This window comes from Algoriphagus machipongonensis (assembly GCF_000166275.1).
GTDB lineage: Bacteria > Bacteroidota > Bacteroidia > Cytophagales > Cyclobacteriaceae > Algoriphagus > Algoriphagus machipongonensis.
Map to the genome: position 1 here is coordinate 2,191,716 of NZ_CM001023.1, position 57,671 is coordinate 2,249,386.

48 protein-coding genes (1 of these 48 only partly in view) are annotated in these 57,671 nt (G+C 35.9%); 36 read left to right on the top strand and 12 right to left on the bottom strand.

The features are described from left to right. Positions 1 to 483 precede the first annotated feature (483 nt). The 5 genes from ALPR1_RS09210 (at position 484) to ALPR1_RS09230 (ending at position 5,544) form a co-directional block, all read left to right on the top strand. Positions 484 to 2,679, top strand: coding sequence for a family 20 glycosylhydrolase (locus tag ALPR1_RS09210; RefSeq protein ID WP_262480524.1), 2,196 nt, complete (start codon positions 484 to 486; stop codon positions 2,677 to 2,679). Positions 2,680 to 2,945: 266 nt separating this feature from the next. Then, positions 2,946 to 3,218: a hypothetical protein gene (locus ALPR1_RS09215; RefSeq protein WP_008200160.1), complete on the top strand. Its 273-nt coding sequence runs from the start codon at positions 2,946 to 2,948 to the stop codon at positions 3,216 to 3,218. 123 nt (positions 3,219 to 3,341) lie between these two features. After that, positions 3,342 to 3,569 (top strand): MbtH family protein, encoded by a 228-nt coding sequence (locus ALPR1_RS09220; protein WP_008200161.1) that lies wholly within the window; start codon positions 3,342 to 3,344, stop codon positions 3,567 to 3,569. A gap of 101 nt (positions 3,570 to 3,670) precedes the next feature. Next, on the top strand, positions 3,671 to 4,123 hold the full coding sequence (locus tag ALPR1_RS09225) for a GNAT family N-acetyltransferase (RefSeq protein WP_008200162.1): 453 nt from the start codon (positions 3,671 to 3,673) through the stop codon (positions 4,121 to 4,123). 122 nt (positions 4,124 to 4,245) lie between these two features. Further along, a complete protein-coding gene (locus ALPR1_RS09230; protein WP_008200163.1) occupies positions 4,246 to 5,544 on the top strand; it encodes a M28 family peptidase in 1,299 nt (432 codons plus the stop codon). 110 nt (positions 5,545 to 5,654) lie between these two features. On the opposite strand, the gene ALPR1_RS09235 is transcribed toward ALPR1_RS09230, so the two are convergent. After that, positions 5,655 to 6,062, bottom strand: coding sequence for a TonB-dependent receptor (locus tag ALPR1_RS09235; RefSeq protein ID WP_040302702.1), 408 nt, complete (start codon positions 6,060 to 6,062; stop codon positions 5,655 to 5,657). A 314-nt stretch (positions 6,063 to 6,376) separates the two neighbouring features. On the opposite strand from ALPR1_RS09235, the gene ALPR1_RS09240 reads away from it, so the two are divergent. Both ALPR1_RS09240 and ALPR1_RS09245 read left to right on the top strand, forming a co-directional pair. Further along, positions 6,377 to 8,173 carry a glycoside hydrolase family 9 protein gene (locus ALPR1_RS09240; protein WP_008200167.1) on the top strand — a complete coding sequence of 599 codons (1,797 nt, stop codon included), beginning with the start codon at positions 6,377 to 6,379 and terminating at the stop codon, positions 8,171 to 8,173. Positions 8,174 to 8,243: 70 nt separating this feature from the next. Then, positions 8,244 to 8,774: a PH domain-containing protein gene (locus ALPR1_RS09245; RefSeq protein ID WP_008200168.1), complete on the top strand. Its 531-nt coding sequence runs from the start codon at positions 8,244 to 8,246 to the stop codon at positions 8,772 to 8,774. 3 nt (positions 8,775 to 8,777) lie between these two features. Here the strand turns inward: ALPR1_RS09245 and ALPR1_RS09250 are convergent, their stop codons facing one another. The 4 genes from ALPR1_RS09250 to ALPR1_RS09265 form a co-directional block, all read right to left on the bottom strand. Then, positions 8,778 to 9,599: a PAS domain-containing protein gene (locus ALPR1_RS09250; protein ID WP_008200169.1), complete on the bottom strand. Its 822-nt coding sequence runs from the start codon at positions 9,597 to 9,599 to the stop codon at positions 8,778 to 8,780. A gap of 90 nt (positions 9,600 to 9,689) precedes the next feature. Next, positions 9,690 to 12,464 carry a glycosyl hydrolase gene (locus ALPR1_RS09255; RefSeq protein WP_008200170.1) on the bottom strand — a complete coding sequence of 925 codons (2,775 nt, stop codon included), beginning with the start codon at positions 12,462 to 12,464 and terminating at the stop codon, positions 9,690 to 9,692. 11 nt (positions 12,465 to 12,475) lie between these two features. After that, positions 12,476 to 12,790 (bottom strand): L-rhamnose mutarotase, encoded by a 315-nt coding sequence (gene rhaM, locus ALPR1_RS09260; protein WP_008200171.1) that lies wholly within the window; start codon positions 12,788 to 12,790, stop codon positions 12,476 to 12,478. 3 nt (positions 12,791 to 12,793) lie between these two features. Then, positions 12,794 to 14,311: a rhamnogalacturonan acetylesterase gene (locus tag ALPR1_RS09265; protein ID WP_008200172.1), complete on the bottom strand. Its 1,518-nt coding sequence runs from the start codon at positions 14,309 to 14,311 to the stop codon at positions 12,794 to 12,796. A gap of 219 nt (positions 14,312 to 14,530) precedes the next feature. Between ALPR1_RS09265 and ALPR1_RS09270 the strand changes: the two genes are divergently transcribed. Then, complete coding sequence (locus ALPR1_RS09270) at positions 14,531 to 17,257, top strand: VPS10 domain-containing protein (protein WP_008200173.1); 2,727 nt, start codon at positions 14,531 to 14,533, stop codon at positions 17,255 to 17,257. A 91-nt stretch (positions 17,258 to 17,348) separates the two neighbouring features. On the opposite strand, the gene ALPR1_RS09275 is transcribed toward ALPR1_RS09270, so the two are convergent. Next, a complete protein-coding gene (locus tag ALPR1_RS09275) occupies positions 17,349 to 18,746 on the bottom strand; it encodes a sulfatase family protein (protein ID WP_008200174.1) in 1,398 nt (465 codons plus the stop codon). Between the two features lie 391 nt (positions 18,747 to 19,137). On the opposite strand from ALPR1_RS09275, the gene ALPR1_RS09285 reads away from it, so the two are divergent. Further along, the gene (locus ALPR1_RS09285) at positions 19,138 to 23,448 is read left to right on the top strand and encodes a PAS domain S-box protein (RefSeq protein ID WP_008200175.1); all 4,311 of its coding nucleotides are present in this window, start codon (positions 19,138 to 19,140) and stop codon (positions 23,446 to 23,448) included. A 19-nt stretch (positions 23,449 to 23,467) separates the two neighbouring features. On the opposite strand, the gene ALPR1_RS09290 is transcribed toward ALPR1_RS09285, so the two are convergent. The 5 genes from ALPR1_RS09290 to ALPR1_RS09310 form a co-directional block, all read right to left on the bottom strand. Further along, a complete protein-coding gene (locus ALPR1_RS09290) occupies positions 23,468 to 24,178 on the bottom strand; it encodes a LytR/AlgR family response regulator transcription factor (RefSeq protein ID WP_008200176.1) in 711 nt (236 codons plus the stop codon). Between the two features lie 3 nt (positions 24,179 to 24,181). Beyond that, on the bottom strand, positions 24,182 to 24,526 hold the full coding sequence (locus ALPR1_RS09295; protein ID WP_008200177.1) for a hypothetical protein: 345 nt from the start codon (positions 24,524 to 24,526) through the stop codon (positions 24,182 to 24,184). Further along, positions 24,516 to 24,950, bottom strand: coding sequence for a hypothetical protein (locus ALPR1_RS09300; protein WP_008200178.1), 435 nt, complete (start codon positions 24,948 to 24,950; stop codon positions 24,516 to 24,518). Before ALPR1_RS09300 ends, ALPR1_RS09295 begins: the two co-directional genes overlap by 11 nt. 75 nt (positions 24,951 to 25,025) lie before the next feature. Further along, a complete protein-coding gene (locus ALPR1_RS09305; protein WP_008200179.1) occupies positions 25,026 to 25,439 on the bottom strand; it encodes a response regulator in 414 nt (137 codons plus the stop codon). Positions 25,440 to 25,601: 162 nt separating this feature from the next. After that, a complete protein-coding gene (locus ALPR1_RS09310; protein WP_008200180.1) occupies positions 25,602 to 26,381 on the bottom strand; it encodes a glycerophosphodiester phosphodiesterase in 780 nt (259 codons plus the stop codon). 151 nt (positions 26,382 to 26,532) lie between these two features. Here ALPR1_RS09310 and msrB point away from each other — a divergent pair, with 151 nt between their 5' ends. After that, positions 26,533 to 26,973, top strand: coding sequence for a peptide-methionine (R)-S-oxide reductase MsrB (gene msrB, locus ALPR1_RS09315; RefSeq protein ID WP_040303474.1), 441 nt, complete (start codon positions 26,533 to 26,535; stop codon positions 26,971 to 26,973). Between the two features lie 163 nt (positions 26,974 to 27,136). Here the strand turns inward: msrB and ALPR1_RS20305 are convergent, their stop codons facing one another. Further along, the gene (locus ALPR1_RS20305; protein WP_008200184.1) at positions 27,137 to 28,363 is read right to left on the bottom strand and encodes a hypothetical protein; all 1,227 of its coding nucleotides are present in this window, start codon (positions 28,361 to 28,363) and stop codon (positions 27,137 to 27,139) included. Positions 28,364 to 28,573: 210 nt separating this feature from the next. Here ALPR1_RS20305 and ALPR1_RS20310 point away from each other — a divergent pair, with 210 nt between their 5' ends. From ALPR1_RS20310 to ALPR1_RS09455, 26 genes are all read left to right on the top strand, one after another. Further along, positions 28,574 to 29,509, top strand: coding sequence for a GNAT family N-acetyltransferase (locus ALPR1_RS20310; RefSeq protein ID WP_008200186.1), 936 nt, complete (start codon positions 28,574 to 28,576; stop codon positions 29,507 to 29,509). Positions 29,510 to 29,641: 132 nt separating this feature from the next. Further along, positions 29,642 to 30,466 carry a polysaccharide biosynthesis/export family protein gene (locus ALPR1_RS09330; RefSeq protein ID WP_008200187.1) on the top strand — a complete coding sequence of 275 codons (825 nt, stop codon included), beginning with the start codon at positions 29,642 to 29,644 and terminating at the stop codon, positions 30,464 to 30,466. A gap of 6 nt (positions 30,467 to 30,472) precedes the next feature. Further along, positions 30,473 to 32,932, top strand: coding sequence for a GumC family protein (locus ALPR1_RS09335; RefSeq protein WP_008200189.1), 2,460 nt, complete (start codon positions 30,473 to 30,475; stop codon positions 32,930 to 32,932). A 45-nt stretch (positions 32,933 to 32,977) separates the two neighbouring features. Beyond that, positions 32,978 to 33,700 (top strand): 3-deoxy-manno-octulosonate cytidylyltransferase, encoded by a 723-nt coding sequence (kdsB, locus tag ALPR1_RS09340; protein ID WP_008200190.1) that lies wholly within the window; start codon positions 32,978 to 32,980, stop codon positions 33,698 to 33,700. Between the two features lie 227 nt (positions 33,701 to 33,927). Beyond that, positions 33,928 to 34,737: a polysaccharide biosynthesis/export family protein gene (locus ALPR1_RS09345; protein WP_008200191.1), complete on the top strand. Its 810-nt coding sequence runs from the start codon at positions 33,928 to 33,930 to the stop codon at positions 34,735 to 34,737. Positions 34,738 to 34,743: 6 nt separating this feature from the next. Further along, positions 34,744 to 37,197 carry a GumC family protein gene (locus ALPR1_RS09350; protein WP_008200192.1) on the top strand — a complete coding sequence of 818 codons (2,454 nt, stop codon included), beginning with the start codon at positions 34,744 to 34,746 and terminating at the stop codon, positions 37,195 to 37,197. Between the two features lie 770 nt (positions 37,198 to 37,967). Next, positions 37,968 to 38,966 (top strand): mannose-1-phosphate guanylyltransferase, encoded by a 999-nt coding sequence (locus ALPR1_RS09360; protein WP_008200193.1) that lies wholly within the window; start codon positions 37,968 to 37,970, stop codon positions 38,964 to 38,966. 102 nt (positions 38,967 to 39,068) lie between these two features. Next, positions 39,069 to 39,440, top strand: coding sequence for a four helix bundle protein (locus tag ALPR1_RS09365; protein ID WP_008200194.1), 372 nt, complete (start codon positions 39,069 to 39,071; stop codon positions 39,438 to 39,440). A 125-nt stretch (positions 39,441 to 39,565) separates the two neighbouring features. Further along, positions 39,566 to 40,552: a GDP-L-fucose synthase family protein gene (locus ALPR1_RS09370; RefSeq protein WP_008200195.1), complete on the top strand. Its 987-nt coding sequence runs from the start codon at positions 39,566 to 39,568 to the stop codon at positions 40,550 to 40,552. Between the two features lie 222 nt (positions 40,553 to 40,774). Next, positions 40,775 to 41,629 (top strand): glycosyltransferase family 2 protein, encoded by an 855-nt coding sequence (locus ALPR1_RS09375; protein WP_161599227.1) that lies wholly within the window; start codon positions 40,775 to 40,777, stop codon positions 41,627 to 41,629. A gap of 354 nt (positions 41,630 to 41,983) precedes the next feature. Continuing rightward, complete coding sequence (gene gmd / locus ALPR1_RS09380) at positions 41,984 to 43,156, top strand: GDP-mannose 4,6-dehydratase (protein ID WP_008200199.1); 1,173 nt, start codon at positions 41,984 to 41,986, stop codon at positions 43,154 to 43,156. 51 nt (positions 43,157 to 43,207) lie between these two features. Beyond that, positions 43,208 to 44,917 carry an SLC13 family permease gene (locus ALPR1_RS09385; protein ID WP_008200200.1) on the top strand — a complete coding sequence of 570 codons (1,710 nt, stop codon included), beginning with the start codon at positions 43,208 to 43,210 and terminating at the stop codon, positions 44,915 to 44,917. 1 nt (position 44,918) lies between these two features. Beyond that, positions 44,919 to 45,512, top strand: a complete 594-nt coding sequence (gene cysC, locus ALPR1_RS09390) for an adenylyl-sulfate kinase (RefSeq protein WP_008200201.1) — start codon at positions 44,919 to 44,921, stop codon at positions 45,510 to 45,512. 20 nt (positions 45,513 to 45,532) lie between these two features. After that, complete coding sequence (gene cysD / locus ALPR1_RS09395) at positions 45,533 to 46,438, top strand: sulfate adenylyltransferase subunit CysD (protein ID WP_008200202.1); 906 nt, start codon at positions 45,533 to 45,535, stop codon at positions 46,436 to 46,438. A gap of 156 nt (positions 46,439 to 46,594) precedes the next feature. Beyond that, positions 46,595 to 47,854, top strand: coding sequence for a sulfate adenylyltransferase subunit CysN (gene cysN, locus ALPR1_RS09400; RefSeq protein WP_008200203.1), 1,260 nt, complete (start codon positions 46,595 to 46,597; stop codon positions 47,852 to 47,854). 45 nt (positions 47,855 to 47,899) lie between these two features. Beyond that, on the top strand, positions 47,900 to 48,280 hold the full coding sequence (locus tag ALPR1_RS09405; protein WP_008200204.1) for a GxxExxY protein: 381 nt from the start codon (positions 47,900 to 47,902) through the stop codon (positions 48,278 to 48,280). A 43-nt stretch (positions 48,281 to 48,323) separates the two neighbouring features. After that, positions 48,324 to 49,094 (top strand): 3'(2'),5'-bisphosphate nucleotidase CysQ, encoded by a 771-nt coding sequence (gene cysQ / locus ALPR1_RS09410; protein ID WP_008200205.1) that lies wholly within the window; start codon positions 48,324 to 48,326, stop codon positions 49,092 to 49,094. 10 nt (positions 49,095 to 49,104) lie between these two features. Then, entirely contained in the window at positions 49,105 to 50,418 is a 1,314-nt protein-coding gene (locus ALPR1_RS09415; protein WP_008200206.1) for a flippase, read from the top strand. A gap of 9 nt (positions 50,419 to 50,427) precedes the next feature. Continuing rightward, positions 50,428 to 51,120, top strand: coding sequence for a sulfotransferase family 2 domain-containing protein (locus ALPR1_RS09420; RefSeq protein WP_008200207.1), 693 nt, complete (start codon positions 50,428 to 50,430; stop codon positions 51,118 to 51,120). Positions 51,121 to 51,128: 8 nt separating this feature from the next. Beyond that, positions 51,129 to 51,992, top strand: a complete 864-nt coding sequence (locus tag ALPR1_RS09425) for a sulfotransferase domain-containing protein (protein ID WP_008200208.1) — start codon at positions 51,129 to 51,131, stop codon at positions 51,990 to 51,992. A 287-nt stretch (positions 51,993 to 52,279) separates the two neighbouring features. Then, on the top strand, positions 52,280 to 53,194 hold the full coding sequence (locus ALPR1_RS09430) for a hypothetical protein (RefSeq protein WP_153231791.1): 915 nt from the start codon (positions 52,280 to 52,282) through the stop codon (positions 53,192 to 53,194). Positions 53,195 to 53,199: 5 nt separating this feature from the next. Further along, positions 53,200 to 54,261 carry a glycosyltransferase family 4 protein gene (locus tag ALPR1_RS09435; RefSeq protein ID WP_008200211.1) on the top strand — a complete coding sequence of 354 codons (1,062 nt, stop codon included), beginning with the start codon at positions 53,200 to 53,202 and terminating at the stop codon, positions 54,259 to 54,261. Further along, on the top strand, positions 54,254 to 55,372 hold the full coding sequence (locus tag ALPR1_RS09440; RefSeq protein WP_008200215.1) for a prenyltransferase/squalene oxidase repeat-containing protein: 1,119 nt from the start codon (positions 54,254 to 54,256) through the stop codon (positions 55,370 to 55,372). Before ALPR1_RS09435 ends, ALPR1_RS09440 begins: the two co-directional genes overlap by 8 nt. Positions 55,373 to 55,579: 207 nt before the next feature. After that, positions 55,580 to 56,089 (top strand): acyltransferase, encoded by a 510-nt coding sequence (locus ALPR1_RS09445; protein ID WP_008200216.1) that lies wholly within the window; start codon positions 55,580 to 55,582, stop codon positions 56,087 to 56,089. 4 nt (positions 56,090 to 56,093) lie between these two features. After that, entirely contained in the window at positions 56,094 to 56,672 is a 579-nt protein-coding gene (locus ALPR1_RS09450) for an acyltransferase (protein WP_008200218.1), read from the top strand. A 10-nt stretch (positions 56,673 to 56,682) separates the two neighbouring features. Beyond that, on the top strand, positions 56,683 to 57,671 hold the 5' portion of the coding sequence (locus ALPR1_RS09455; RefSeq protein WP_008200220.1) for a DUF354 domain-containing protein. The gene runs 43 nt beyond the window's last position; only the first 989 of its 1,032 coding nucleotides appear in the window; it begins with the start codon at positions 56,683 to 56,685; its stop codon lies beyond the right edge, outside the window.

Below are 57,671 nucleotides of genomic sequence, written 5' to 3' on the forward strand. Positions count from 1 at the left end.
CCCAAATACCACCTACCATATACCAGATACCACATACTTGTACACTCAACTTCCCACCTAACTCCTCTAGGCAGGCTTTAAACTCATAATTTCCTTCCTATCTTTGAGGTTCATTTATATTTAATTCCTTTAAAATCGACTTTCATCCAATCGAAATTGCTTCTCCAAGGGGGAGTTAGATTCGTTTCCAACAATCAAGACTTGTCTGTCGCGGCAGAACTAACAACCTCAAACTCTTCACCTACCTTCGGTAGACAGGCTTTAAACTCACTATATCCCAAATACCACCTACCATATACCAGATACCACATACTTGTACACTCAACTTCCCACCTAACTCCTCTAGGCAGGCTTTAAACTCATAATTTCCTTCCTATCTTTGAGGTTCATTTATATTTAATTCCTTTGAAGTACCTCCTAATCCTATCCCTCGCTTTTTGTCTATTATTTTCCTGTAGCGAACCCCGGAAAAAAGAAATTTCTTTGGTTCCCATGCCTACTGAAATGAATGTTAGTTCCGGAGAATTTAAGCTGAGTTCATCTACTCAATTGGTCTTTCAATCTTCTGATGGATTTGATCAAGAACTGGCTTTTTTTCAGGTGTTAATAAAAAGCCAACTTGGAGAAGAACTGACCCAAGAGGCTGGAAGCACCCAAATTGAAATCATCAAATCAGAGCAGATATCAGGGCAAGAAGCTTATCGTTTATCCATTGATAAAGAAAAGATCCGATTGGAGGCATCTGACTCTAAAGGGATTTTTTACGGTATCATCACGCTGGAGCAATTGATGGTTTCCAATTCGGAGAAAGATCAAAATTCTGGTGAGATCCTAATTCCTGCATTGGAAATTAAGGATCAACCCAACTATGAATGGAGAGGCATGCACCTGGATGTTTCCCGTCATTTTTTCTCCATGGATTATTTGAAAAGGTATGTGGACTTGTTGGCTTTGTATAAGCTAAATAAGCTTCATCTGCACTTGACTGATGATCAGGGTTGGAGAATTGAGATCAAAAAATATCCCGAACTGACGGAAAAAGGAGCGTGGCGGGAATTCAATGAGCAGGATTCCATTTGTATAGAAAGATCAAAGGAAGATCCGCGCTTTGCCATCGACCCAGCACATATTTATGAGAGGGAAGGAAAGACCATTTATGGAGGGTATTATTCTCAGGAGGAACTTAAGGAATTTGTGGAATTTGCAAGTGCAAGGCACATAGAGATCATTCCTGAAATCGATATGCCAGGGCACATGATGGCAGCAATTGATATATTCCCTGAGCTTACCTGTAATGGTGAGTCCGCATGGGGAGATGTGTTTTCCACTCCACTTTGTCCCATCAATGAGGAAGTTTACACTTTTGTCGAAAATGTATTAGCTGAGGTAATAGCTATTTTCCCTTCTAAATACGTGCATATAGGAGCGGATGAGGTGGATAAAACTGATTGGAAAAAATCTGCAGCTGTCACCCAGTTTATGCAGAAGGAGGGGATTGAAGATTATGAGGCTTTGCAAAGCTATTTTGTGAAAAGAGTAACGGATTACCTTCAAGGTCAAGGGAAAGAAGTGATTGTATGGGATGATGCCTTGGGGGGAGGAATTCCTTCTGATTTGAAAGTGATGTATTGGAGAAATTGGGTGGCAAATGTACCGGAAAAGACGGTAGCAAATGGAAATGAAATAATTATAGCTGCTGGTAATCCATTCTATTTCTCTACTCCAAAAACCAAACTTTATAATGTTTACACCAAGGAATTGCTAGGTTCTAAATTTCCACAGGAAAAAATGAATTTGGTGAAAGGTTTGCAAGCCAGCTTATGGACAGAGACTATTCCATCGGAGGAACTGGCAGATGCCAAGCTTTTTCCAAATGTACTTGCCTTGGCTGAGAGGGCTTGGTCAACGCAAACTCAGCAAGACTGGAGTTCCTTCAAGAAGAGATTAAAGCCACAGTTGGAGCATTTAGATCAACTAGGTGTCAAATATGAATTTTCGCCAAGTTATGAACTGGTTCCATTTATGAATGTGGATATAGAGAATAAAAAGATCGGAATCAGTTTTGAAACAGACTTAATTGACCCAGTCATCTATTATACGCTAGATGGAAGCATTCCTACCACTGATTCAAATTTGTATGAAGGTGAATTTTTTGTGGAGGGATCAGCATCAATTGTTGCTGCAATTTTTGATGAGAACGGTGCTCAAGAGCCATTTTTGAATAAAGAAGTGGATTTCCATAAGGCAATTGGGAAACCGGTACTGTATGAGAAACCTTGGAATCCTTCTTATGCGGCGGGAGATGCAGGTACCTTGACGGATGGTTATAGAGGTGGAGATTCTTATGCAGATGGGTATTGGCAGGGATTTACTTCGGATATAGAAGTGACAGTAGATATGGAAGAAGTAACTTCGCTAAGCTCTTTTTCCGCCAGATTTATGCAGTTAAAAGGCCCAGGCGTGTTTTTACCAGGTTCTGTGGAAGTTTGGCTTTCAGAGGATGGGGGCAAGTTTGAGAAGGTTTTGGATTTGGAAAATGATGTTTCTCCAAGCGATGAAGGTTTAATTATCAAGAATTTTAGCGCCGCTCTTGAGGGAAAAACTGCACGATTTATCAAGGTCAAAGCTGAGAACACCCAGTCAGGTTTTATGTTCGTCGATGAGTTGGTGATTTACTAGCCTTCCTGTGGGTGTTACCCAATTCCTAATTAAAAGAATCGCAAGCCTGAAGTATCAAAAAGCTTATTCGTCATCTTTTGTTTTTGCATCAATTTTGGCAAATACCCCATCAATAAATCAGGGATAAATCATTCAATCTGTTTACTCTTTTCTTGGTAATTGAATCCTGTCTATTTCTAACTAGAACTTTATGGGATTTTAAAGTGCATAATAAATATTGTATCTTCTATCTGAATATCAGATCAATAACCCAAAATTTAAATACCATGGAGAAAAGAGAAAAGCTTGAAATGATGGATAAAATCCTCAGGGAGCTAGATGATTTGAAGAATAGTCAAACATCGGTTTTAAAAAAGATTTCCAAAATAGAAGCGGATAATATCAATCTGGGAGTAGGACTTTTGGAAAAGAGATTGCCTGATATGTGGCAGAATGTGGATAATAATCTTTCTTTGGTTTCTACCTTGGAAGAGGAGTTTCAAGCCCACAGGGATAAGTTTTATTCGGATAATAACTTAGGGGCAGTAGAGGAAGGATAAGGATTCTTTTAATCAACAGATTGATTAGGGATTTATATTTTGAGGGGATAATATTACTTGAGGGTAATAAGAATCCCCTCTCAGTTTTTAACTAATTTTTCAACATTCAATTTTTAAAAAATTATGGAATTCGATGATAAAACCATTTTTCAGGTAGTTATTAATCACGAGGAACAATACAGCATTTGGCCGGCTGACAGGGAATTGCCATTGGGATGGAAAGCTACAGGACCCAAAGGAACCAAAGAAGAATCTCTTTCCTACATTGAGTCAGTATGGACAGACATGAGGCCCTTGTCTTTAAGAAAAAAAATAGAGGAGATGGAGCGGAAAATCAATAGGGGAGAATAAGTGTTGAAAGCCTCAATTTTTTGATCTATACTTGTTCTCTTATCGAAAAATACGGTTTCTTAACTGAGACATTGTTCGCTTTTACCTAAGATTTAGATTAGATGATTTTAACAAGTACAGTGAAATTTTTTAATGAACTCAGTGTTCATGAACTTTATGAAATTATTAAACTGAGAAATGAAGTTTTTGTCGTCGAACAAGACTGTGTTTATCAGGATGCAGATGATAAAGACCAGCATTCCTATCATTTGATGATCAAGGATGGAGATAGTTTGTTGGCCTATGCTAGGATTCTACCTCCCGGAATATCTTACCCAGAAGTTTCAATCGGTAGGGTGGTGAGCGACCCTAAAGCTAGAAGAACAGGAGCAGGTAGGAAATTGATGGCGGAGGCTCTAGATTTTGTTTCTCAGAAGTTTGCTCCCTGTGGAGTAAGAATAAGCGCCCAAACTTATCTTCGGGCTTTTTATACTTCTCTAGGATTTAAAGAAGAAGGAGAGGTTTATCTTGAAGATGGGATTGAGCATGTGGAGATGGTACAGTATTTAGAATAGTTTAGGATTTTTGAATTAAAGAATAGTGCAAAGCCCATGCTCTAATAAAACTTAGTTGAATCCTGTTATTTTTGAGGGAAAATTTCCAGAATCTTTATTTATAAGATTATAAACCCCAAATCATGAAAAAATCACTTTTAATCTATGCTGCATTTACGGCATTGTTATACTCTTGCCAACCAAAAATTGAATCTATCATAAATGTGGAGGAAGTGGGAAGGATTGAAAAAACACTGTCAGCTGATGATATGGAAGGCAGGCAGATTTTTACACCGGGTTTGGAAAAAGCAGCAGATTTTATTGCTTCGGAATTTAAGAGTAATGATTTGCCCTACTTGAAAGGAGAGGATTCTTATTTTCAAAACTTCACCATGATCAAAACCATGCCCGAGCAAATCTCAGGTAGCATTGAAAGTGAAGATTTAAGTCCTGGAAATGTCATTGTAAATACCACAAAAGCAGAATTAAATCTCGATTCATTTACTGGCTATGAACTGGTGAGTATTGAACAAGATGATCAGTTTAACCAAAGTGTTTTCCCTTTACTTCGTGAAGAAAAGAACTTGATCGTGTTGATAGACCCCTCTCATTTAGATAATTATGATCGGTTGAAAAGGAGCTCAAGTAGAGCAAAATTCCCTTCTGAAGTATCTCAGATTTTCATTTTTACTCCTAATTTGGATCCACAATCTATTCAATTAGAAGTGAAGAATGAACTCATGGAGGAAGAGTTGAAAAATGTAGTGGCTATGATTCCTGGTAAGAGTAAGCCTGATGAATATGTGGTTTTTGGTGGGCATTATGATCATATAGGCATTAGAAGTGCTGGCGCTAATCAAGACAGTATTTATAATGGGGCTAATGATAATGCTGCTGGAACAACCGCTGTATTGATGCTTGCCAAGTATTTTAATCAGCTTAAAGACAATGAGCGGACCTTGATTTTTGTGGCATTTACAGCCGAGGAATCAGGAGGTTTCGGGAGTACTTATTTTTCAAAACAGTTGAACCCAGACCAAGTGGTGGCCATGTTCAATATCGAAATGATTGGTACGGACAGTAAATGGGGAACGAATAGCGCCTACATCACAGGGTTTGAAAAAAGTAGCATGGGAGAAATTTTGCAGAAAAACTTAAGTGGATCCAAGTTCCAATTTGAGCCTGATCCTTATCCTATGCAAAATTTATTTTATAGAAGTGATAATAGAACATTGGCAGCCTTAGGAGTACCGGCACATACCATTTCCACCGCTAAAATGGAAGAGCCTCCAAATGATGAACCCAATTATCATAAAGCAAGTGATGAGTTTGAAACCTTGGATATGGTGAATATGACTGAAATTATCAAAGCCATCGCTATCAGTAGCCAAAGTATCATCAGTGGAGAAGATACACCTACTCGAGTGGAAAAACTGGATTAATCATTAACCCAGGCAGTTTTTCGTCCTAAGTAGATGTGAAATTCAATGGGTACCAAAAGAAAAGACCAACCGATTTCCGGTTGGTCTTTTGGGATAATAGGATTTATACCTTAGTTGAAAAGGTCAAATTTCAATCCAAAGTTGAATCTGGAATTATAGTATTCAGATTGCATAGTTCTAGACTGAATTCCTTGGTAATATCTCAAAGGCTGATTGGTCAGGTTATTCCCTTCGGCAAATATTCTCCATTTAGGAGTGATGGCATAGGAAGCATTAACATCAAGGAAAATCTGCTGATCGTAGAATCTATCTTCAAATCCTTCTCCACCCAATTCATCCAGATAATCAGAGGCATAGTTTAATGAAACTCTCATAACCCATCTCTTATTTTCAAAAGACAACTCCAAATCTTCACTTTCTCTACCTTCGATTCCGGTAGTGTTGGATTTAGTAAAGGTATAGTTTAAGTAGATCCCGAAGTTTTTCAATACTTGTCTCTGCAGAACTGACTGTCTCATTATCGATGTCAAAGATATTTCCGATGTAATCAATCACAGTATGCTTCAGTCTCAGTCCGCCGATTACGGAGAGTTTTTCACTTAATTGATGATCGCCCATCAGATAGGTCGCCGTAATGGTTTCTTGAAACGAGATAGCTAGAGACCTTTCTTAATTTAACTGTGATCAGGAAATCGGGTAGGGGGATAATTTGGAGTAAAGATGTTATTATTAGTTAAAATGATTTTTTAAGAGATTTCTTAATTATATTTTCTATTCTGTTTTCCAATTTAATTAAGCTTTAAACCACCCCTTTCGTTTTTTTGATCAATAAATGGTAAACTACTCAAACATTACTTCCAATATAGCAGGTCTTGTACTTTTAGTATTTCTATGTGTTCAGGGCTCTTTTGCCCAATCCCAAATGGAAATCAGAGTAAATCTTGCCGGATATCCCAAGGAAATGCCAAAGACGGGGTTAATTCTTAGTAAAGTGGAACTGGGTAATCCTAAATTGTCTTTGAAGACGGAATCAGGTCTTTTGGTAAAAGAACTTACAGGAAGTAAAACTGAGGCTTCCTGGGAACCATTTCCATTTTCTTATTCTATCGACTTTTCTGAGGTGAAGGATTTGGGAGCGTATTATTTAGAATTGGAAAACGCCGAATTAAAAAGTCCAATTTTCAATATAGGTGCTTATCCTGCCTGGCAAGAAGATGTCGTTTCATTTATAAGAACGCAGCGTTGTGGTTTTAATCCTTTGACGGAAAAAGAATGTCATCAGATGGATGGTCTCAGCTTCTTTGGCCTCTTTCCAGATTCTACCAAAGTGGATGCAAGAGGTGGTTGGCATGATGCAGGGGATCAATTGAAATATTTGATCACAAGTAGCAATACTGCTGCAAGATTATTGATGACCTTTCAAATGAATCCTGAAAAATTCATGGACCATGTGGATGATAGAGGCTTGGAAGGATCCAATGGACTTCCTGATATTCTTGATGAGGCCAAATGGGGGCTTGAATGGATTTTGAAATTACATCCTGGCCCTAATGAGCTTTTTCATCAGGTTGCCGATGACAGGGATCATAGAGGATTCAAATTACCACATGAGGATAATGCAGACTATGGCTGGGGAGCAAATAATTTCCGACCCGTTTATTTTGCTACAGGGAAACCCCAAGGGCTCTCTGAGTATAAAAGTGAAGCTACGGGAATAGGAAATCTTGCTGGACGTTCCGCAGCTACTTTGGCACTAGGATATCAGGTGTTTATCAGTTTTGAAGGCTATCAATCTTTTGCGCAAGAATGTTTGAAGGCAGCCATGGAACTGTACAAAATGGGAAAAGAGAAAGAAGGATTTCAGCAGGGGAATAGCTTTAGTGCTCCCTATCGGTATGAAGAAAATACTTGGGCCGATGATATGGAGTGGGCTGCTGCTGAGCTTTTTAAGATTACGAAGGAAAAATTCTTATTAGAAGATGCTCGCCGCTATGCATCCATCATCAAAGAATGGTCTTGGATGGAAAGAGATTCTGCCAATCATTATGAAATGTACCCTTATGTCAACATGGGGCATTATGCGCTTTGGCAAGTGGGAAAAGAGGAGGATAAAAAATTAATGATTGAATATTTTGAGCATAACCTAGATAGAATTCAAGAACGATCCAAAAGCAATCCTTATGGTGTTGGACATTTGTTTATCTGGTGTTCAAATAATTTAGCAGCAGCTGTCTCAACTCAAGCCATGTTATATGAGGAAATGACGGGCTCAAAAAAATATAGACCTCTTCTGATTGATCATATGAATTGGTTGCTTGGTTTGAATCCTTGGGGAACTAGTATGATTACTGGACTTCCCGAAAATGCTGATTTTCCGGTAGACGTTCATATGCCGTTTTGGAAGCTTTTGAATATTTCTGTCAAAGGAAGTTTAGTCGATGGACCACTTTGGTCTTCAATTCATGATCAAATGTTGGGAATTGAAATTTCGGAAGAAGATGAGTATGATCATTTGCAACCAGATCATGTCAAATACATGGATGATTGGAAGGATTATAGTACCAATGAGCCCACATTGGATGGCTCAGCTGAATTATTGATGATTCTTACCTTTTTAAATAATGAATAGTCAATATTGTTAAAATGAGTTTTCAATGGGATTCCCCTTGACTCCTTAGAATTTCATATTATTTTAAGATATGGATTATAAGGCATCATTAGATTTTTTAGCAAAAGCAATTACGCTAGGGGTCATTGCGCTGTTTGCTTACATTGGATATAGAAGTTATAATTCAATTGAAGCCGCTAGCGGGGATCAAACCACCCTATTTATTAATATTGGAGTTCTTGTTCTTTTAATTGGAATACTAATCGGAACATGGGTTTTTGCTCCCAGACGCTATACGATTGGTGAAGGGAAATTGACCATACATCGACTCATGGATAAGGTGGAAATTTCTCTTTCCGATATTAAATCAATGAGGGTTTTAAATGAGGAAGAAACAAAAGGCACCATTCGAACTTTTGGGGTTGGAGGGCTTTTTGGGTATTACGGTAGGTTTTACATTCCAGGAATCGGTAAAGTTACCTTTTATGCCACACAGCGAAAAAATAAGGTTCTTTTAGTGACTAAATCAGAGAAGCAGATAATAATCACACCAGATGATTTAGGGTTATTTCAACAACTTGAAAGAAGAATTCCAGATGCATCTTCAACAATAACTGATTGAGTATTACCTGTTCTGAGTACCCATTTTTTTATTTAACTCTCTGAGCGCCTCATCTAACTCATTTCCTGATATATGTAGGTTTTTTAAAAGCTCCTCTTTTTCATCTTCATCCAATTCATAGTTTTGGATGAGGTCAGTAATCCCTAAAATCCTTGTTAAGGGTGCCCTAACTAAATGTGATTGCTCTGAGGCTAATTCCCGGAGTGTTTCATTTTGAGACTCTAACCTTTTAAGGAACTCCATTTGCTCCGTAATATCTTCAAAGGCAGCGATATAGATTATTTCATTTGTTACTTCACTGTATCCTCTAATTCCGTAAACCTTGAAGCATGAAATATCCCCTTCTTTACCTTTGACATATTTAATCAGTGAAAACCCCTTGTTCTTATGTAAATGGGTTATTTCGTCAAACTCTATCTGTTCTTTTTCCTTGAATTCTTCAGGAGTTAAATCCGTGATATGGAGCTTTTTTAATTCACTTTCAGAAAATTTTGTGATGGTAGAAATGTTCTCACTCACATAGATGATTTTTCCTTCCTCATTTAATTTCATTAAACCTAAATTGGGATTGGAAAAGAGAAGTTGTATTTCTTGATTCCTATTGTTGACCTGACTATAAAGGTTTTTAATCAAAAGGTATAGAAGATAGCTAGTAAGACAGACATAAAATATCCCCTTTATTAGTTGGTACTGGGACATTTCCCTGACACTCTCACTCAATAATAAATCACCAATTTTATCACTAAAAATTATCCACATTACGCCAATCACCAGGTATAATACACTGATCTTCCAAGGTTTATTGACTTTGGGGAAATTTGACATTTAAAAGCTTTAATATTAAATGAAAGATAAACTTAGTGAATATTTTTATTTGGAATACCTACTAAAGGAGATCTTGGCAAAAAGCCATTTTTAAAATTCTAAGATTTTTACTTTTCCTCCGATTCCTGAAGGCATTGTCTTCCAGTTACTTGCGTCAAAAGGTTTATAGTCGATGTTGACAAAATTGATTTCATGGTAATTTCTCCATTCAATATGATTCCGGTCCAGGTATCGAATGCTATTTGCCATTAAATTGGCTACTTCAATCTGCATAGTATTTTGTCCATCCTTTAGATGCGCTGAGATATCCAGTTGGTAGGGGATGCTCCAGATCCCACCTGCATATTCTCCATTGATTTTGATTTTGGCAGATTCATAGACTTGATCTATGGTTAATAAATAACTCTTTCCTTCTGTTTTATCAAAATCAAAAGTAGTAGAATAGGTGGCTTGTCCAGAAAAATTGTCTGCGGCTACATTTCCTCGGTCTGTCCAAGGTGAAATCACATCCATTTGCATAGGTGCTGGAAGTTCAGGCTGACCATTTTCAAATTCTAATTTCCAGTTTTCTGATAGGTCATAAGTTCCTTGGATTTCACTGTAATCAGGCCATTCTTCTAATTGAGTGCTTACATCCTTTTCCAATAGTTTTAAGAAAATGGATTCACCTGATTTCATATATAAATCAATAGATGTTTGACCTGCAGATAATACAGAGTTTAAAACTCCAGTTTTGCCCGTCAATGGATCCATTAGAATGACTGTCTCTGCTTCATTTGCCAGATTAATCCGCTGGTTAACGGTATTTGCACTGTGATTTGCGATAAAATAATAGGTCTCGTTTACTGTTTTTCTTCTAATAAAATCTAACCCAGCGTCAACTAGTTGTTCACGGTTTATTCCCTGTTTAATCAGAGTTTCTGAGATTTTATCACTTAAAGTAATGTTTCCTTTTCCTTGTTGAGAAACGCCATTTTGAAAGTTTAGTGATGCCCAAAGTTGATCAAATGAGCTTTGCAAAGCTCCTTGATTCTGATGTATCCCAGGAATGGATTTTGGTTTGCTCTGGAAAATTACTTTTGCCCCATTCTGGGCCAATTGAATTATTTTTTCTAAAGTGCTCATAGGCATAAACTCCGTTTCCGGGATAATCAACACTTTGGCTTGATTGTTTTTTGAAGTTTGAATATTTCCCTGAACTGCTTTCGAAGAGGCGATCATTTCATCTGAGATAAAATCAAGGGAATAGCCAGCCTCCATCAGACTGCTAGAAAGCTGGTAAAATTCGGTGGAATGTAGCCATTCGTCTACCGCATGAACCGTGATCATTTCCATTTTTCCTTTTGGCTCTGCCCAAACATCATAGACTGGCCAATAAACCAATAGCTCGTTGTCAGGATTTCCGGCTTGAAGTATGGATTGAGATCTTGTGATAAACTGATTGAACTCATTAAAATGAGGCCAAAGGCTGTTATTCTGAGTTAGGTTTAAAGAGGCATAAAATAACCAACCTGGATAAGAAACATCTGAAGGACTGTAGGTCACCCCATGGTAAAATATATGGTTTACACCCGCTAAGAAGGCTTGTTCAACTTCCGGTTTCATTTGAGAATAGGAAGATTTAAAATGCTCACCTAACCAGGTAAAGGTTTCTGAGGAGGTTAAATTCTTACTTTTAATATGTGCCGCAGAGGAGGCAAATTTGAGCATGATTGGATCAGGATCAACATTTCTGATATCAGCACTGTCTCTTCTTAGTCCGGGGATCGGAAAGTAACTGGAGCCAAAAGTTTCGCATTCCGGGATGTCAACAGCCCCGTACAAATCCAATAAATTACCGGGAGATCCATGGGCTTGGTTTTTGGTAAGTTTTGATTGACTATGTGCCCAAGAAGTCCAATTCCTTGTGAAATTAGAGATCAATAAATCATTGATGGTTTCTCGATAGTCCGATTTAACTCTTCGAACCATTTCACTATTTTCTTCACTTTCTAAATAGGGTAAGTATTGCTTGAGGTCATAGCCTCTAAGTCTTTCAAAATCTTCGAAAAAAGTGGCTGTAAAATCTGCCCCATATACTTCAAAACTATCATTGTAAAATGCCCGGATATCAAAATCCTTCGAAGCCATTTTCTCTTCAAAATACTGATTATAAGCATCTACTGCAGATTTGCTGAAATGGTCAAGGGTAAAACCTACACCACCGGGAGCTGCTCTTTTGACCATCTGACCCGTTTTGTCCAAAAAAATTGCCTTTAAATCCCAATCTCCATCTGCTTCCCAATTTAAATTTCCCTGAGCATCAAGATACTCTGTGAGTTCTATTGCAGCTCCACTGTCATTATATCCCATAACCGCAATCAGTTCGGCCATGGGCTGTCTTTCACTTTTTCTTTGGAATAGGATAGGGGAATTCAATTTTCCTCCTGCTTTTAGGGAATAGTCCTGAATAATCATTCTGCTGGCAGCTTCATTCCTTCCTACTTGCGGCCCACCATATGGCCAACCCGTACCCTGGGTCATGTCAACCCCCATTCCAAGATCTTTTGCTTTGTTGATAGTGAAATCAAGCATGTCTAGCCAATCATCAGAAAGGAAATCCAGATACCTATCTTCATATCCTTTTGCTCCATAAATAGGAGCAATCTCCACACCTCCCAAACCTGATTCTTGATAATTCGTCAGTAAGCTGGAAAGATTGGTTTCATCCACAGCATTTCCCATCCACCACCATCGGGTCCATGGCTTGGCAGTTTGTGTGATTTCTGGCCAGTCTTCAGGTTTTTTTACTTCCTCTTTATCTGGAGTCAATGGCCAAAATATAAAGAGAGATAATACAAATAGGAAAATGGTTTTTAAGGGCATTGTGGGTTCAATTAGAGGTTAAATACTTTTTCCAATGGAATAGTCACAGGTGAATTGTCTGGATTGGTTTCCATGATATCTGCCATATAGCTCCACCATTTTTGTACAATTATATGGTCTCCTAAATCCTGTGAGTTAGACTCTCCATCGATTACCTGAAAGGCAAAAAGATTGGAAGTTTCCCTGTCCAAAAATATCTGATAATCAATGATTCCCGTGTCTTTAAGTAAAGCAACTAATTCAGGCCATATTTCGCTGTGCCTTCTTTCGTATTCCTCCTCAAATCCAGGAATTAGTCTCATTCTAAAAGCAAGAGTTCGTTTCATGATTTAGTTTTTCAAGAAAGACTTTAAGTCAATTGAGTTGATGTTTTCGATAGCTTCAGCAACTATTTCAGCATTGAGAATTGCTCCGTCTTTGATGGTATGTGTATGATCAGATTTATTAAATAAATTTTCTCTCACATATTTTTCTCCCAAGCGGTCATATTCATCAGCAACGAGTTTATTTAAATCTATAAAGGGAGTATTGGTGTCTTGTGCGACTTGTTTTGCCCATAATGCATAATCTTCATCTGCTCGGTTCACTTTCCCATCTTCCCAATTATTCCTAGGAATCAAAGAACAAACAATCGGTGTGGCTCCTTTGTCTTTTGCCTCATAAATCATCTGCCTGAGATATTGCCCATAGGAATATACAGTTTCTTGCTTTTGAGTGATTGGATTATAAATATGTTCCGCTTCTAAACCGGAACTTTTAATCGTACCTCGGGCTCTTAGAGTATCAGCAAGCGGGCTTGCATCATTATGGCCAAATTGCATGATTAAATAATCCCCAGGCTCTAATTTTTCCAATACTTTCTCCCAGAGTCCATAGGTTTGAAAAGTTCTGCTACTGGTGCCGCCTAATGCATGATTTTGGACTTTTATCTTTTCTTCGTCAAAATAAGGAGCTAAGAAATCTCCCCAGCCCCAAAGTCCACCTGCGCCATCTCCTTGCCCATTCTTAACTGTAGAGTCTCCAATTAGAAATAGGGTAGGCATATCTTTTTGTAGGTAATCCTTCAGTTTAACGTTTTCTAAAGAGCGAATTCCCTCAGTGACATAAAATGCATTGATTCTTGCTCCGGCTTCATTGGTATGGGTATGATCTCGTTCGAAAAGACCCTTGACAACTGCGGGTCCCCATTGATCATATTGATCCCCAATGATATTATTCAGGTCAATAAATGGAACACCGTGTCTGCGGGCTGCGGCCCTTGCCCATTTACCAAAATCCTGATCTGCTCTTTCCACATCACCATCTTGGAATTTATTTCTAGGAATCATGGAGGCGACAATAGGGGTAGCGCCTTTGGCAATAGTCTCTGTGATAAATTTTTCAAGGTACCAACCATAGGTATGTACTGTTTCTTTTGTTCCATCAGGCCAGGTCAATTCCTTAGTTTCATCACCCATGCCTCTCAAAACTCCTCTATAGCCAGCTTTGGTCGTGTCAGGTTCAGAACCTTCATTGTGACCAAACTGCATCATTACAAAATCTCCGGGTTTTAATGTTTCCAAAACACGTTCCCAGCGACCTTCCTTAATAAAAGTTCGTGTACTTCTGCCTGCCATAGCCTGATTACTAACTTCTAGCTTTGTACTATCAAAGAAGTCTTGCAATACATTTCCCCATCCGAGTTGGAGATTTCCTTCTCCACCATTTCTGACGGTAGAGTCACCAATTAGGTATAGAGTTGTTTTTCCCTCTTCTTTTTCCTGAAAAGCAAAAAGGCTTAAAAATAAGAAAGAGAAGAATAATAGGTAGTGGGGCTTATTGAGAGAATATGAGCTGTTCTTTTTCATCAAATGTTTGAAAATCTTTTAAATTCTAAGTTAAGAAAAGATTTATTGAACACTTAAATAAGCTAAATATTCAGCTTGATAGAATAGTATAAAAGTAAAAAACAATCAGAATCTGTATTGAAAGTACGTTTTCAAAGCGCCTTTTTACCGATTGACATTTTGGAGCTTTGTACCCGCTTTTTTTTATTTAATTTAACTGGCACAACCTTAAAGAAAAAGATGAACAAAATTAAAAGAGCCTTAAAAAACATGGCAGCACTCACCACGCTGCTTCTGGTAGGTAATCTATCAGATACCTTAGCGCAGAAAATCCCCGACCAAGTGGTGGAATCTGTCAAATTCAGGGAAATTGGCCCTACACGTCAGGGTGGTCGATATGTTGAATTTGCTGTTGTGGCTAGTTCCACTAAAGTTATTTATGCAGCTACTGCCTCTGGTGGTTTATGGAAATCTACCAACAATGGGCAGTCTTGGGAGCCTATTTTTGATCATGAATCTGTGATATCCCTAGGATCGGTTGCTGTAGATCAGAGCAATCCTTCAGTAGTATGGTTAGGATCAGGAGAGGCAAATAATTCCAGAAGTTCTTATTGGGGAGATGGAATCTATAAATCTACGGATGAAGGTAAAACCTGGAAAAATATGGGATTACCAGAGTCTCATCACATTGGAAGAATTGTGATCGATCCTAGAGATTCGGATGTAGTTTATGTTGCTGCTTTGGGGCATTTGTACTCAGAAAACCCAGAGAGAGGTTTATATAAAACCACTGATGGTGGACAATCCTGGGATAAAGTTCTAGAGATTCAGAGAGAAGATGGGAAGTATATAGGTGTAGTAGACGTGATTATGAGTCCTGAGGATCCAAACACTTTAATCGCTGCAGCTTATGATAAAATCCGTAGACCTTGGACCTTCAATGAAGGTGGAGAAGGAAGTGGGATTTATAAATCCACGGATGCTGGAAAGACTTGGGAGAAATTAGAAAATGGTTTGCCTGGAGGATTTTTAGGAAGAATTGGAGTGGCTTATGCTCCAAGTAATCCTAATGTAGTTTATGCAAATATTGAAAATGTAAATGTAGATGGAATCTCAGATGAGGAGAGAAGAAAGATGCTTGAAATTGGCCTTCCTTTAGGAGAAGGTCAGGAAACCGAAGGAACAGAAATGTATCGTTCGGATGATGGGGGAGAAAACTGGAGAAAAATTAGTCCAGAAGGAGAAGATGTAGGAGGATACCCTTCTTACTATTATCAGCAAGTTATCGTGGATCCAAATGATGAAGACCATGTTTATGTATTAGGAATTCGCGTATGGGAAACCAAAGATGGTGGAGAAACTTGGGGAATGCCTTTCCGTTTTGGAGGAGATAACCATGCGATGTGGATAGATCCTGCTGATTCTGAGCATATGCTTTTAGGCTATGATCACGGCATGGGGATTACCTATGATGCAGGTAAGACTTGGTACCATCCTGATGAGTTGCCTTTGGCACAATTCTATGCGGTGGATGTCGATATGGCCTATCCATACAATGTTTATGGTGGTCTTCAGGATAATGGTTCTGTAAGAGGACCAAGCACCACAAAAGATGGAAGTCCAATTCCATTTGAAGCTTGGCAACGAGTAGGTGGTGGAGACGGTATGTACAATGTCGTAGACAGATCAAATAACCGTTATCTATACAATGAGTCGCAGTTTGGACCCATCCAACGATTGGATTTGAAAACTGGAGAAAGTAAAAGCATCAGGTATTCCGGTGCCAGAGATATGAGATGGAATTGGAATTCGCCAATTGTAGTTTCTCAGCATAATACGGATGTGATTTATCATGCGGGAAATAAAGTATTGAAATCAACTTTTAGAGGTGAAAACTGGGAGGAAATCAGTCCAGACCTTTCCAAAGATGATTCAGTAAAAGCCTTGGGAACTGGTAATATCCAGTATGGAACGATTACAACATTGGAGGAATCTCCATTGAATCCACAGGAGCTTTGGGCGGGTACAGATGATGGAAATCTTCAAGTTACTAAGGACGGTGGTAAGACTTGGACTTTATTAAATGATAAGGTTCCAAACAACCCTGAGTATTGGGTGACAAGAGTAGAGGCTTCTGCTCATTTCCCTGGTACAGCCTATGTTGCTTATAATGGAATGCGCAGAGACGATTTCACTTCCTATTTATATAAAACAACTGATTGGGGAGAAACCTGGACTTCTATAGCTGAGGGGATTCCTGCAGCAGGTGTTAATGTAATTCGTGAGGATCATACGAATCCAAATCTATTATTTGTTGGAACCGAACTTGGTACTTATGCAAGTATTGACGGAGGTGAAAATTGGAGTACGTTCATGACAGGAATGCCAAGCAATCCGGCTTATGACATGGTGATTCACCCAAGAGAAAATGAATTGGTTGTGGCTACACACGGAAGAGGGATTTTTATCGCTGATATTGTTCCGCTTCAAGGATTGAGTTCATCTACTTTGGATTCTGATTTAACTTTATTTGATATCAAGCCAGCCGTTCAATATGTGGAAGGTTTAAGCAATGTTACTGCCTTTACGAACTTTGATGGGGAAAGTAGAGCGCCGGGAACGCATGTTCATTTCTATGCAAAAAATGCTGGAAAAGCTACCGTCAAGATTTACAAAGGAGCCAAAGAGATTCTAAGCAAATCTGTCAATGCTAAAGCGGGAGTAAATACTTTCAACTGGGAGTTTGAGGAAATTACCGGAGAGAGATCTCAAAAGCAATTGGATCAGACTGCTGAACGCTTTAGAAGCTTCGGAATGGAAGAGGAAGATATTGAAAGAAGGTTGGAAAGCATGAAATACATCACTAGAACTGTTGGTCCTGGTACCTACAAAGTGGTAGTGGAATTGAATGGAAAATCTGCAAGCAAAGAAGCAGTTGTCATGCAAGACTACTGGAATGGTAATTAATTCCAAATGAATAGCAAAAACCTGATCTGTGAATTACAGGTCAGGTTTTTTTATGCCCATTTTTTAGTACAAAGTAGGTGGTGTTTGGTTATTAATTTTCAATCCGTTTTTCTAGCTGTGTGGCACCTAGGGTTAAATTTTCCTGATGTTCAGCTACCAAGGTTTTAATATCATTGATGATTTCATCATTTCCTACGGCTATATCAAATCTCTCATAAGGATCATGTGCTAAATTGAAGAGTTTTAGACTATCTAGTTTTTCCACTTTTGCAGGGTATCCCATGGGGTTGTTTTTATAGAAATAAAGCTTAAAATCCCCTTTTCTTACAGCAAATAAGCGGTCTCCATGGTAGTAAAACATTTCCTCTCTCGGACTTTTGTTTTCACCTCTTAGAACAGGACTTAAGTCGTATCCATCATATATTCTATCATTGGGGATTTCTGTGCCAGAAAGACTGGAAATTGTGGGTAATAAGTCTAAAGTGCTTCCGATTTTGGATACCACTTGTGGTTTGATATTGCCAGGTCCCCAAATGATGGTAGGTACTCTCACACCCCCTTCATAACTGGTCCCTTTTCCCCCAAACAGGCCTCCGCTGCTTCCTCCTTGCTCATTATAAACTAACCAAGGACCGTTATCAGATGTGAAAATGACATAGGTGTTTTTATCTATTCCTTCAGATTTCAATGTGGAAAGAATTTGTCCTACACTCCAATCTATTTCTTCAATCACATCCCCATATAAGCCTCTTTCACTTTTGGTCAAAAAATCTTCACTGGCAAAAAGTGGAATGTGTGGAAGAGAATGAGCTAAATAAATAAAGAAGGGTTGATCTTTATTTGCCTTGATATAACTGACGGCCTCCTCAGTATACCGTTTTGTTATGGTAGTTTGGTCTGCAGGACGTTCTATTATTTCCTTATCCCTCATTAATGGAACATTAAAGTATTCGGGTTTTGGAGATGCGAAAGCTTCTTGAGCTGTGACATCATTTATTCGATCCATATCATTGCTATAGGGAATCCCAAAATAGGTGTCAAAGCCATGACTGGTAGGTAAGTATTCAGGTAAGTGTCCTAAATGCCATTTGCCTATAGCAGCAGTGGAATAACCTGATGTTTTTAGAAGTTTCGCAATGGTGTTTTCAGTTGCAGGAAGTCCACCTCCCGAATCAGGAAATAAAACTCTTCTTGTGTTGCTATACATCCCTGTTCTAACGGGAAGTCTTCCTGTCATGATAGCGGATCTGCTGGGTGTGCAAACATTTGCCGCCACATAAAAGTTGGTCCATTTTTGCCCTTCCATTGCCATCTGATCAAGGTTTGGTGTTTTTATCGTTGGATGGCCAAAAGTCCCAACATCACCATAGCCTTGGTCATCAGTGAAAATGATGATAAAATTAGGTTTTTGGCTTTGTGCCAATGAGTAATTTGCAATCAATAGAAAGGTAAATAGGAATAATGTACTGCGGACTAGGAATGTTTTCATGGGCATTTTGGGTAGGTGTGATTTGATTTAAAAAGGTTAAACAAAAATAGAATTTCTGATCTTTCTTTTCCTTTTATGAATCTTTGAAAAAGGAATCATTCAATTGGAAATTACTAATCTTTAAACAAAAAAATGCTTGAGATATTCAATAATTGAAAAATGTAAAAAATTAGTGCAAAATAATCTGTTTAAATTCCATTGTTGAAATACTTATTCTTGTATTTCAACTTGTGTAAATTTGTTTTGAAAAACAATGAGCTGTTTCATTAATAAATCCGAATCCTTTTTGGGGATTAGGTAGTTTTTTAATCTTGGTTTTGCATCATATTTTGCAAGGTAAACTGCATAGAAATCGCTTCGCTTTGACTTGATTAGCAAAAAATAATTTTTGATGAGTAACAAATCTTCCTCTAAAAGTAAATCTGAAACCAATAATTTTCAGGCTGATAATGATTCTGAAATTGATGGGATTGTAAAGCTATCAAGCATCGTTTCAGGTTGGAGTAATTCTGCGTTCTATTTGAGTAAAGCAGGTACCCCTATTTTGAGGTCAACTATTGGGAAATCAGATGTTTATTCAGAAGATTTTTTACAGAAGATTTTCAAAGAAATAGAAGTTCGAGATCATCTATTGCTGACTACCGATGATTCCCAGATATCCTTGCCTGAAGGAGTTTCGGTTTTAGCCGCTTTCCCCATAATTGATAAAACGGGAGTATTTCAAGGGACGCTTATTGTCAATAACCCAAATAAAGTGGGTTTAAATGATGATCAAATCTTAGGCTTAAAGATTTTGGCCGGTGGTTTATCTAGTTTGATGGAAGACAGAAAGAAGAATATGGAGCTTCGCCATTTTGAAAAAATGTTCCAGCTTTCTTCAGATCTTGTTTGCTTGGCTAGTGTTGATGGTTATTTCAAAAAGTTAAGTCCCTCTGTTGAAAAACTATTGGGATGGGGAGAAGATGTTTTATTGGGTAAATCCTTTTTGGAATTGATTCATGAGGAAGATAAAGAGAGTAGTAAAAAGGAGCTGGAAAAATTAGGGCAAGGAATTCCGACCATAAATTTCATTAACCGTTTTTTAAAGAAGGATGGCGGATATATAACTATTCAATGGACAGCATCTCCAGAACCAGAGACCCAAAGCGTATTTGCTATTGGTAGGGATATTACTTTGGAGAAGAATAGGGAGTTAATGCTTATTGAAAGTGAGCAAAAACTCAGGGCATTTTTCGAAAATTCCCAAGGATTGATGTGTACGCATGATTTGGATGGGAAATTCTTGTCTGTTAACTCTTCTGGCGCAGGAATTCTAGGGTATAAACCTGAAGAAATTATGTCAAAAACCTTATTTGACATTGTCCCAGAATACAAGCATCATGAAATTCAAGGTTATCTAGCTCAAATAAAAAAGGAGGGAAAAGCAGCTGGTCAAATGCTGACCCTCCATAGAGATGGGACTAAAAAAACTTGGTTGTTTAATAATGTTTTGCAGAAGAACGATCTGGATGGGAGCTATTATGTGATTGGAAATGCTATAGACATCACTAGAAGGGCAAGACTGGAAAAGGATTTAAAAGAGACAAAAGAAATACTCGAGGAAACAGGCAAATTAGCAAGAGTTGGTGGCTGGACATTAGATCCAATACAGCAAAAAATTTCCTGGAGCCCTATGACAAGAGCGATTCACGAAGTTGATGATGATTTTGTTCCGGAATTAGAAACTGGGATAAATTTTTATAAAGAAGGAGAAAGCAGGGAAAAGATTACTGAGGCTATTGAACAGGCAATGACCTATGGAACTCCATGGGACTTGGACTTACAGTTAGTCACTCAAAAGGGAAATGAGATTTGGGTAAGAGCTATCGGGAATGTTGATTTTAATGATGGAGTTTGTACCAGATTGTTTGGAACTTTTCAGGATATAAATAAAGAAAAGACGGCTGAACTAGAAGCTGCTAGAAATAGAAAATTACTGGATGAAGTATTTAAAGCGGCATCTGAGGTAAGTATTATTGCCACAAACCTTGAAGGAACTATTACAGTTTTCAATGAGGGGGCTGAGAAAATGCTCGGCTATAAAGCTGAGGAATTGATAGGGAAGAAAACTCCTGTGATATTCCATTTGGAGGAAGAAGTTATTGCTCATGCCAAGGATGTTTCTCAGGACTTTGGATATAAAATTGAAGGATTTCAATCATTCGTTGCAAGGGCTAATCGAGATGGTTCAGAGAAAATTGATTGGACCTATGTAAGAAAAGATGGGGATACTCGATTAGTGTCTTTAGCAGTAACTCCTGTTAAAGATCATGATAATAAATCAATTGGTTATTTAGGTATAGCTATAGATCTTACGGAGAAGAGAAATATCGAAATAGATCTAGTCAATGAAAAAAGTAGACTTTCGGCCTTCGTAGAACATACTCCTGCTGCAGTAGCAATGTTAGACAAGGATATGTGCTACATCGCTGTGAGTAACAGGTGGGAAGAGGAGTATGAATATAAATCAGAGGAAGTTATTGGAAAGTCTCATTTTGATCTATTCAGTGAATTAATGAATGAGGAAAGAAGGGCTAATTATTATCAGGTTCTTCAAGGTGATTTTCTGATCAATAATGAGGAGAAGATTTTTTTTCCTGGAGAAATAGAGCCTCGATTTATTTCATGGGAAATGCGCCCTTGGTATTTATACAATGGAGAAATTGGGGGAATTATGGTGTTTACCCAAAATATCACCGCGCTTGTGGCTCAAAGGGAAGAACTGAAAGAAGCGAAAGAATCAGCAGAAGAAGCCAGTAAAGCAAAATCTGAGTTCTTGGCAAATATGAGCCATGAGATCAGGACCCCATTGAATGGAGTTATAGGTTTTACTGATTTGGTTTTAAAAACAAAACTGAATGAAACGCAACATCAGTATTTGTCGATAGTTCATCAATCTGCCAATCAATTGCTGAGCATTATCAATGATATTCTTGATTTCTCAAAAATCGAAGCTGGAAAGTTAGAATTAGATATTGATAAATGTGACCTATACGAGATGGCCTCTCAGGCAACTGATATCATCACTTATCAGATCCAGAATAAAGGCCTTGAGATGTTACTGAATATAGGGACAAACTTACCAAGGTTTATCTATGCGGATTCAGTAAGACTAAAACAGGTGTTGGTAAACCTTTTGGGTAATTCATCCAAGTTTACAGAAAAGGGAGAAATCGAGCTGAAAATTGAAAATCTGGAATCAGAAGGGAATTCAAATACATTTCGGTTCTCCGTTAGGGATACTGGAATAGGAATTAAACCTGAGAAGCAAAGCAAGATTTTTGAGGCATTTTCGCAAGAGGATAGCTCTACTACAAAGAAATATGGTGGAACAGGCCTTGGTCTAACTATAACCAATAAGCTATTAGGCTTAATGGACAGTAAACTTCAGTTAAAGTCTGAGGTAGGTAAAGGAAGTACATTTTTCTTTGATGTGACTTTTGAAACCGAACAAGGCGAGGAAATTGACTGGGTTGATGCAGGAGAGATCAAGAGGGTATTAATCGTTGATGATAATGATAATAATAGGTTGATTGTCAGGGAGATGTTGTTGTTAAAAAACATTCATGCTACTGAGGCAACCAATGGGTTTGAAGCTCTGCAGATCCTTACTAAAGAAGAGAAGTTTGATGTGATCCTGATGGATTACCACATGCCATTTATGGATGGAATAGAGACAATTCGGAAGATTCGGGAGATTTTTAAAGATAATATTGAAGACCTTCCAATTCTACTTTTGCACAGTTCGTCAGATGACCAGAAAATAATCCAGGCCTGTAAAGAATTAGATGTTAAGCATCGCTTAATTAAACCTTTAAAACTTCATGATTTTTACCATGCTCTTTCCAGGCTCCACCAAATAGAAGAAGGAAGTATGGAAGAGGCACTTCCAGAGGTAATTGATACTGAAAAAGAATATACTGTATTAATAGCTGAGGATAACTTGGTTAATATGCTTTTGGCGGAAACTATTATCAAAAAAATAGTCAAGAACCTCAATTTGATTCAAGCCAAAAATGGATTAGAAGCTTATGAGTTTTGTCAAAAGCAAGCTCCAGATATTATTTTCATGGATGTGCAAATGCCAGAAATGAATGGATATGAAGCCACAAAGAATATCAGGTTATTAAAATCTTGTGCCCATGTACCGATCATTGCTTTGACAGCAGGAAATGTGAAAGGGGAAAGAGAGAAGTGTCTGAGTGTTGGTATGGATGATTTTGTAGTGAAGCCGGTGGTGGAAGAAACTATCTCAGAGGTTTTTAAAAACTGGGTTTTGGTTTCGAAGGAAAATAGGGTAGAGGCGCCCCTTAAAGAAATGGAAGAGGATCTTTTACTACATTATAATAAGAAGAAATTAATAGCCTATACTGATGGAGATCCAAAAGTATTGGCCAACATACTGGAAATAGTTAAAAAGGAGTTAAAAGGATCTCTGGAAGACCTAGAAAGCGCCATAGGTGAAAATAACTTAAGTCAAATAAAAGAGATCGGACATAAGCTTTATGGAACAGCTGTTTCTTCAGGGATGGGGTTTTTAGCAAAAATGGCTTCAGATCTGGAACGAAGTAAAACTTTTGACTTAAGCGATATGGATAATAAGCTGGCAGAGGTCCGCGAAGAAATTCAAGTTGTATTGAAAATGGTGTCTGATCAAGCTTGAGTTGATTTACGAAAAAGTGTTAATCAATCAAATTGATTCTTTTCATCAAATCAGCTCGCTTGGATCTACTGATTGGGATAACACTTTTTTCAATTAAAATGGTATTATCCTGAATATCAATGATTTCATTGAGGTTTATGATATAAGAGCGGTGAACTTGAAAGAAAATATTAGAAGGTAGCTTTTCTAATATTTTAGATAAAGAAGTATGAACTCTAAAGCTTTCTTTTTTGGTGTTTATTTTAATGTAATCCCCTTCAGCTTCTACCAAAAGCACATCTTTTGAATTGATTTTGATTAACCTTTTGTCGATGTTGACATAAAAGTGATCTAAGGTTTTTTCCTGATGGGTAGAGGATGGTTTGTTTTTAGCTTCAGCTAATATTTTACCTGCTTTTAAAATTGATTTTTTGAACCTCTCCTGATCGATGGGCTTGTTCAAGAAATCTATTATTGCATCAAATTCAAAAGCTTTTAATGCGGATTCTTTATCTGAGGTAGTAATAATAATAAGTGGAGGGTTTTTAAGAGTCTGGATAAAATCAAAACCTGTGAAGTCAGGCATATGAATATCCAAAAATATTAAATCAACCTCCTCTTTATTCAAAAACCGAAAGGCATCCATGGCATTGGAAAAATTGGAGACCAAATTTAATTCGGGTTCTTTTTCACATAAAAAAGTTAGTATTTCCCGAGAAACACTTTCGTCATCGACGATAAGGCAATTCATAAGCTAATCCATACAATCTGAGAGAAAGTTAATGATTTTAGTTACGATTTCAAGGAATTCCCCCTGATATATTAGTTGCCCTTCTCTTAATGATAATTCATGTGCCTCTGCTATGGAATAAGCGTTTTTCATTTGAAAAAAAGCAATTTTATGTTTGATTTTATGAACCGATTCTGAAGCTAAAAAATAGTTTTTGGATTTTATTGCTTTTTGGTAATCCTTAAATTCATAAGGTAGCTCTTTGATCAAAACCTTGATGATTTTATTCTCAAATTGACCATTACCTTTTGCAAGTGAATGGAGGTATTGAAGAGAAGGTGTTTCTATAGCGTCCATTTTAATTTTCATTATTGAAACAATTTAAGTAGAGAGGTATAGAATCTTTTTTGAGAACTTTTTTTGAAATGGCCAGCGTAAATTCTTCTATTGTTTCCACAAGATTAGTTTCTGGGCTCTTGCTGAAAATCTCTTTTTCAGCTTCTTGGAAAACCGCGAAAATCCAAGATTGTTCGTTTTTTACATGCTTGATAAGTAGGGCTCTTTTAAGCCCTTTGAAATGCTTAATGCACTTTTTTAAGAATTCCCGAAAAGTCCGTTTTAGGAATTCTGGGTCACCTTTAATTAAAGGAAGGGTATTATCAATTTTAAACTTTGAAATATTTTGCCCCACCAGGTCAACTAAGATGGTCTTGATCAATTCATAACTATCAATGATTTGATCCTTGCCAGCAGTGCCAGTAAAGGTTATTAATAATTCATTTTGATGTGACATAATTTTTTTGTTAACCTGGTAAGGATTTTGGGGCAAAATGGGGTGATAAACAACTTACTCTCCTTTTTTATTTCATTAAGCTCTATTGATATTTAGATTCCAATATTTAATTAGTAACAGTATTGTTTCTTGATATTTTTCTGGATCAAGGGGTTTTTGAAGTATGCTATTCACTCCTAATTCCAAGCACTCATGGATATCGGAAGCTTTCTTTGAACTGGTAAAAGTGATTTTTGGAATTCTTCGATAGGCTTCTACACTCTGTAGCTTTTTCAAAAATTCAATTCCATTCATATCTGGCATGTTGATATCATGAACTATGATGTCGGGGAATGTGCTGCTTTTACCTAGTAGTGCAATCGCATCCCATCCATTTTCAGCCAGCATTAAATCTATTTTAATATCGAGGAGTTTAACCGTCTCGCTAAACTTGATTCGCTCCAGAAACTCGTCATCTATAAATAATACTTTCACCCTTTTTTCTTTCAAATGTCTTAAAGAATGAGAAACAAAACTTTGATTATAGGTCGAGTTTAATTTAACTATCGGTGAAATGCGTTAAACTATAGGTGAATGAAAAGTGGGGTTATAAAAAAAAGACCCTTCCTAGCTAGGAAAGGTCTTACTGTATTATTTATGATGATTAAAGGTCTATTTATTGACAATGGATAATAGTAGTTCTGGCTCGTCGGTAGTAATGAAATCTGTACCCATTTCCAGCAACCATTTCATATCTTCCTCTTTATTGACAGTCCAGGAGTTAACTGTTAGATCAAGCTCTTTTGCTTCCTTAATCCAATGTGGGTTTTTTCTTAAGACACCGATATTATAGTCAAAACCAAAGAACCCTGCCTCCTTTAATTCAGCTGGAGTTTTATCTCCACTGAGATAAGCCACATTTGCTTTTGGGTCCATCTCAATAACCTTTAAACCTCCCTCATAGCTGAAGGTAATGTAGTCTACCCATTTTTGAGCTTTCATTTTCTTGACCGCCAACACTGATTTTTCTGCTATTTCTCTAGATCGTTCAACAGATATTTTTGAAGGTTTGATTTCGAAGATCAGCTTAGTTCCTTTTTGTTTTTTGCCTTCGGCTAAATATTCTTCAACAGTTGAGAGCTTCTCACCATTCTCATGATTTTGGCTTAAGAGCTCGTTGTAATTGCTCGTTTCAATAGGCATTCCCATAAAATCAGCATCATGGTTGACTACTAATACTCCATCAGCTGTCATCCAAACATCAAATTCAGAGCCTTCACAACCTAGCGCTACAGCTTGATTTAAAGAGGCTAGACTATTTTGAGGGAAGCCCTGGGATTTCCAGGCTCCTCTATGAGCAATTACCTTGTTTTTATGAAATGATTTTTGAGCATGGCAAATATTGGCTTGCATAAAAGCTGCTAATAGAAAAATTGCGATTTGTAATTTCATCTAAATTTTGAATAATTAATTTCCCTAAAATATTAAATCCATTAGGAATTGACTTCCTCTTAGAAGAATCTTTACAATAAATCATTTGATGATGAAAGAAGAATTATTTGAAAGCAGTTTGTGTTAGGTGTCAAAAGAAAAGAAAAACAAGATGATCAACTGGAATGATGTAATTAAGTATGCAAATCATGGCAATCCTGAACCACCCAAAAGAGTGGAAAAGTCTGAGGAGGAGTGGAGGTCTCTTCTTAGCCCTGAAGAATATAGAATTGCAAGACAAAAAGGTACAGAAAGAGCACATAGTTCTGAAATGTGTAATATTTTCGAACCGGGTAAGTATGCCTGTGTTTGCTGTGATACTGAATTATTTGACTCGACGGTAAAATTTGATAGCGGCACAGGTTGGCCATCATTTGCCCAGCCAATCGAGTTGAATCATGTAGCTTATACCAAAGATGTAAGTTTCGGGATGATTCGGGTTGAATGTACCTGTAATGTTTGCGATGCTCATTTAGGACATGTTTTTCCTGATGGACCCGAGCCAAGTGGGCTACGATATTGTATTAATGCAGTTTCCCTGAAAAAGGTATAAGTTAAGATATAACCTACTTAAAGTGCCCTTTATCTATTATTCAATAAGATGGATATTCTGTATTTTGATGAGATTGATATTTGGCTAAAAGGATCAGAGTTATTCATTTACTGAATAAAGTAAATCTCTTTAAGCCTATTTAGGTATTGGACTTAAGTTGATGTTAACGATTATAGGGGTATTCATTGATCCAATTGAATCCTCGTTTTATCAGCTCATAGTCTGACTTGTCTTTACGATCCCCAATTGCCAAGTTTTCTTTCTCTCCAATTCTCAATAATATTTCATATTGTTTGTTATCTAATTCTTTGATGAAGAGTTCATGTGGCTTTTCGCTATCATCTGGATTTTTGATCAGTATATGACCCTCAGCTTCGATTTCTTCGATGCTTAGAAAATCCCTTTTCCCATCATTAGTTTGAAGTACCATGTAGTTTTTTTCCAAGACCATTTTATCCCAAAATCTAGTTGAGTCGCTATCAAAGCCAGAGTAAAGGCCTTCCCATTCGTTTTCCATGGTTCGGAACTTTTGGCTTTGAACATGAGAAACGGCTCTTGTGATGGGGATCAGGCCAATGAGGTATAGGTTGGCAATTAGCCATATGATTTTATACTTCCTCTTTTCAAACAAAGGTTTCATTTCTCCCAAAGTCGTCGATTTATGAAGAATGAAAAAGTCAACCACAGGTTTGATTTTTGGTATCAAAACTAGGAAAGAAAAAACCAGTAAATGAGAGGAGAAAAGCTTGACAGGTACATCAAAAGAGAAATTGACAAGTACGATATTTAAGCATACCGAAATTGACACCAAAGCCCCTAAAATGCTTGTTCGCCTAAACAGAAGTAAGAAACCTGCAACAATTTCTGAAAGTCCCATAAAGATTTTATAGGTATCAGAGTATCCAAAAAATCTCCAGGCTAGGCCCATGGGTGAAATATTTCCAAATAAAACTTCCATGGAATAGAAGGTAGGCCCAGGAAATTGACCTTCCAGGAATTTTGCAATTCCGTAAGATATTAAGGTTAAGCCAACGAAATATCTCGCATATATTAAAGTCCATTTATAAAAATTCTCAGCTTGACCCCGAGTTTTCTTGATTAAAATCAATACCAGAGCTAAAAGAATAGATAAAGTAATGCTTGCGGGAATTCTGACATAATCAAAGGTTGTATCCCCACTTCCTGTCCTTTGAATTTTCTCAAGCTTTTCAATACCCAATAGATCCTGCCCAAAGAAGATTATAAATTTCTCTTGTAGCGCAATCACATATTTAGAAAAATACTCGTAGGTAAAAGGAATATGGTCTAAAGGAAATGGAAAACCGTATATCAGGATGTAGATCCCTAAAGTAAATAAGCCGAATTGCTTTAATGAAGAAGTGCTTTTCATCTTGAATTGTTAAAAATTTCGGAGACTAAACTATTAATAAAAAGAAAAATAGGTTGAGGCATTAAACTATTTTAACGAATGATTAATGTGAATAATTATTCAAGGATTTATCAAAAGAGGGCTAATTGCGTGTTAATCAAACCGGATTATGCCTAATTGGAATTCAGGCTATGCGACCAAAAATGAAAATGAATTTCTTATACTTACTCTATGGAAATAAGAAAAGGGTGCGAAAAAGACCTGCCACAGATCATTTCTTTGTTAAAGGCATCACTGGGTGAGTCAATGATTCCTAAGTCATTAAATTTATGGAAATGGAAGCATATAAATAACCCTTTTGGAGCTTCTCCATTTCTAGTGGCTGAAGAAAATGGGGAGGTTATAGGGCTGAGGGCGTTTTTGAGATGGGAATTTCTGCTTCATGATCAAGTGATCAAAGCTTGCAGGGCAGTTGATACTTCGGTTCACCCGGATTTTCAGGGAAGAGGTATTTTTAATAAACTCACTTTAGCTTTAATAGATCAAATTAAAGAAGAAGGGATTGATTTAATCTTTAATACTCCAAATGCTGAGAGTATGCCGGGATACCTGAAGATGGACTGGATGAAATGGGGAAAGTTACCTTTGAAATTAGATTTCCATCTTACTTCAGGGAAAAACAAACATCCCCTTCAGCCTGATTCTTGGAATAAAATAGAGCAATTGGTATCCAAGCTTGAAAAAGAAGATTTAAGTAAATCCCATCAAACAAATATTAGGAAAGGGTATTTGAAGTGGAGGTATCTAGATTGCCCTTTATTCCCCTATTATTTTATCTCGGATGAAAGTTCTTACCTATTATTTTATAGAATTAAAGAAGGTAAAATGGGGAGAGAGCTTAGGATAGTTGATTTATTTACGTTGAATACCTTCGAGGGAAAACAAAAAACGGAGTTAAAGAAAGCCCTTAAAAGTGCGCAAAGATTATCCGGAGCTAGATTTACCTCTTTTTCTGGTTTAGTTTACCCAAATCAGAGTGCGTTAGTTTTGGGTTCATTACCTATATTAAAAGCGGGACCTATGGTGACTTTAAGAGAAGTAGCAGAATCAATTGATCCTATGGAAATAGATTGGACTTGGTCACTTGGAGACTTAGAAGTTTTTTAGAAAAGGTGATTTTTATAAAGGCTATTTTTCGTTTCAATTCTGTTCTTTGAGTAAGTTTTTGGAATAACTCGAAAATAGAACTTCCACTTATTCATTTTCCATATATTTACATTACTTTCTTTCAATAGAAATATGAGAAAAATTTTACAGCTCTTATTGTTGGTTTTGATAGTAACCTCTTGTATCAGCAATAAAAGGATTACTTACCTACAGAATTTACCGGATAACGAGCCCATAGAATTGGATGAATTCATTCCCTATGCAGAAGTTGACTATGAATATATTTTACAACCCTTTGATATTGTAGAAATCAGTTTTGCTTCTTCTGATGAAGAACTGACTAAAGCATTTTCATTCCAGAATTCTGGATCTGGAAATAACGGTGGAATGGGTGCAGGAGGCGGCGGCGGAGGCCAAGGTTCCGATCCATTGTATTTTAGAGGATATAGCATTGACCAAGAAGGAAATGTGGAAGTACCAATGTTAGGCAAAATCAATATTGCTGGATTAACAGAGGAGGATGCAAAGAATAAGGTTCAAAATGAGATAAATACCTTCTTTAAAGAGGAGGTTTATGTTCGCTTAAGGATTGCGGGAATACGGTATACCACTTTAGGTGAATTTAATAGTGTAGGCGTAAAGATTATCTATAAAAATAGAGCCACCATTTTTGATGCATTGGCCAATTCTGGTGAAACTTCAATTTTGGGAAAAAAGAACAAACTGTTTATCATTCGCCAGTATGATGGAGGAACAAAGATTCATCAAATTAATCTGAACGATAGGTCAATCCTTGCTAGCCCCTTTTATTTTATTCAACCAAATGATATCTTGTATATGGAACCGATGAATATCAGACAAATTGGTACAGCGGATAATTTAACGGCTTCATTAGCTTTGTTTGCAGGCTTACTTGCTTCTACTTTGTTAATTATTAATTTGGTCACGGGGAATTAAGAGTGTATGGAGAAATTAGATTTAAGCCAACTCGATAATGAAGAGAAAGCCTTAGAAATAAGGTATGTCGTTGCCAAATACATTCGTTATTGGCCTTGGTATATTTTGTTCATTTCCCTATTTCTTTCTTTTACTTTTTTGTTTCATCGTTATACCGTAGATGAATATGAGGTAACTGGTTCCATGATCATCAAAACCAACACCTCTCCAGAGGCCAGGATATTAGATAGGTCAAATATTTTTTCTTCAGGAATCAATTTGGAAAATGACATTCTTCGACTGCGTTCTAAAAATTTAGCGCATGAAGCTTTGAAAAAGGTTCATTTTGATGTGGAGTATTATGCCAAGACTAATATCAAAGCAATTGAATTGTATGATAGGTCTCCGATTCGCATAGAGGTGGATTGGGATCACTTACAGGTGACTGATGCTCCCGCTGAATTACAGATATTATCAGAAGAGAATTATAAGATTGTTCCTGAGAACTCAGGATTCATGGATTTTAACTCGGCTATGGCAGCTGGAGATGAATCCATCTATGATAAGACCTTTACTTTTGGAGAAGAAGTAGAAACGAGTAGATCCAAATTTACTGTTTTCCTTGTCAATCCAGGGAGAGCTGGAGAATCAATAGTTTTTAATCTTAGGAACCCTGCAGTATTGGAGGAACAATTAGGGAGATCCATTGACGTAACTTTAGCCAATGAATATAGTTCTGTTTTAAGGTTAGGAACCAAAACTAAAGTGGTTGAAAAAGGGAGAGATTACATCAATGCTTTGATGACTTCTTATATCGATTATGACCTTAATGAGAAAAATAGGATCCAGGAAAACACCATTAAATTTATTGAGGAGCAGTTAGGGTTCTTAGAAGATTCTTTGAAGAACAAGGAGCAGGAGCTACAAAAGTTTAAGGTAGATAATAAAATGCTCGATGTGTCTGCGGAATTTTCCAACATTTTGTCCAAGATGAATACATTGGATGAGATGAAAGCCGAGCTAGATTATCAGCTGGATTATTTTGAGCAGATTCGGCGATACATGGAGGAAAAGAGAAAGGATTTCTCCGATGTGATTGCTCCATCTGTTATTGGAGTTCCCGATCCCTTGTTGAATGGCTTAATTCAAACCATGGTCACCTTATCCCAAGACCGCCGGAAATTACTTGCCACTGTCAATGAAAACCACCCTGAAGTGGAAAAGATTGACGTTCAAATGGAAAAAGCACAGGATGCCTTATTTGAGAATGTGGTTAATCTAATTGCTAATACCCGTCAGAAGAAAGCTAATATTCAAAAGGACATAGATTTTTATGATTCTCAGTTTGCAACTTTACCCGAATCAGAATCGCAGTACACAGGAATATTTAGGGAATTTAAATTAAGAGAGTCCCTATATACTTACCTGTTGGAAAAGAGGGCGGAAGCGGGGATAGCCATGGCGAGCAATGTTTCAGATAATTCTATTTTGGATTATGCCAAAAGAGGAACCTTGATATTCCCCAAAAAACAGCAGAATTATGGTTTAGCTATCGTTTTGGGCTTTTTAATACCCTTCGGGTTTATTGTTGTTAGAGATATTTTCGACGATACGATTAAGGATCAAAGAGATTTAAAAAAGAATTTCATGATCCCGCAGCTTGGTATTATTGGCTATAGTCAAAAAGGCACGAATCAGGTGGTTTTAGAACACCCTAAATCAGCGGTAGCAGAATCATTCAGGTCTTTACGTTCGGCCATCTCTTATTTAGCCAGCGGTAAAAACACAAAGAAGATCTTGGTGACTTCCTCCGTTTCAGGAGAGGGGAAAACATTTACTTCTTTGAACTTGGCCTCTGCAATGGCATTGGGTTCCAAAAAAACTGTCGTAGTAGGAGGTGACTTGAGAAGACCCAAATTGGCTTCATATTTTGGACATTCAGAAAAAGTTGGTTTATCTACCTATTTGATTGGTAAAGTAGAAGCTGAAGAAATAGTGTTTGAAAGTCAGCATGATAACTTGTATTTTGTTCCATCAGGAATTATTCCACCCAATCCAGCGGAGTTATTACAAACACAGAGGCTTAAGGATTTGCTTAGTTTTTTAGATGAACGCTTCGATATAATTATTTTTGATACCCCACCGATGGGCTTAGTGTCTGAGACGATTGATTTAATGCGCCTTTTTGATATCAATCTTTATGTGGTAAGACAAAGCTATACGGTTAAGGATCACTTGGTTATGATCAATGACTTGTTCAATAATAAACAAGTGAAAAATGTCTACGGAGTTTTTAATGGTATAATTAATTCAGGATATCATTACGAAGGGTATAATTATGGCTATGGTAACACTTACTTATATTCGCAGAATAATAAGTACATGTATAATTACTATGGAGAAGATCTTGATTCAAAGAAAAAACGAATCAAAAAGATGGACTCTGGACTCTGGAAGAAGTTCAAAAACATCCTGAGAGTAAAATAATTGAAAGCATTAAAATCACCCTGAAAACTGAAACCAAAAAATAACTTGAAAATTGCAGCCTTAATTCCTGCTAGGTATGCTTCCACAAGATTGCCGGCTAAGTTGGTTCAAGACTTAGGCGGTAAATCTGTCATCCAGAGGACCTATTTAAGTACCCAAGCTACAGGTGTTTTTGATGAAGTTTGGGTGGTAACAGATCATGAGGAAATTGCAAACCAGATAAAGGAGTTAGGAGGCAATGTTTTTTTTTCGCAGAAAGAACATGAGAGTGGATCTGATAGAATTGCAGAAGCTTTAGAATCCGTCCATTCTGATATTATCGTAAATGTTCAAGGAGATGAGCCTTTCCAGGATAAAGATTCATTAGCGGATTTAGTTGCTGAGTTTACTAATACTGGAGTGGAAGTAGCATCACTTAAGACAATGATTTCTGAGGATGAGGCCCAAAACCCAAATTTCGTAAAAGTTGTGACGGACCATTTAGGAGATGCTTTATATTTCTCTAGATCAGCTATTCCTTATAATCGGGATAAAATAAAGAGATTAAGTTATTGGAAACATATAGGGGTCTATGCTTATAGGAGGAAAGCCTTATTGGGCTTTACGCAGATGAAGAAAAGTGAGTTGGAGACATTAGAAATGTTAGAGCAATTACGTTTGTTAGAAAATGGCGTTAAAATCCGAATGGTAGAAACCAAGCATCATACGGTGGCCATTGATACCTTGGAAGATTTAGAAAGGGCTCGAAGTATTTTGGGCTTGAAATAAAAAATAAAGGCCTTTTTTCAAGATAAACTACGTTTAATGTGTCGTATACGTCTTAATTTAGGTGGTGTAATTTAAGGAATATCTTTATTGTATTAATTATTAGAATTTTAGTGATTATTTCTGATGAAGTAATGGAGTTTTCTGAATTCGTAAATTTTAAAGGTCATTTCTGTTAAAATGATTAAGTTTGCCCAGTTTTTGACAAAGAATATCAAAAAATAATATTTATGCGGAGGTTCCTTTTAAGGGTTTTACCAATAGTAGCATTAGTTTTTGCTGCATCCTGTATCTCAAATGAGAAAATTATTTACTTACAAAACTTGGAAGATAATCCAGTTATAGAGGATGGTGAGTTAATTACCTATGAAATCCCAGAATATAAACTTCAATACAATGATATTGTAGATGTTAATATCCAAACTGTTGAGGATATGGAGCAATTTGGTTTTAATAATAAGCCAACACAAATGAATCCTCAAATGGGAAATGTGTCAGCTCAAAGTGGAGGGGATATTTACTATATGACTGGTTTCACTGTTGATCAAAAAGGCAATGTGAGACTTCCTATTGTAGGAGAAGTAAATGTGGAAGATTTGACACTGGATGAAGCTAGAGTTGAAATTGAAGCTAAACTTAGAGAATACGTTAAATCAGAGTTATTTGTTAAAGTAAAACTTGGTGGAGTTCGATACTCTGCTTTGGGAGAGTTTAGAAGACCTGGGAAATATACAGTATTACAAGATAGAATGACTATTTTTGAGGCCATTGCCAATGCAGGTGATTTAACTACAGTAGCAAAAAGAAGTGATGTTCTGCTGATTCGTCAGTATCCCGAAGGAACAAGAATTCATAGAATTGATCTATTGGATAGGCAAATTGTACAATCACCCTTTTACTTTATCCAACCCAATGATCAGATTTATGTGGAGCCCATGAAGGTTCGTGAAACTGGTACAGGTGAAAATACCGCACAAACCTTGGCATTAGTTTTTGCCGGTATCTCATCCGTTGCTCTAATCCTTAATTTACTCAAATAAGATTTTATGTACCCCAATACTCCAAATCCTTCTAATTCAGGACAAAACCCATTTATGGTGCAAAAGGAGGATGAAATAGATTTAAAGATTTTACTCTTTAACTACTTGCAATACTGGCCTTTAATTCTAGCCTCCATGGTTTTAGGCCTTTTTTTGGCTTTTGGATTCAACAGGTACTCAACATCTATTTATAAAGTTGAATCAAGTGTATTGGTTGAGGATGAGGAACCGGCCTTGGGTATGGATTTATTTGAATCAGCAGGTTTTAGCGGTCTTCAAAGTAAGAGCAATATTGAGAATGAAATTGGGATTCTAAAGTCTTTTTCCCTAGCTGAAGAGGCTGTATCGGAATTAAATCTGAATGTTCAGTATTATGAAGAAGGCTTTATTACCACTAATCAGATTTATCAAAAGCTTCCTATTGTTCTAACTGTTGATTGGAATCAATCTCAGCTCGTAGGAGGAGGCTTTAGGTTGGAGGTGATTGACGAAAACTCCTTTGAGCTTTCTATAGAGGATGATGAATTTAAAATCTATAATCCTGATGATCCTTTTTATAAGATTCTTCCAGAAGAGGAAATCACTCTTGAAAAATCGGTTTATAGCTTTGGAGAGCAAATAAAAGGTGATTTTTTCTCATTTAAAGTAGATCTTATCTCAGCCGTGCCTGAGGACGTGTTTCAATTCAGCTTGGCAGACACACCTACTTTGGCATTAAAATATAAAGAAGAACTAGCAGTAGCACCAATTAACAAACAGGCATCTATCCTTTCACTAAGTTTAGAGACACCTGTTAGAAAATTGGGTGAGGATTACATTAATAAATTGATGGAGATGTACCTTCAAAGAGAGTTGGAGGAAAAAAACCTTGCCTCCGAAAATACTGTGAAGTTTATTAACCAACAACTTTCTGGAATATCTGATTCTCTTACCTTTTCTGAAAATAAACTCCAACAATATAGAACTGAAAATAAGGTGTTTAACCTTTCCGAAGAAGGGTCTGTAATTTTTGAGAGATTGCAAGAGTTAGAAAAGGAAAAGGCCCAGACAGAAATAAACCTTAAATATTATCAAACCTTAAGTGAGTATTTAGAAAATAATCAGGCAGGTGAAATTGTTGCTCCTTCCATCGTTGGAGTAACAGACCCTTTGTTGAATTCATTGGTTGAAAGAATGAGTGAACTTCAGGCAGAGCGGATTCGACTTACCTCCAATTTTACAGAACAGTCTCCTGCAGTGAGGGAGAATGCGAATACCATGCAGAATACAGCTAAAGCATTGAAAGAGAATGTTACTTCTGCAATTGCAAATACCAATAACTTAATTGCTGATCTGAATAATCAGATACGCATGATTGAGCGGGATGTGAACTCCCTACCGGAAACTGAAAGAAACTTATTAGGGTATCAGCGTCAGTTTACAATTAATGAGAATATTTACATATATCTCTTACAAAAAAAGGCAGAGGCTGAAATTACTAAGGCATCCAATATGCCAAAGAACGCCATTTTGGACTTTGCTAAATCAGGTCAAGAACCCGTAGCTCCGAAGCGTTCTTTAAATTTGTTGATTGGGCTGATACTTGGGTTAATATTACCGATAGGCTTTATTACTATCAAGGATTTTTTAAATACTAAAATTGAAGATCCTAAGGAACTGGAAAATCAAATTAAAGTTCCATTAATCGGAATGGTAGGAAGAAATAATTCGGAGGATGCCTTGCCTGTGTTAAATAATCCTAGGTCCACGGTTACCGAATCCTTCCGATCTCTTAGAGCAGATATGACTTACTTAAGTCAGCAAAAGGAAAACTTAACCATACTCTTTACCTCCTCCATTTCCGGAGAAGGTAAAACTTTTGTATCCATTAATATGGCTTCCGTTTATGCTCTGATGGGTAAGAAGACCATTTTGATTGGTCTGGATTTAAGAAAGCCGAAAATTGCAGAAGACTTTGATTTGGCAAATGATAAGGGAATGAGTACCTGTTTAAGTTCCAATACTCCTTGGCAATCCGTTGTGAAAACCTCCGGTCATCCAGATTTTGATGTAATTCTTTCAGGCCCCATTCCCCCGAACCCTGCTGAACTTTTACTCCAAGAGAAGTTTACCACAATAGTTGATGAGATTAAAGAGGCCTATGATGTCATAGTTTTTGACTGTCCTCCAGTTGGATTGGTTTCAGAAACAAAAGAATTATTTGCCTTGGCAGATATTAGTTTCTACGTATTCCGTCAAGGTTATTCCATGAAAGGAAATACTCAAATTTTGAATAACCTGGTAGAAAAAGGCGGAGTAAGCAAAATCTATGGAATTCTAAATGATGTCCATATAGATAAGGGCTATGGCTACGGTTATGGCTACGGTTATGGCTATGGATACGGAGGAAATTCTTATGGATATCATGAGGAAGAAGTTCAGTTGCCATGGTGGAAAAGGGCGTTGAGAAGAAAAAACTGATTGAAATACGAAGTACGAAAGACGAAGTACTATATGGGAAGTGGGAAAGATGAAGTGAGAAGCCTGAAATTAAAATAAGACTTGAAGTGAGAAGTATGAATTCAGAAGTCTGAAAGTGAAGTAAGAAGTCTAAATTCAGAAATCTGAAATAAGGATTTTGTTTTGAATTCAAATCAACTCCCCCTTAAAAAGGGGGTAAGGGAGGACCGAAGGTTAAGAATTTGTCCAGTGGACAAATTTAGTGAGGGGCCAGGTTGCAGGGGAGGGAGGATTAAAGTTAGATCTAAATCAATCATCTGATATCATAAATTCTACATCTTTTCTTGTTTACAAATTCCACAACATGTTTCAGCCTTTCACAGTTCTGATGCAGGTTAGTTTCTCCAAATATCAGGTTCCCAATGATTTAAAAATTGGTTGCCTTTTTGATTTAAACGGTAAACAGCAATCACCTATTAAAACATCAAATGCAGTTTTAAGTATATAAAAATTCCGTTTAAAAATAGGATAAAAAATGAGTACAAAAACTACTCACTTTACTTATCTTTGAGATATAATTGCCTTTTTCCTAATAAAAAGGCCGTTTTTTTAACAACTAACCCAAAATGTTCATCGAAATCGATGAAGCTGATTTTCTAAGCTAAGTTCCACAAGAAATGGGATTGGAATGTGTTTCGCACAATAAAATCCGATTCAAATTTTACAAACTGGGACTGAAAGGGCGAAGCTGTAAATAGAGTTTGAAATTTAAAGTTTTTTAGTTTAAAGTTTTGAAAAAAATTAATGTAATTCTCTCAGGAGGAGTTGGTTCAAGGTTATGGCCTCTATCTAGAAAGTCAAGGCCAAAGCAATATTTACCTATTTTTGATGGAAATACGCTGTTTCAAAAAACAGCAAAGCGAAATTCAGAATTTTGCGATGAGATTTTGGTAGTTGGCAATTGTGAAAATTTTGAATTATCCAGAAAGGATTTAGAATCATCTGAAATTGAGCAATACAAGGAAATAATAGAAGCTTGTCCTAGAAATACAGCAGCTGCAATAGCATTTGCAGCTTTTCAAGCCAATCCTGAGGATATCTTGTTTGTTACTCCTTCTGATCATTTGATTGAATCGGGAGCAGAATATAAAAAGGCTATTAAAAGAGCCATTGAGCTTGCCAAAAATGGATTCATTGTTACTTTTGGATTAAATGCCAAAAAACCTGAGACTGGTTTTGGGTACATTGAGGCTGAAGGAGAGGAAGTAAAGAGCTTTCGAGAGAAACCAAATAAAGAAACAGCAGAAGCATTTATCAAAGCAGGAAACTTTTATTGGAATTCTGGGATGTTCTGCTTTCAAGCAGGAGTCTTTTTAGAAGAGTTGAAAGCTTTTGAACCTGAGGTTTATGAGAAATCCAAGTTAGTATTTGATAAATCTAAAGATGGATTCTTGGATCTTGATTTATCCATGCAGATACCTTCCATTTCTGTGGATTATGCGGTAATGGAAAGAACCAAAAAAATCAAGGTAGTACCTTCCTATTTCTCTTGGTCTGATATGGGTTCATTTGAATCCATTTACGATTACTTTAAAAAACAAGGTCATAGTATTGATTCCAAAGGAAATATGGTCATAGGTACAGACATCCATACCGAGTTTACTGGCTTAAAGAATACCATTTTGGTTCACACCTCAGATGCTATCCTTGTTCTCAAAAAAGACAATGCCCAGGATGTAAAGAAGGTTTTTGAGAGGTTGGAGAAGGAAAAGCCACAAATAGTTTCTTAACGTTAATTGTTAAAAAGTTAAAGGTTCGGTGTGTTAGAAAAAAAGCTGAAAGCTCGAAGGTGAAAGGAAATAGCTAAAATTTGGATTAAGAATCAGAAAGTAATGGATAGTGATTTTGCATTTAAAGAGCTTAAAGTTTGGCAAATGTCAATTGATTTTGCGGATATCATTCTAGATCTAGTAGAAAACTTAAATTCATCCTTCAAACATTACAGACTGGTAGAGCAAATAGAAGCAAGTTCTGTTTCCATTTCTTCAAACATTGCAGAGGGAAAAGGCAGAGAGTCAAAGAAGGAGTATATACGATTTCTGTATATCGCGAGAGGGTCATTGTACGAATCTATTTCTATTTTAACTCTGTTTGAGAAGAGAAAGTGGATAACAAAGGAAGTTTTAGAAAAACTAGAAAAGATGGGAATTGAAATAGCATCCATGCTCAAAGGTCTAATAAAGGCAATCGCTAGAACCTTATAAAACGACCTTAGCCATTTGACCTTTCTCAACCTTTGACCTATCACCTTTTACCTTTCACCTTTGACCTTCTACCTTTTCATTTTTCTCCTTTCATTAAATTTTAAATTAGGATCAATTTATATAACGTGACAAAAAACACTAAAATTTACGTCGCTGGCCATCGCGGCATGGTAGGCTCCGCCGTCTGGAGGGCTTTGGATGGAAAGGGCTATACCAATTTGATTGGAAAAACCTCAGGAGAGTTGGACCTTAGGAATCAGAAAGCAGTTGCCGAATTTTTTGAAAGAGAAAAACCAGAAGTAGTTATTGATGCTGCGGCAAGAGTAGGAGGAATCCTTGCTAATAATAATTACCCTTATCAGTTTTTGATGGAAAATATGCAGATTCAGAATAATCTCATTGATTCTTCTCTGAAAGCTGATGCTCAAAAATTTATTTTTCTTGGTTCCTCTTGTATTTATCCAAAGATGGCTCCACAACCATTGAAAGAAGAGTATCTTTTGACAGGGTCATTGGAACCTACAAATGAGTGGTATGCGGTAGCAAAGATCACGGGTGTAAAGGCTTGTGAGTCAATCCGTAAACAATTTGGAAAAGACTATATTTCATTGATGCCTACCAATTTATATGGTCCTTACGATAATTTTGATTTAAATACCTCCCATGTATTGCCTGCGATGATTCGAAAATTCCACCAATCGAAACGCTCATTTTTGTCTATGCTGAGCGGAGTCGAAGCAGGTGAAAAGGATTTGCCAGTTACCTTATGGGGGTCTGGTACTCCGATGAGGGAATTCTTGTTTGTTGAGGATTTAGCTGATGCTGTTGTCTTTGCATTGGAAAATAAGTTTCAGGATAATTTATACAATATTGGAACTGGAGTGGATTTAACTATCAAAGAATTGGCAGAGCTTATCCAGAAAACTGTAGGTCATACCGGTGAAATTATATGGGATTCCAGTAAACCAGATGGTACTCATAGAAAATTAATGGATGTCTCAAAAATGGAATCTGCAGGCTGGAAAGCCAAAGTGGGTTTAGAAGAAGGAATTAAGAGAACCTATGAGTGGTTCTTGGAGAATCAGGAGACATTCAAACAGGTGAAAATATAATTTGAGCTCAAAGGTGGAAGCTTAAAGGTGAAAGCAGGAAGCTCAAAGGTAGAAGCTCAAAGCTCCTTCCGTCTTGACCTTATCAGCTTAACCCTTTGACCTATTTAAAATAAAGCAATAGTCATTTTTTCTAACCAGAGTATTAAAAGAAATAATCAAATTGAAACTCATGGTCATTTCGACTGAAAGGTGAAATCTAAAAACATATATTATTATTTAGTCTTGAAACTAGCCGTATTAATTACATGCCATAATCGAAAAGAGAAGACAAAAAAATGTCTTCAAAATCTTTTTGAACAGGAGCTTCCTGAAAGAGCTAGTATGGATGTTTTCCTTTGTGACGATGGAAGTAGTGATGGAACTTCAGAAATGGTTAATCAAGAATTTCCAATGGTGCACTTAATTTCAGGTACAGGAAATTTGTATTGGAATGGGGGGATGAGGTTAGCGTGGGAAAAGGCTCTTGAAAATGGATCATTTGATTTCTTTTTATGGCTCAATGATGATACTTTTTTATACAAAGGTGCCATAACTTCAATAGTTAACTCTTATTCTATACTAGAGAAACCAGGAATTATCTCTGCGGCTTGTTGTGATCCTCTTACGAAAAAATATACCTACGGAGGACATGGAGACCCTAGCCCCATTTTCCCTAATGGTAAGCTTCAAAAATTGAAATTTATCAATGGAAATTTCGTTTTAGTTCCTAAGGAAATTGTCCAAAAAATAGGAGTTCTTTCTACCGCATATACACAAAACCTGGGAGATTTTGATTATGGATTGAGGGCACAGAAAGCAGGGTTTAACTGCTATTTGACTGAAGAATATTTAGGAGAATGTGAATACAATCAAGGTGAAGATTGGGCAAATTCTCAACTTAAGTTGGGCAAGAGATGGAAAATTGCCCATAGTATTAAAGGATTGAATATGAGGGAATTTATTCATTTCAAGACTTTTCATGAAGGGAAGATAGTTGGATTCAAAAGTACTGTTGATACTTATTTAAAATTACTAGCGCCAAAGCAATATGTTCAGGTTAGAAATTTCTTAAAAAAAAAGGTTCTTAAAAGTCTTTAGCGAATATTCAAATTATCACTAAGTTTTGTTAAAATACTATGCTCTTTTACAACTTTGAGCTCAAACCATTCAACTACTAAAAAAATAAAGAGACAATAATAATTTTAGTTGAAAACAGGGGCCAAAAATTTGGAATTTCTTTCAATTTGAGCCTTTGACCTTCCAGCTAATCCTATTAGAAAATTTATAGGGGAAAGAAGTTCATTAGCTCAAGGGAAAAAGCTCAAAGTCCTTTCACTCTAACCCTTTCAGCTCATGCCTTCCACCTAAATGCTTTCACCTTGACCCTTTCAGCTTTAAAAGAAAACTAAAAATGGCAATCCTTAATAAGGATACATTTCTAAAACATAAAATATGAAAACTGCACTCATCACCGGCATCACCGGACAGGATGGCTCATACTTAGCTGAGCTTCTTTTGGAGAAAGGATATATGGTGCATGGGATTAAGCGTAGAGCCTCTTCTTTTAATACGCAGAGGATTGATCATTTGTATCAGGATCAGCATGAAGATTTGGTCAAATTAAAACTTCACTATGGGGATTTAACAGATTCCACAAACATCATTCGAATAATCCAGGAAGTTCAGCCAGATGAAATTTACAATTTAGGGGCCATGTCCCATGTAAAGGTGTCATTTGATTCCCCTGAGTATGTAGCTAATGTAGATGGAATTGGTACTTTAAGAATTCTCGAAGCTGTTCGAATTTTGGGTTTAGAAAAGAAAACAAGAATCTATCAGGCTTCTACTTCTGAGTTATATGGGGGAATGCCTGAGAATAAAAATGCGGCAGGCTTTTATGATGAAAGCTCTCCATTCTATCCTAGATCACCCTATGGAGCTGCAAAAATCTATGCCTACTGGATTACTAAGAATTACAGAGAGGCTTATAATATGTTTGCTTGTAATGGAATTCTATTTAACCATGAATCGCCAAGAAGAGGGGAGACATTTGTGACAAGAAAGATTACAATGGCCGCTTCAGCTATAGCCTTGGGAATGCAGGATTGCCTCTATTTAGGTAATCTGGAAGCATTAAGAGATTGGGGTCATGCAAAAGACTATGTAAATGCCATGTGGTTGATTTTGCAACAAGAAAAGCCTGAGGATTTTGTGATAGCGACCGGAAAAACAACCAAAGTTCGTGATTTTGTTCAGATGTCTTTTGCACATGTAGGTTTCAAAATCCGCTGGGAAGGAGAAGGAGTGAATGAGGTCGGGATTTTAGAATCAGTCGATGAGGAGAAATATTTTGCCGCTACAGGTCAACCTTCCAACCTTCCAACTTTTCCACTTTCCAAACTCCTTGGACAGGTACTGGTCAAGGTTGACCCCACCTACTTCCGCCCAACCGAAGTAGATCTTCTTCTAGGCGACCCTACAAAATCCAAAACCCAATTAGGCTGGGAACCTAAATACGATCTGGCAGGATTAGTTAAAGATATGATGATATCAGATATTAAATTCAAGCAAAAGGATTTGCATTTGGTCGAAGGCGGTCATGAAGTTTTTAGACAGGCTGAGTAAAAATTGACAACTCAGATTCTTATAACGTTAGGATTGGTTATTGGACTAGTTTTGACCCTTTATAAAAACTGGCTAAAGCCATCATTAGCTTTTGTCATAATAGTTTTCTCTTTTGTGATTTTTAAGATAATTTCAATTGAGGATTTTCTTTTGGGTTTAGGTAATAAGCAGATTATCTTAATTTTTTTATTGATCATTTTAACTTCAGGAATACAGCAAAATCTTGGCAAAGGTTTTTTTTACACTTTATTTAAAAAGACCCTTTCTCCTTTTCAATTCCGTTTGCGAATGATGTTAACTGTTTCGGGTTTGTCCAGTATGCTAAACAATACTCCCGTGGTGGCATTTATGATTCCTTATGTAAAGAATTGGTCTGAAAGCAATGGGTATTCGGCATCCAAATTTTTGATTCCACTTTCTTTCGCAACCATATTGGGAGGGATGATTACCATTGTTGGTACTTCAACAAACTTGGTTTTGAATGGTCTGATAGTGCAATCAGGGCTTCCTTCTCTGATTTACTCTGACTTCTTGTTTTTGGGAGGAATGGTCACATTCTTAGGTTTAATCTATTTGGCTTTTTTCTCTGAAAAAATGTTACCAAATACGACTACCCGAAAAGAGAGCTTGTTGGAACATCTCAATGAATATTTGGTGGAAACCAAGGTGAATCCAAGTTCCACTTTGATAGGAAAAACAATTGAGGAGGCTGGCTTGAGGCATTTAAAGGATTTGTTTTTGGTAGAAATCAAAAGAGGGGAAAGAAGTATCACAGCAGTTTCTTCAGATAGAATTATTCATTCGGAAGATGTTCTTTTCTTTGCAGGAAATACCCAGTCTATTCTGGATTTAATCAATGACAATAATGGCTTGGAACTTCCTGATACTTCTCATCTAGTCAGTAATGGATTTTCAGCTATGACAGAGGCTGTAATACCATCTGGAAGTGATCTAGTAGGGGTATCTCTAAAAGAATTGGGCTTTAGAGACCGATACAAGGCCTCAGTAATTTCTGTTTATAGAAAAGGAGAAAAAGTAAAAGAAAATCTAGGTGAAATACAACTGAAAGAAGGTGATTTATTATTACTTCTGTGTTCCAAAGATTTTTCCAAAGTAATTTCTAGTCGAGATTTGATTGTGCTTTCTAAATCAGGAGAAGTTCAATCGGAGCTTTCTTTTAAAAAGACTCTACCAAGTATCATTTCTATAGTGGTGTTGCTTTTTGGTATTTTTGGAGTAGTAGATTTATTTTTGGCAGCCTTCATTGGCATATTAATAATGACCCTATCTAAAGTCATTAACTTGAACCAAATAAAATCTGCTATAGACGTGGATCTCTTAATAATTTTAGTTTCTGCTTTGGCGGTGGGGGTGGCTATTCAAAAATCAGGTTCGGCTACATTTTTGGTTCAGCAGATCTCTGGCATATTTGAAAATTTGAGTCCAATTGGTGCAATTAGTATTTTGTTTTTACTGACTTTAGGCTTAACAGCTTTGATTACCAATGCTGCAGCAGTATCTATTATGTTTCCAGTGGCATATGAGATGGGCTTGGGGTTTGGAGAAAGTATAACTCCTTATTTTATCACTATTGCTTTTGCAGCATCCGCAGATTTTATGACACCTATTGGGTACCAGACGAACCTGATGGTACTAGGACCAGGGAACTATAAATTCTCTGATTATACAAGAATAGGCTTACCATTAACCTTCATCTACTCCAGTGTAGTGATCAGTTTTATATATTTATATTATTTCTAAGATGGAAAACCATATACATCCTACAGTATTTAAAATTTCAGGAAAGCAGAGAAAAGAGCGCTTGAAGCAACAACCCAAATTGATTTGGTTTACTGGTTTATCTGGTTCGGGAAAATCAACTTTGGCAAATGCAGTAGAAGTCCAACTTTTTGAAGATGGATACATGACTTATTTGCTCGATGGAGATAATATAAGAACTGGACTAAACAAGGACCTTGGCTTTTCTGATTCAGATCGTATTGAAAATATTCGAAGAATCGCGGAGGTATCCAAATTGATGATGGATGCTGGGCTTTTGGTAGTATCCGCATTTATTTCACCCTTCAGAGAGGAGAGAGAAATGATTGCTGAATTAGTGGGGAAAGAAAATTTTCTTGAAGTTTTTGTGGATTGTCCAATAGAAGTTTGTGAACAAAGAGATGTCAAAGGGCTTTATGCAAAAGCCAGAAAAGGAATTATTAAAAATTTTACAGGCATTGACTCCCCGTATGAAAAGCCTTTAGATCCTGCAGTCCATGTGCATTCAGATCAAGAAGAATTGAAAGATTCTGTTCAAAAAGTAATCAAAACTATTTCGGCAAACATTTGCCATTAATTCACAATCCAGAAAAAACAATGGGACAATACTATTTATCACATTTAAAAGAACTGGAAGCTGAGGCTATTTTCATCATCCGTGAAGTTGTTTCTCAGTTTGAGAAGCCGGCTCTATTATTTTCAGGAGGAAAAGATAGCATTCTCCTGGCTCACCTTGCCAAAAAGGCATTTTATCCGGCAAAAATTCCATTTCCATTAATTCATATAGATACAGGACATAATTTTCCTGAGACTCTCGAATTTAGAGATGCCTTGGTTAAAGAATTAGGAGTTCAATTAGTCGTGGGCTCTGTGCAAGATAGCATTGACAAAGGCAGAGTAAGAGAAGAAACAGGTGTAAATGCCAGTAGAAATGCGCTTCAAACGGTCACTTTATTGGATACGCTCGAGGAGCTTAAGATAGATGCTGCTATGGGGGGAGCGAGAAGAGATGAGGAGAAAGCAAGAGCTAAGGAACGATTCTTCTCCCATAGAGATGAATTCGGCCAATGGGATCCTAAAAACCAGAGACCAGAACTTTGGAATCTCTTTAACGGAAGAAAGCATCATGGTGAACATTTCCGAGTTTTCCCTATTTCAAACTGGACAGAAATGGATGTTTGGCAATATATCAAAGAAGAAAATATTGCTTTACCTTCTCTTTATTTTTCACATGAAAGAGAATGTGTGGTAAGGGATGAGGTGATTTTGGCTAAGTCAGATTACCTGCCTTTAAAAGAAGGAGAGGAAATTCAAAAATTAATTGTTCGTTACAGAACCTGTGGAGATATGCCTATTACTGGAGCAGTGCTTTCTGAAGCAAATACATTGGATTTAATTATTGAGGAAGTTGCTGCAACAAGGACTACTGAACGTGGTACTAGGGCGGATGACAAACGAGGGGAGACAGCTATGGAGGATAGAAAGAAAGCGGGGTATTTTTAAATAGTATCTAGTACTTGGTATCAAGTATCAAGATGATGAATTATTACCGTCATTGCGAGAAGGAGGAATGACGACGAAGCAATCTCGGAAAATTTAAGACTGCCACGGCTCGTACCTCGCCTCGCAGTGACGTTCAAAAAAAAGATTTTATATAAAATGTCTATACAAGAAAATAATCAATTATTAAGATTCACTACTGCCGGTTCCGTTGATGATGGAAAAAGTACATTAATTGGAAGATTACTTTTCGATTCCAAATCCATTTTCGAAGATCAAATTGAGGCAGTTAAAACCTCCTCTGAAAAGAAAGGATTTGACTATGTAGACCTTTCTCTATTAACTGATGGTTTAAAGTCTGAAAGAGAGCAAGGAATTACCATTGATGTGGCTTATAGGTATTTTGCTACGCCAAAAAGAAAATTTATTATTGCTGATACTCCAGGGCATACTCAATATACCCGAAATATGGTAACAGGAGCAAGTACAGCTAACCTTGCAATCATATTAGTGGATGCAAGAAAAGGTTTATTAGAACAAACGTATAGACATTCCTTTATTGCTTCCTTATTGAAAATACCACATGTAGTAGTTTGTGTAAACAAAATGGATTTGGTGGATTATTCAGAAGAGGTTTACAATAATATTGTTTCTGATTACGAAGCCTTTTCTTCCAAATTAGATATTAAAGACGTGCAGTTTGTCCCTATTTCTGCTCTTAAAGGAGATAATGTAGTGGAGCGCTCAGAGAATATGCCTTGGTTTGAGGGATCTACCTTGTTATACCATTTGGAGCATGTTCATATCGCGTCTGATTTCAATCATATAGATTGCAGGTTTCCAGTTCAAATGGTTATTCGACCTCATACACATGAATTCCAAGATTTCAGAGGATATGCAGGTAGAATAGATGGAGGAATTTTTAAGCCAGGTGATGAAGTTAAGGTGTTACCATCAGGATTCTCCAGCAAGATCAAATCCATTGAATTGAATGGAGAGGCTATAGAAGAAGCTTATGCTCCTATGTCAGTGACTATGACTTTGGAAGATGAGATTGATATTTCCAGAGGAGATATGATCGTAAGACCTAATAATCAACCAAAAGTAGAACAGGATTTAGAGGTGATGGTATGCTGGATGAATCAAAAAGCTTTACAAAGTAGGACAAAAGTAATCTTGAAGCATACCACTAAGGAATGCCAGGCTATGGTAAAAGATATTCAATATAAAGTTGATGTGAATACACTACATAGAATTGAAGATATCTCTGAAATTGGCATGAATGACATCGCTAGAGTTTCCATTAGAACTGCTCAACCAGTATTCTTTGATTCTTATAGAAAAAACAGAATGACGGGCTCTATCATACTTATCGACCCAAATACGAATGAGACAGTTGGTGCTGGAATGATTATTTGAGGTTACTGAACCACAAAGAGCACGAAGGACACCAAGGAGTTTTTTATGTTGGATAATCAAACAGAGCAAATATTTAAAAATGTTTTAGATGCTTGCTTTAAAGTCCATAAAACTTTAGGTCCAGGATTATTAGAAAGTGCTTACGAAGTTTGCCTTGTCCATGAATTACAAAAAATGGGTTTAAAAGTAAGGAAACAAGTAGCTCTTCCGGTTCAATATGAGAATATTGAGTTGGACGCTGGATATAGAATTGATTTGTTAGTCGAGGAAACGGTCATCGTGGAATTAAAAGCAGTTGATGAATTAAATCCAATTCATATAGCTCAAGTCCTTACCTATCTAAAATTATCTAAATTGAAATTAGGCTCGTTAGTCAATTTCAATGTCAAACTATTAAGAAACGGGATTAAGAGAATAATCCTTTAAAAATAAACTTAGTGCGCTTTGTGCACTTGGTGGTAAATGAAAAATGATCAACATAAAAGAACTAACTTCTCTTGCTAAAGAAGCTTCCCTTGCCGCTGGGAAAGCCATCCTTGAAATATACAACTCTGCAGATTTCGGAGTGGAAATAAAAGGGGATAATTCACCCTTGACGAAAGCAGACAAAGCAGCGAACGAAGTAATTGTAAGCTTTCTTGAAAAAACAAATCTTCCAATTTTATCTGAAGAAGGAAAAGACATTCCTTATGAAGTTAGAAAAGATTGGGAATACTTCTGGATGGTAGACCCTTTAGATGGAACCAAAGAGTTTATTAAACAGAATGGAGAGTTTACTGTTAATATTGCTTTGATACATCAAAGGAAACCTATTTTGGGAGTAGTATATGCTCCAGTATTGGAATGGTTGTATTGGGGTAATAGTGAACAAGGGGCCTGGAAGGAAGAAGGGCTTAATGAGGCTTTTCAATTAAAGAAGCAGGAGTCATCTGAAGTTAAGACTATAGTTGCAAGTAGATCACATTTAAGCCCCGAGACTCAGGAGTTTATCGATCAGTACCCAGGAGTGGAAGTAATCTCTATGGGATCATCCTTAAAATTTTTACTTGTAGCGGAAGGTAAAGCACAAATCTATCCTCGTTTTGCCCCTACTATGGAGTGGGATACCGCAGCTGCGCATGGAGTTATTCAAGCTATGAATGGCGTAGTGATGAAATGGCCTGAGAGAGTTGTCTTACAGTATAATAAAGAAAAATTGTTAAATAGTTGGTTCATTGTCACTTTTCTTGAGCAGGATTAAGAGTATTCTGATGAAATACTTGAGTAAAATTACTTTGAATATCAATAAGTTAGATATTCATACGCTTGAAGTAATGACAAAATCTATTACTTCATTATTTGTGAAGGTGGGTGGGGTTTTAATAGGTATGTTAGTTAGTATTGCTCTTGGTAGAATTTTAGGCCCTGATGGTTATGGAATAATTAATTTAGCGGAAAGAGTTATTAATATATTAATAATTGTTTGTCTTCTTGGTGTACGTCAACTAATAGTTAAAAATATCGCTATTGCTAAAGAACATGAAGATTTTCAATCAATTGGAAATATTATGCATTCGGCATATATATTAAACGGCGTTGTTACACTACTTTTATCTTCAATATTTATCATTATATCACCTTGGCTATCCAATGATGTTTTTCATGAACCTAGGCTTACTATACCTCTAATGATTTTTCTAGTAGGATTAACTCCTCAAGTTATGTCAAGACTTTTGTCTTCTGGGTTAATAGGGTACAGAAAGATTTGGCAAAGTAATCTAGTTGAGCAAACATTAAGCATTGCTATTACTGGACTTTTTCTTTTTCTTCTATACTTTATTGGACTTGAAATTACTGTAAATATAGTTGCAGTAATATATGTAATTGGTAGGATTGGCGTGACAATTACGGTCTCTATGTATTGGTCTTCACTTTTTACTTTCAAATCTAAATGGGAGAGAAAATCTATAACTTTATTTCGCGATTCACTTCCTTTGTTTTTATCGTCTGTTTCAACGATTATTATTTCTAATTCGGATGTTATTATTTTAGGTATTTTTGCTAGCACTTCTGACATAGGATTATATGGAATTGCTATAAAAATTGCATTATTGACAAGTTTTTTTCTTCAAATTACTAATTCCTCTGTTGGGCCTAAAATTGCAGCTCTTTATTTCAATGGTAGCATAATGGAAACAGAACAAATGGTAAAGAAAGTCACTAGAGTTCTTTTAATTTGTGGTTTAGTATCAATTGTAATATTTATATTTTTTGGTAACTTAATCTTGAGTTTATGGGGAGATGAGTTTCAAGCAGCTTATATTATTTTATTAATTCTGAGCTTTGGTCAACTGTTTAATATAGGGACTGGAGCCGCTGGACAAATTCTTACTATGACAGGCCATGAAAAATTTAACAGAAATATAACTGTCTTTTATATGATTCTTAATATTTTACTAAATTATATATTTATTAAAAAATTTGGAATTCTTGGTGCAGCTTTCATAAATTCTTTCACAGTTATCTCTTTAAATGTAACTAGGGTAATATATGCTAAAAAACTAACCGGAATTTCCACTATATAAAATTTCAATATGATAAGTCATTTTCATAAATGTGTATTTGTACATATTCCTAAAACAGCAGGAATAAGCATAGAGAAAAAGATACTTGAATCGTTAGATGTTAAGTATGAAAACAGGATGCCTTTCTGGTTAGGTCCAAACAATAATTTGAATATTGGTCCCCCAAGATTTGCTCATCTATCATATGATGATATGATAAAATACCACTATTTATCAAATGAAATAGTTGAAAAATATTACAAGTTTTCTATAGTTCGTCATCCATTAGATCGGTTGAGATCAATTTATAATTATAAAGGATATAATTATCTTTGTTCATTTAACGATTTTGTAATTAAGGCTGTTCCAAGATTGGTGGAAGAAAATTGGTTTTTTCAAAGCCAAGTTCATTTTATTCGCAATTCTATGGGTCAAATTCCAATGGATTTTATTGGGAAATTTGAGAATCTTGAGAATGATTTTCAGATAATTAGTGAGAAAATTGGCCTGTCAGATAAAAAATTACCTCATTATAATAAAGCTAAAAAGAAAGTTACATTAATTAGCAAGCAGATTAAATTGGCCCGATTATACAAATCTGATAAAAAGTCTTTTAATCTACTTTCGCTCAATAGGTCTAATATAGATATAACTGATACTGTAAAAAACTGTGTTTATAAGGCATATAGAGAAGATTTTAAGATGTTTGATTATAATTTGTAGATTTATTCATGAAAATAAATACATTTCTAATTGGTGCTCAAAAGGCTGGAACAACTAGTCTATATGACTGGTTAGGTCAACATGATGATGTTCTTGCTCCTGATTTTATTAAAGATTATCATCATTTCACGGCACCGAGCCTACAGGAAAAAGCAGATGAATATTTGGAGTCTTTTTATAAATCAAAATCAAAAGTTCTCTTACATAGTGCGGTTAATTATTTGTATTTTAGTGAGAAATGCGCAGAACGGTTGCATAATTATAACCCTGATGCTAAATTATTGATTTGCTTAAGGAAGCCCCAAGATCGCGCTATTTCTGCTTATAAGTATTTTGTTCGAAGTTTAAGAGAAACTAATTCTCTTGCTGATTCTTTGTCTCTTGAACTTAGTAATAGTTTTACTGATTATGCATCTTTGTCTAATAGAACCTATATTTCACACGGTAAATATTCTTCTCAAATCTCAGATTACTTAAAATATTTTCCTAGAAACCAAATTCATTTTACTATATATGAGGAGCTAATTAATCCTGATATGCGTTTATCAGTTATGCAAGAAGTTTATGATTTTTTGCAAATCAATTCAAACGTAGACATTAATTTTAAGCATTTAAATAAGTCTTCTTCGCCTAAATCTAATATAATAAATGTCTTGTTGAGAGGTAGGGGTATTAAAATGTTTAAAAATTTATTGCCTTTGAAGTTTAGAAAGAATCTTAGTAAGAAAATTGAGCAATTAAATCTATCAAATGATGAGATATCAGTATATATTTCTGACGAAGAGTTAAATTTATTAGATGAGTATCTTAATGATGAATGTGAACTTACGGGTGATATAATTGCAAAAAAATTGGATTTTCTATGGGCATAGTTCGATTTAATATTCGTAAATTCACTACTTTCTACTTTTGCAGTATACTTAGTTTAAATCTAATTTTTGATTTTTTATATTATATTGAGTCATTATCTAGTGTATCTGGAATATTAAGGTTAGTAGTTAACGCTTCATTTGTATTTCTATTTTTTTTCTTTTATTTCAATCATCTATTTGGTGAATTCAAATTACTTGCTTTTTTATTAATATATTGGTTGGTATTGTGTCTTTTTGCTTCTGATATAATTTTTAGTCTCTCTGAGTTTTTTAAAATTTTTCTATATATGATGTTTTTACCTATATCTTTTTTTTTAATAAAAGATTTTAAAGATTTTCAATTGTTTATTAAATCATGTTTTTTAGTTTTAGTATTACATGTTATTTTAATTTCTATAGCTAATTTATATAATTTAGGAGAAGATACAATTAAAGGAAATGATTTAGGGTTTATTAATTTGGCTCTTGCAGACTCCAGACTTTTTATTATGGCATATTTAGTAGGACTAATGCCATTTTTTATTCGATTTAAAGTATTAAAGAGTAACATCTTTTGGTTTGCTATCGGTTTACTAAATGCTTTATCACTTATTTTGAGTATTAAAAGGACTACAATAGTTATTTCTTCTTTTTTGTTTCTTTTTGGGCAATTATTTAGCAAAAATAAAAAGAATCTTGTTTATCTCATTATTGTTCTTTCTTTTGTTTCGATTCCACTTTACCCATATATTGAACCAATTTTTATGGAAAGATTAGAGTCTAGAAAATATTTTGTCTCTGGCGAATACGATATTGAAGAGGAGGGGCGTGTATTAGAATTAGGATTAGTTGTGGATACTTTTCTTGAAAATGATAGTTATTTAAATTATTTATTTGGAATTGAGCCTTTCAATTCTATAAATAATTATGGATTTTTAAAGGATCGACCTATTCATAATGATTTTGTTTATGTACTTTTTAGTAGTGGTATTGTGGGGTTATTCTTATATGTTTACATGTTAGTGGATATTTATAAAAAATTTCTTAAAAAGTTCAATAAGTATAATTCTTTAGCCTTAGTTGATTACAAACGTGTATTTCAGTCCATATTTTTAATGGTAATATTGGTTTCCTTTATAGGAAATATGTGGGCTATTACGTATAAGATATTTGTCTTTAGTGTTTTTGGTGCTTTTATAGGTTGTAATAGAAAATTAGTTTAAGTGAAATGAATACATCCATATTAATTTTGTCTCCTTTTTTATCGATTTCAGGAGGTGTTTCCTCTTATGTACTCAGTTTAAGGGGCTTTTGGGGAATTAATGAAAAATATTTCTTTCGTGGAGGTCATGGTTCCAATACTTTAGCTAAGTCTTATTATTTTGCTAAACATTTTTTTAATTTTTTATTTAAGGGTTTACTTGGCAATCCTGATGCTCCTGTATTTATTAATACATCATTAAACAAAAATGCGTATTCTAGAGACTTGATGTATATTAAAGCTTGTCGTTTGTTTAAACGAGATTTTTATATATTTATTCATGGTTGGGATACATCTTATTTCACTACCATAAAGAACCACAGTTCAAGTGATAGTTTTAAATTTGCAAAAAAAATTTTTGTTCTGTCAGAAGACTTTAAAAACGATTTAGTTTCTATTGGAATTGATGAAGGTAAAATTGAAGTTGAAGTAACTGTAGTTAACTCAGAGTTTATTGATTTTTTTAATATTAATAAATCACTTTTCAAAGGTGATTCTATTAAGTTGTTATACTTAGCTAGGCTAGAAAAAGATAAAGGGATCTTTCGGCTTCTTGATGCTTTTAAAATCCTAAGCGATAATATTCCCAATTTGCAACTTAGAATTGCTGGTTCTGGATCAGCTGAAACCGAGGTTACTGATTGGATATCTTCAAATAGTAAGCTTGATATTTCCTATATTGGGAGAATTGATGGTACTTTAAAGTATGAGTATTTCGCATGGGCAGACTATTACGTTTTGCCAACTTCTCATGGAGAAGGCTTACCTATTAGTGTCTTAGAAGCTATTACTGCGGGATGTGTCGTGATAGTACCCCCTGTAGGAGGTTTAAAGTATTTTTTTAAGGATCAGGAAATGGGGTTTCTATTAAATGATCTTTCTCCTTCAAGTTTAGCTAATGTCATAATTGATTCTTTAAAAAATGTGGAATTATTGAATTCAATTAGTAATCAGAATTTTAAACGTGGAAAGTCTCTATATTCTCCTACTGTGGTAGTAGATCGGCTTAAAAAACATATATATGGATAAAATTATAGATAGAATTGTAACTAATCTTAGTGTTAAAGATTTTAGAGGTATAGATCCTTACGATTTTGCTAGCTCAAAGGTTAACTTGCCCTCTCAATTGATATCCAAACTCTCATTTTTGAATAAAATTTCCCCCATTAATTTTCGTAAGGCACTTGGTATTGTAGATTCTTACAATTCTAAATCTAATGCCCTTTTTTTGCAGGCCTTATGTATTTACGATCCAATTAAATTTTCAACTGAAATTGATTATTTAATAAACTGGCTTATAGAAAATCGTAGTATTGAATTTGAAGAGTATTCTGTAGGTTTTGCTTTTGAAATGGCTCTTTCCCGATACCAGTCTGGTCCTGGTAAGACCTCTCTTATTATCTCACTGTTCACTATGTTTGCTTTTTTTGAAGCGTACAAAAATTCAGGAAATAAGAAATTACTGGATTGTATAATATCATTTGAGGAATTGCTCAGTTCTAAATGGCTTAAATTTGAGGATGATTATACTTTATGGTTTTCCTATCTTCCAAATCAGAAGGATGAGGTTTATAATGCAACTGCCAAAGTGGGTAGATTTTATGCTTTATATTATAAGATCTTTCCTAGTGAAGATCTTAAAAATAAATTGTTAAAAATTTTGAATTATTTGGTTTCAGTACAAAATCCTGATGGTTCTTGGGGTTACTCTGTAAAAAATCCATATGTTGATAATTTTCATACAGTCTTTATGTTGGAATCCATCTATCATATGCATGAAGTAGTAAATACCGATAAGTCAAATTTAATGTTTGAATCAGCATTGGCAGATTATATTACAAATTGTTTTATTGGCCCAAGACCACTTCATTTTCACACAATGCATTACCCAAAGGATATTAGGAGTAAGCTTATAGATACTGAAATAAGAGATATTGCCAATGCCATAATTCTATTTTCAAAAATAGGGCAAATTGATAGAGCTGAAACAATTCTTAATTGGGCTGTATCAAATTATTATGATTCTAAAGATGGCTATTTTTATTTTTTCCAGAATCGTATATATAAGTCAAAAATTAACTATGTACGTTGGCAAGGTTGGATGTCTTTAGCAATTGCTGAATTCTCGAAACATAAATAATAATCTTTGGAATTTAATATGACTAAATAGACACAGGTTGATAATTATAATGTTGTGAGATTACATAGTGCCAATAGAGATCAAAATTTAATTATATTAAGTCTAGCATGACTCATTAGTCACACATTTATTCGATTTTTATTTAATCTTGATTCATTAGTCTGCTTCAACTTTTTAGGTGACTTATAAAAATCTAATTAAATTCAAATGAAAAAGATATCTTTGCTTCTTTATTACTTGTTTGCCTCTAACTTTCCGAGTTATTGGTGGCCAGGTGGTCCTTTATTTAATACAATAAGAATTGCCCTATTAAGAAATGTGATAGGAATTGGTATTGGAAACAAAATCCAAAAAGGAATATATGTTGGTTCTGGGAATGGGGTTAAGATTGGGAATAATTGTCAAATTAATGAAAGGGTTCGTTTGGATAATGTAGAAATTGGCAATAATGTTATGATCGCAAGAGAATGTATTGTTTTAGGTAAAACTCATCTAAATAGTGATGTTGATGTACCTATGGCTGACCAAGGTAGGTCTGAAGCATTCACTTCCTATATAGAGGATGATGTTTGGTTGGGACTTCGTGTAATAGTTATGCCTGGCGTAAGGATAGGTAAAGGTAGTATTGTAGGGGCCGGAGCGGTTGTGACCAAAGATATTCCTGCATTTACGATCTGGGGTGGAGTTCCTGCTAAATTTATTAAATCTAGAATCTAATTCAATGATAGATAAATTGTTAAAACCTGGCAGCAAAAGTAGAGAGATTATCAATTATTTTAGATTTCTATACTTGGCTTTTGCAAATCATATTGTCAGTAGAATTCCTAGTTATATTATACGTGAATTTTTTTATCGATATATGTATGGTATGAAGATAGGAAAGAATTCACATATACAAATGGGAGTAAGGGTGTATGCACCTTCTAAAATTAAAATTGGCACTAATTGTTCAATAGGTCATGGGAGCTTGCTTGACGGCCGTAGGGGTATTGAAATAGGGAACTATGTTGATTTGGCAGGATATGTTAGAATTTTTACTCTAGGACACGATCTTGATGATAAAGAGTATAAGTCTACAGGTGCCAAAGTTAAAATCGGAGATTATGCAAGTTTGTTTACCGGTGTATATGTATTGCCGGGTAGAACTATTGCAGAAGGAACAGCAGTTGCATTGTCGTCTGTAGTGACTAAAGATACTTTACCTTGGTCCATATATGCTGGGAATCCAGCTAAATTGATTCGGGCAAGAAAAATTGATAATCTTACTTATGAACGAAATTATAAACGCTATTTCCATTAAGAATTTTTAAATGATCAATAATTCAATTATGCTGGATATTAAACATCCTGCCCAGCTTAACTTATTTAGAGGGTTAGCTTTTAGATTAAAAGATGAAGGATGGGAAGTTATAGTTTGTTATTTAGATAGGGGAAAGCTTCCAGCAATAATAAAAAGAGAGTATAAAGGAATAAAGCTAATTCCAGTAGGCAGCAGCCGAGGCACTAAATGGTCTATTCTTTGGAATGGCAACATAAAGCGAACTGCAGAATTTTTAAAACTAATAATGAAATACCGCTTTTCTATATGCATAGCTGCAAGTAGTGCTCCTTTGGCACTCGCGTGTAGGCTTTCTAGTACCCCGATAATCCAATTTTATGATGACCCTGAGCGAAAAAGAATAAATCAAATTAATGCATTTTTATCGAATAGGATTTTTTTTCCTCCTCTTGTTTCGGAAAGCAAGAAAATAGGAGTTTTCAATTGTTTGAAGGAGTGGAGTTATCTAAGTCCGGTTTATTTCAACCCTTCAATTGAAGCATTAAATGAATATAATGTAAATGCGTATGATTACATTTTTGTGAGAGAGGTAAGCAACAAATCTTTCAACTATATGGATCAGGAGGATGCAATAGTGTGTAGTTTTTCAAGTGAAATTAATAATAAAATCCCAGTCTTGTTGTCCTTAGAAGATAAGTCAATCAGAGATGAATTTCCAGATCATTGGATAATTCTAGAGGAGCCTATAAAAGATATTCACTCTTTGATTTATTACAGTAGATTAATGGTTTCTTCTGGTGATAGTATGGCTAGGGAAGGTGCTATGCTTGGTGTTCCAAGTATTTATTGCGGAATCAGAGAAATGAAAGCTAACCAACTTCTTAAACAAAGGGGTATGCTATATCATTTAGCAGGCCACAATGCTATAAACAAGATAAATGAACTGGTTGAAAAAGAGTTTAATTCTTTAGAGCAAAGAAATATTAGAAATCTGTTATTGGAGCAATGGGATGACATGCA

Bases quoted from the DNA above. Each gene is read 5' to 3' on its own strand.
- ALPR1_RS09445 (WP_008200216.1), top strand. From the start codon at position 55,580: ATGAAAAAGATATCTTTGCTTCTTTATTACTTGTTTGCCTCTAACTTT.
- ALPR1_RS09440 (WP_008200215.1), top strand. From the start codon at position 54,254: ATGGATAAAATTATAGATAGAATTGTAACTAATCTTAGTGTTAAAGAT.
- ALPR1_RS09345 (WP_008200191.1), top strand. From the start codon at position 33,928: ATGCGGAGGTTCCTTTTAAGGGTTTTACCAATAGTAGCATTAGTTTTT.
- ALPR1_RS09225 (WP_008200162.1), top strand. From the start codon at position 3,671: ATGATTTTAACAAGTACAGTGAAATTTTTTAATGAACTCAGTGTTCAT.
- ALPR1_RS09420 (WP_008200207.1), top strand. From the start codon at position 50,428: ATGATAAGTCATTTTCATAAATGTGTATTTGTACATATTCCTAAAACA.
- ALPR1_RS09265 (WP_008200172.1), bottom strand. From the start codon at position 14,311: ATGAAAAAGAACAGCTCATATTCTCTCAATAAGCCCCACTACCTATTA.
- ALPR1_RS09300 (WP_008200178.1), bottom strand. From the start codon at position 24,950: ATGTCACATCAAAATGAATTATTAATAACCTTTACTGGCACTGCTGGC.
- gmd (WP_008200199.1), top strand. From the start codon at position 41,984: ATGAAAACTGCACTCATCACCGGCATCACCGGACAGGATGGCTCATAC.
- ALPR1_RS09285 (WP_008200175.1), top strand. From the start codon at position 19,138: ATGAGTAACAAATCTTCCTCTAAAAGTAAATCTGAAACCAATAATTTT.
- ALPR1_RS20310 (WP_008200186.1), top strand. From the start codon at position 28,574: ATGGAAATAAGAAAAGGGTGCGAAAAAGACCTGCCACAGATCATTTCT.
- ALPR1_RS09450 (WP_008200218.1), top strand. From the start codon at position 56,094: ATGATAGATAAATTGTTAAAACCTGGCAGCAAAAGTAGAGAGATTATC.
- ALPR1_RS09235 (WP_040302702.1), bottom strand. From the start codon at position 6,062: ATGAGACAGTCAGTTCTGCAGAGACAAGTATTGAAAAACTTCGGGATC.
- ALPR1_RS09270 (WP_008200173.1), top strand. From the start codon at position 14,531: ATGAACAAAATTAAAAGAGCCTTAAAAAACATGGCAGCACTCACCACG.
- cysN (WP_008200203.1), top strand. From the start codon at position 46,595: ATGTCTATACAAGAAAATAATCAATTATTAAGATTCACTACTGCCGGT.
- ALPR1_RS09215 (WP_008200160.1), top strand. From the start codon at position 2,946: ATGGAGAAAAGAGAAAAGCTTGAAATGATGGATAAAATCCTCAGGGAG.
- ALPR1_RS20305 (WP_008200184.1), bottom strand. From the start codon at position 28,363: ATGAAAAGCACTTCTTCATTAAAGCAATTCGGCTTATTTACTTTAGGG.
- ALPR1_RS09240 (WP_008200167.1), top strand. From the start codon at position 6,377: ATGGTAAACTACTCAAACATTACTTCCAATATAGCAGGTCTTGTACTT.
- ALPR1_RS09230 (WP_008200163.1), top strand. From the start codon at position 4,246: ATGAAAAAATCACTTTTAATCTATGCTGCATTTACGGCATTGTTATAC.
- ALPR1_RS09255 (WP_008200170.1), bottom strand. From the start codon at position 12,464: ATGCCCTTAAAAACCATTTTCCTATTTGTATTATCTCTCTTTATATTT.
- cysQ (WP_008200205.1), top strand. From the start codon at position 48,324: ATGATCAACATAAAAGAACTAACTTCTCTTGCTAAAGAAGCTTCCCTT.
- ALPR1_RS09250 (WP_008200169.1), bottom strand. From the start codon at position 9,599: ATGTCAAATTTCCCCAAAGTCAATAAACCTTGGAAGATCAGTGTATTA.
- ALPR1_RS09290 (WP_008200176.1), bottom strand. From the start codon at position 24,178: ATGAATTGCCTTATCGTCGATGACGAAAGTGTTTCTCGGGAAATACTA.
- ALPR1_RS09415 (WP_008200206.1), top strand. From the start codon at position 49,105: ATGAAATACTTGAGTAAAATTACTTTGAATATCAATAAGTTAGATATT.
- ALPR1_RS09365 (WP_008200194.1), top strand. From the start codon at position 39,069: ATGGATAGTGATTTTGCATTTAAAGAGCTTAAAGTTTGGCAAATGTCA.
- ALPR1_RS09245 (WP_008200168.1), top strand. From the start codon at position 8,244: ATGGATTATAAGGCATCATTAGATTTTTTAGCAAAAGCAATTACGCTA.
- ALPR1_RS09430 (WP_153231791.1), top strand. From the start codon at position 52,280: ATGATGTTTTTACCTATATCTTTTTTTTTAATAAAAGATTTTAAAGAT.
- ALPR1_RS09330 (WP_008200187.1), top strand. From the start codon at position 29,642: ATGAGAAAAATTTTACAGCTCTTATTGTTGGTTTTGATAGTAACCTCT.
- rhaM (WP_008200171.1), bottom strand. From the start codon at position 12,790: ATGAAACGAACTCTTGCTTTTAGAATGAGACTAATTCCTGGATTTGAG.
- ALPR1_RS09335 (WP_008200189.1), top strand. From the start codon at position 30,473: ATGGAGAAATTAGATTTAAGCCAACTCGATAATGAAGAGAAAGCCTTA.
- ALPR1_RS09295 (WP_008200177.1), bottom strand. From the start codon at position 24,526: ATGAAAATTAAAATGGACGCTATAGAAACACCTTCTCTTCAATACCTC.
- ALPR1_RS09220 (WP_008200161.1), top strand. From the start codon at position 3,342: ATGGAATTCGATGATAAAACCATTTTTCAGGTAGTTATTAATCACGAG.
- ALPR1_RS09425 (WP_008200208.1), top strand. From the start codon at position 51,129: ATGAAAATAAATACATTTCTAATTGGTGCTCAAAAGGCTGGAACAACT.
- cysC (WP_008200201.1), top strand. From the start codon at position 44,919: ATGGAAAACCATATACATCCTACAGTATTTAAAATTTCAGGAAAGCAG.
- ALPR1_RS09405 (WP_008200204.1), top strand. From the start codon at position 47,900: ATGTTGGATAATCAAACAGAGCAAATATTTAAAAATGTTTTAGATGCT.
- ALPR1_RS09310 (WP_008200180.1), bottom strand. From the start codon at position 26,381: ATGAAATTACAAATCGCAATTTTTCTATTAGCAGCTTTTATGCAAGCC.
- msrB (WP_040303474.1), top strand. From the start codon at position 26,533: ATGATCAACTGGAATGATGTAATTAAGTATGCAAATCATGGCAATCCT.
- ALPR1_RS09435 (WP_008200211.1), top strand. From the start codon at position 53,200: ATGAATACATCCATATTAATTTTGTCTCCTTTTTTATCGATTTCAGGA.
- ALPR1_RS09275 (WP_008200174.1), bottom strand. From the start codon at position 18,746: ATGAAAACATTCCTAGTCCGCAGTACATTATTCCTATTTACCTTTCTA.
- ALPR1_RS09350 (WP_008200192.1), top strand. From the start codon at position 34,744: ATGTACCCCAATACTCCAAATCCTTCTAATTCAGGACAAAACCCATTT.
- cysD (WP_008200202.1), top strand. From the start codon at position 45,533: ATGGGACAATACTATTTATCACATTTAAAAGAACTGGAAGCTGAGGCT.